This is a genomic window from Pseudomonas sp. UMAB-08 (assembly GCF_900095225.1).
Lineage (GTDB): Bacteria > Pseudomonadota > Gammaproteobacteria > Pseudomonadales > Pseudomonadaceae > Aquipseudomonas.
In genome coordinates, this window is the sequence record NZ_LT607422.1 from 54,620 (window position 1) to 111,654 (window position 57,035).

Annotated in this window: 51 protein-coding genes and 1 other RNA gene (1 of these 52 cut by a window edge); 22 read left to right on the forward strand and 30 right to left on the reverse strand. The window is 58.5% G+C overall.

From position 1 onward, the window contains the following. On the forward strand, positions 1-269 hold the 3' portion of the coding sequence (rimK, locus tag K0F75_RS16115; protein WP_219062904.1) for a 30S ribosomal protein S6--L-glutamate ligase. Its footprint begins 637 nt before the window's first position; only the last 269 of its 906 coding nucleotides appear in the window; the start codon falls outside the window, past its left edge; it ends in the stop codon at positions 267-269. A gap of 129 nt (positions 270-398) precedes the next feature. Here rimK and K0F75_RS16120 read toward each other — a convergent pair whose 3' ends face one another. Together K0F75_RS16120 and ompR are read right to left on the reverse strand one after the other, a co-directional pair. After that, positions 399-1,712: an ATP-binding protein gene (locus K0F75_RS16120; protein WP_219062905.1), complete on the reverse strand. Its 1,314-nt coding sequence runs from the start codon at positions 1,710-1,712 to the stop codon at positions 399-401. Positions 1,713-1,882: 170 nt separating this feature from the next. After that, positions 1,883-2,623, reverse strand: coding sequence for a two-component system response regulator OmpR (gene ompR / locus K0F75_RS16125; protein ID WP_219062907.1), 741 nt, complete (start codon positions 2,621-2,623; stop codon positions 1,883-1,885). Positions 2,624-2,855: 232 nt separating this feature from the next. On the opposite strand from ompR, the gene K0F75_RS16130 reads away from it, so the two are divergent. The 3 genes from K0F75_RS16130 (at position 2,856) to gshA (ending at position 7,355) form a co-directional block, all read left to right on the forward strand. After that, positions 2,856-5,186, forward strand: a complete 2,331-nt coding sequence (locus K0F75_RS16130; RefSeq protein ID WP_219062908.1) for a Tex family protein — start codon at positions 2,856-2,858, stop codon at positions 5,184-5,186. Then, the gene (locus tag K0F75_RS16135) at positions 5,186-5,569 is read left to right on the forward strand and encodes a PaaI family thioesterase (protein WP_219062910.1); all 384 of its coding nucleotides are present in this window, start codon (positions 5,186-5,188) and stop codon (positions 5,567-5,569) included. Before K0F75_RS16130 ends, K0F75_RS16135 begins: the two co-directional genes overlap by 1 nt. 199 nt (positions 5,570-5,768) lie before the next feature. Next, positions 5,769-7,355: a glutamate--cysteine ligase gene (gene gshA / locus K0F75_RS16140; RefSeq protein ID WP_219062912.1), complete on the forward strand. Its 1,587-nt coding sequence runs from the start codon at positions 5,769-5,771 to the stop codon at positions 7,353-7,355. 57 nt (positions 7,356-7,412) lie between these two features. Here the strand turns inward: gshA and argA are convergent, their stop codons facing one another. Beyond that, positions 7,413-8,711, reverse strand: a complete 1,299-nt coding sequence (gene argA, locus K0F75_RS16145; protein ID WP_219062913.1) for an amino-acid N-acetyltransferase — start codon at positions 8,709-8,711, stop codon at positions 7,413-7,415. A gap of 146 nt (positions 8,712-8,857) precedes the next feature. Further along, positions 8,858-10,006, reverse strand: a complete 1,149-nt coding sequence (argE, locus tag K0F75_RS16150) for an acetylornithine deacetylase (protein WP_219062915.1) — start codon at positions 10,004-10,006, stop codon at positions 8,858-8,860. Between the two features lie 142 nt (positions 10,007-10,148). On the opposite strand from argE, the gene K0F75_RS16155 reads away from it, so the two are divergent. Then, positions 10,149-11,516, forward strand: coding sequence for an inorganic triphosphatase (locus tag K0F75_RS16155; RefSeq protein ID WP_219062933.1), 1,368 nt, complete (start codon positions 10,149-10,151; stop codon positions 11,514-11,516). 971 nt (positions 11,517-12,487) lie between these two features. On the opposite strand, the gene K0F75_RS16160 is transcribed toward K0F75_RS16155, so the two are convergent. The 4 genes from K0F75_RS16160 to K0F75_RS16175 are packed head-to-tail and all read right to left on the reverse strand — an operon-like array spanning position 12,488 to position 17,486. Beyond that, positions 12,488-12,907, reverse strand: a complete 420-nt coding sequence (locus K0F75_RS16160) for a lysozyme inhibitor LprI family protein (RefSeq protein WP_219062935.1) — start codon at positions 12,905-12,907, stop codon at positions 12,488-12,490. Between the two features lie 6 nt (positions 12,908-12,913). Then, positions 12,914-15,418 (reverse strand): hypothetical protein, encoded by a 2,505-nt coding sequence (locus K0F75_RS25800; RefSeq protein ID WP_257604405.1) that lies wholly within the window; start codon positions 15,416-15,418, stop codon positions 12,914-12,916. Between the two features lie 18 nt (positions 15,419-15,436). Continuing rightward, the gene (locus K0F75_RS16170; RefSeq protein ID WP_257604412.1) at positions 15,437-17,233 is read right to left on the reverse strand and encodes a type VI secretion system Vgr family protein; all 1,797 of its coding nucleotides are present in this window, start codon (positions 17,231-17,233) and stop codon (positions 15,437-15,439) included. Beyond that, positions 17,196-17,486: a phage late control D family protein gene (locus tag K0F75_RS16175; protein ID WP_219062939.1), complete on the reverse strand. Its 291-nt coding sequence runs from the start codon at positions 17,484-17,486 to the stop codon at positions 17,196-17,198. The genes K0F75_RS16170 and K0F75_RS16175 overlap by 38 nt, the downstream gene beginning before the upstream one ends. Before the next feature lie 101 nt (positions 17,487-17,587). Here K0F75_RS16175 and K0F75_RS16180 point away from each other — a divergent pair, with 101 nt between their 5' ends. Beyond that, positions 17,588-17,929 carry a hypothetical protein gene (locus K0F75_RS16180; protein WP_219062941.1) on the forward strand — a complete coding sequence of 114 codons (342 nt, stop codon included), beginning with the start codon at positions 17,588-17,590 and terminating at the stop codon, positions 17,927-17,929. Between the two features lie 117 nt (positions 17,930-18,046). After that, positions 18,047-19,831, forward strand: coding sequence for a GspE/PulE family protein (locus K0F75_RS16185; RefSeq protein WP_219062942.1), 1,785 nt, complete (start codon positions 18,047-18,049; stop codon positions 19,829-19,831). Positions 19,832-19,872: 41 nt separating this feature from the next. Here the strand turns inward: K0F75_RS16185 and K0F75_RS25805 are convergent, their stop codons facing one another. The 3 genes from K0F75_RS25805 to K0F75_RS16195 are packed head-to-tail and all read right to left on the reverse strand — an operon-like array spanning position 19,873 to position 20,825. Then, positions 19,873-20,061, reverse strand: a complete 189-nt coding sequence (locus tag K0F75_RS25805) for a hypothetical protein (RefSeq protein ID WP_257604406.1) — start codon at positions 20,059-20,061, stop codon at positions 19,873-19,875. Between the two features lie 45 nt (positions 20,062-20,106). Beyond that, a complete protein-coding gene (locus K0F75_RS16190; protein WP_257604407.1) occupies positions 20,107-20,601 on the reverse strand; it encodes a hypothetical protein in 495 nt (164 codons plus the stop codon). Further along, a complete protein-coding gene (locus K0F75_RS16195) occupies positions 20,598-20,825 on the reverse strand; it encodes a hypothetical protein (RefSeq protein WP_219062943.1) in 228 nt (75 codons plus the stop codon). Before K0F75_RS16195 ends, K0F75_RS16190 begins: the two co-directional genes overlap by 4 nt. A gap of 326 nt (positions 20,826-21,151) precedes the next feature. On the opposite strand from K0F75_RS16195, the gene K0F75_RS16200 reads away from it, so the two are divergent. The 3 genes from K0F75_RS16200 (at position 21,152) to K0F75_RS16210 (ending at position 22,927) form a co-directional block, all read left to right on the forward strand. Further along, on the forward strand, positions 21,152-22,072 hold the full coding sequence (locus K0F75_RS16200) for an SPFH domain-containing protein (RefSeq protein WP_219062944.1): 921 nt from the start codon (positions 21,152-21,154) through the stop codon (positions 22,070-22,072). Between the two features lie 13 nt (positions 22,073-22,085). Next, entirely contained in the window at positions 22,086-22,535 is a 450-nt protein-coding gene (locus K0F75_RS16205; protein WP_219063099.1) for an NfeD family protein, read from the forward strand. 71 nt (positions 22,536-22,606) lie between these two features. Continuing rightward, positions 22,607-22,927 (forward strand): DUF2388 domain-containing protein, encoded by a 321-nt coding sequence (locus K0F75_RS16210; RefSeq protein WP_219062945.1) that lies wholly within the window; start codon positions 22,607-22,609, stop codon positions 22,925-22,927. A gap of 65 nt (positions 22,928-22,992) precedes the next feature. Here the strand turns inward: K0F75_RS16210 and gcvP are convergent, their stop codons facing one another. The 9 genes from gcvP to K0F75_RS16255 form a co-directional block, all read right to left on the reverse strand. Then, entirely contained in the window at positions 22,993-25,866 is a 2,874-nt protein-coding gene (gene gcvP / locus K0F75_RS16215; protein WP_219062946.1) for an aminomethyl-transferring glycine dehydrogenase, read from the reverse strand. Positions 25,867-25,991: 125 nt separating this feature from the next. After that, positions 25,992-26,375 (reverse strand): glycine cleavage system protein GcvH, encoded by a 384-nt coding sequence (gene gcvH / locus K0F75_RS16220; protein ID WP_219062947.1) that lies wholly within the window; start codon positions 26,373-26,375, stop codon positions 25,992-25,994. Positions 26,376-26,421: 46 nt separating this feature from the next. Beyond that, positions 26,422-27,504, reverse strand: a complete 1,083-nt coding sequence (gcvT, locus tag K0F75_RS16225; RefSeq protein ID WP_219062949.1) for a glycine cleavage system aminomethyltransferase GcvT — start codon at positions 27,502-27,504, stop codon at positions 26,422-26,424. Positions 27,505-27,659: 155 nt separating this feature from the next. Continuing rightward, positions 27,660-29,276: an iron ABC transporter permease gene (locus tag K0F75_RS16230; RefSeq protein WP_219062951.1), complete on the reverse strand. Its 1,617-nt coding sequence runs from the start codon at positions 29,274-29,276 to the stop codon at positions 27,660-27,662. 67 nt (positions 29,277-29,343) lie between these two features. Next, positions 29,344-30,345 carry an extracellular solute-binding protein gene (locus K0F75_RS16235; RefSeq protein ID WP_219062953.1) on the reverse strand — a complete coding sequence of 334 codons (1,002 nt, stop codon included), beginning with the start codon at positions 30,343-30,345 and terminating at the stop codon, positions 29,344-29,346. 103 nt (positions 30,346-30,448) lie between these two features. Next, positions 30,449-31,669, reverse strand: coding sequence for a 2-octaprenyl-3-methyl-6-methoxy-1,4-benzoquinol hydroxylase (locus K0F75_RS16240; protein WP_219062955.1), 1,221 nt, complete (start codon positions 31,667-31,669; stop codon positions 30,449-30,451). 52 nt (positions 31,670-31,721) lie between these two features. Then, a complete protein-coding gene (gene ubiH / locus K0F75_RS16245) occupies positions 31,722-32,909 on the reverse strand; it encodes a 2-octaprenyl-6-methoxyphenyl hydroxylase (RefSeq protein ID WP_219062957.1) in 1,188 nt (395 codons plus the stop codon). Then, complete coding sequence (gene pepP, locus K0F75_RS16250; protein WP_219062959.1) at positions 32,906-34,240, reverse strand: Xaa-Pro aminopeptidase; 1,335 nt, start codon at positions 34,238-34,240, stop codon at positions 32,906-32,908. Before pepP ends, ubiH begins: the two co-directional genes overlap by 4 nt. Before the next feature lie 84 nt (positions 34,241-34,324). Further along, positions 34,325-34,879, reverse strand: coding sequence for a YecA family protein (locus tag K0F75_RS16255; protein WP_219062960.1), 555 nt, complete (start codon positions 34,877-34,879; stop codon positions 34,325-34,327). Between the two features lie 180 nt (positions 34,880-35,059). On the opposite strand from K0F75_RS16255, the gene K0F75_RS16260 reads away from it, so the two are divergent. The 4 genes from K0F75_RS16260 to K0F75_RS16275 all read left to right on the forward strand — a co-directional run bounded on the left by K0F75_RS16260 (position 35,060) and on the right by K0F75_RS16275 (position 36,479). Next, positions 35,060-35,269: a TIGR02449 family protein gene (locus tag K0F75_RS16260; RefSeq protein WP_219062962.1), complete on the forward strand. Its 210-nt coding sequence runs from the start codon at positions 35,060-35,062 to the stop codon at positions 35,267-35,269. Further along, the gene (locus tag K0F75_RS16265) at positions 35,266-35,583 is read left to right on the forward strand and encodes a cell division protein ZapA (protein ID WP_219062964.1); all 318 of its coding nucleotides are present in this window, start codon (positions 35,266-35,268) and stop codon (positions 35,581-35,583) included. Before K0F75_RS16260 ends, K0F75_RS16265 begins: the two co-directional genes overlap by 4 nt. Positions 35,584-35,615: 32 nt before the next feature. Further along, a non-coding RNA gene (ssrS, locus tag K0F75_RS16270) (6S RNA) lies at positions 35,616-35,794 on the forward strand. An 88-nt stretch (positions 35,795-35,882) separates the two neighbouring features. Further along, positions 35,883-36,479: a 5-formyltetrahydrofolate cyclo-ligase gene (locus K0F75_RS16275; RefSeq protein ID WP_219062966.1), complete on the forward strand. Its 597-nt coding sequence runs from the start codon at positions 35,883-35,885 to the stop codon at positions 36,477-36,479. A 35-nt stretch (positions 36,480-36,514) separates the two neighbouring features. On the opposite strand, the gene K0F75_RS16280 is transcribed toward K0F75_RS16275, so the two are convergent. Beyond that, positions 36,515-36,667, reverse strand: a complete 153-nt coding sequence (locus K0F75_RS16280) for a hypothetical protein (protein ID WP_219062968.1) — start codon at positions 36,665-36,667, stop codon at positions 36,515-36,517. A gap of 194 nt (positions 36,668-36,861) precedes the next feature. Here K0F75_RS16280 and K0F75_RS16285 point away from each other — a divergent pair, with 194 nt between their 5' ends. The 4 genes from K0F75_RS16285 to K0F75_RS16300 all read left to right on the forward strand — a co-directional run bounded on the left by K0F75_RS16285 (position 36,862) and on the right by K0F75_RS16300 (position 42,259). Further along, a complete protein-coding gene (locus K0F75_RS16285; RefSeq protein WP_219062970.1) occupies positions 36,862-37,311 on the forward strand; it encodes an EVE domain-containing protein in 450 nt (149 codons plus the stop codon). A gap of 141 nt (positions 37,312-37,452) precedes the next feature. Further along, positions 37,453-38,418: an HlyD family secretion protein gene (locus K0F75_RS16290; RefSeq protein WP_219062972.1), complete on the forward strand. Its 966-nt coding sequence runs from the start codon at positions 37,453-37,455 to the stop codon at positions 38,416-38,418. After that, positions 38,415-41,141: a ribosome-associated ATPase/putative transporter RbbA gene (gene rbbA / locus K0F75_RS16295; protein ID WP_219062974.1), complete on the forward strand. Its 2,727-nt coding sequence runs from the start codon at positions 38,415-38,417 to the stop codon at positions 41,139-41,141. The genes K0F75_RS16290 and rbbA overlap by 4 nt, the downstream gene beginning before the upstream one ends. After that, complete coding sequence (locus tag K0F75_RS16300; RefSeq protein WP_219062976.1) at positions 41,141-42,259, forward strand: ABC transporter permease; 1,119 nt, start codon at positions 41,141-41,143, stop codon at positions 42,257-42,259. Before rbbA ends, K0F75_RS16300 begins: the two co-directional genes overlap by 1 nt. Before the next feature lie 19 nt (positions 42,260-42,278). On the opposite strand, the gene K0F75_RS16305 is transcribed toward K0F75_RS16300, so the two are convergent. Next, positions 42,279-42,692, reverse strand: coding sequence for a flagellar basal body-associated protein FliL (locus tag K0F75_RS16305; RefSeq protein ID WP_219062978.1), 414 nt, complete (start codon positions 42,690-42,692; stop codon positions 42,279-42,281). A 142-nt stretch (positions 42,693-42,834) separates the two neighbouring features. Between K0F75_RS16305 and K0F75_RS16310 the strand changes: the two genes are divergently transcribed. Next, positions 42,835-43,812 carry an NADPH:quinone oxidoreductase family protein gene (locus K0F75_RS16310; RefSeq protein ID WP_219062980.1) on the forward strand — a complete coding sequence of 326 codons (978 nt, stop codon included), beginning with the start codon at positions 42,835-42,837 and terminating at the stop codon, positions 43,810-43,812. A gap of 36 nt (positions 43,813-43,848) precedes the next feature. Here K0F75_RS16310 and K0F75_RS16315 read toward each other — a convergent pair whose 3' ends face one another. Continuing rightward, complete coding sequence (locus K0F75_RS16315; RefSeq protein WP_374028749.1) at positions 43,849-44,520, reverse strand: gamma-glutamylcyclotransferase; 672 nt, start codon at positions 44,518-44,520, stop codon at positions 43,849-43,851. Between the two features lie 377 nt (positions 44,521-44,897). Here K0F75_RS16315 and K0F75_RS16320 point away from each other — a divergent pair, with 377 nt between their 5' ends. Further along, positions 44,898-45,386 (forward strand): sn-glycerol-3-phosphate transporter, encoded by a 489-nt coding sequence (locus K0F75_RS16320; RefSeq protein WP_219062982.1) that lies wholly within the window; start codon positions 44,898-44,900, stop codon positions 45,384-45,386. A 19-nt stretch (positions 45,387-45,405) separates the two neighbouring features. Here K0F75_RS16320 and K0F75_RS16325 read toward each other — a convergent pair whose 3' ends face one another. The 4 genes from K0F75_RS16325 to trxA form a co-directional block, all read right to left on the reverse strand. Beyond that, complete coding sequence (locus tag K0F75_RS16325; protein WP_219062984.1) at positions 45,406-46,374, reverse strand: CDP-6-deoxy-delta-3,4-glucoseen reductase; 969 nt, start codon at positions 46,372-46,374, stop codon at positions 45,406-45,408. Continuing rightward, positions 46,374-47,840 carry a 4-hydroxy-3-polyprenylbenzoate decarboxylase gene (gene ubiD, locus K0F75_RS16330; RefSeq protein ID WP_219062986.1) on the reverse strand — a complete coding sequence of 489 codons (1,467 nt, stop codon included), beginning with the start codon at positions 47,838-47,840 and terminating at the stop codon, positions 46,374-46,376. Before ubiD ends, K0F75_RS16325 begins: the two co-directional genes overlap by 1 nt. A gap of 151 nt (positions 47,841-47,991) precedes the next feature. Beyond that, complete coding sequence (gene rho, locus K0F75_RS16335; protein ID WP_219062987.1) at positions 47,992-49,251, reverse strand: transcription termination factor Rho; 1,260 nt, start codon at positions 49,249-49,251, stop codon at positions 47,992-47,994. 229 nt (positions 49,252-49,480) lie between these two features. Further along, positions 49,481-49,810 carry a thioredoxin TrxA gene (trxA, locus tag K0F75_RS16340; protein ID WP_219062988.1) on the reverse strand — a complete coding sequence of 110 codons (330 nt, stop codon included), beginning with the start codon at positions 49,808-49,810 and terminating at the stop codon, positions 49,481-49,483. A gap of 297 nt (positions 49,811-50,107) precedes the next feature. Here trxA and ppx point away from each other — a divergent pair, with 297 nt between their 5' ends. Continuing rightward, the gene (ppx, locus tag K0F75_RS16345) at positions 50,108-51,610 is read left to right on the forward strand and encodes an exopolyphosphatase (protein ID WP_219062989.1); all 1,503 of its coding nucleotides are present in this window, start codon (positions 50,108-50,110) and stop codon (positions 51,608-51,610) included. Here ppx and ppk1 read toward each other — a convergent pair. Further along, positions 51,597-53,810 (reverse strand): polyphosphate kinase 1, encoded by a 2,214-nt coding sequence (gene ppk1 / locus K0F75_RS16350; protein ID WP_219062990.1) that lies wholly within the window; start codon positions 53,808-53,810, stop codon positions 51,597-51,599. The genes ppx and ppk1 overlap by 14 nt on opposite strands. Before the next feature lie 18 nt (positions 53,811-53,828). Then, positions 53,829-54,839, reverse strand: coding sequence for a porphobilinogen synthase (gene hemB, locus K0F75_RS16355; protein ID WP_219062991.1), 1,011 nt, complete (start codon positions 54,837-54,839; stop codon positions 53,829-53,831). 207 nt (positions 54,840-55,046) lie between these two features. Between hemB and K0F75_RS16360 the strand changes: the two genes are divergently transcribed. Then, complete coding sequence (locus K0F75_RS16360) at positions 55,047-55,667, forward strand: DedA family protein (RefSeq protein ID WP_219062992.1); 621 nt, start codon at positions 55,047-55,049, stop codon at positions 55,665-55,667. On the opposite strand, the gene K0F75_RS16365 is transcribed toward K0F75_RS16360, so the two are convergent. Beyond that, on the reverse strand, positions 55,645-56,883 hold the full coding sequence (locus K0F75_RS16365; RefSeq protein WP_219062993.1) for a sterol desaturase family protein: 1,239 nt from the start codon (positions 56,881-56,883) through the stop codon (positions 55,645-55,647). The genes K0F75_RS16360 and K0F75_RS16365 overlap by 23 nt on opposite strands. Between the last annotated feature and the right edge of the window lie 152 nt (positions 56,884-57,035).

Here is a 57,035-nt window from a genome sequence, read left to right on the forward strand (position 1 = left end):
ACCTGCACCGTGGCGGCAGCGCCAGCCTGATCAAAATCACCCCAGAAGAACGCATGACGGCCATCCGCGCCGCCAAGGTCATGGGACTGAGCGTGGCGGGCGTGGATATCCTGCGCTCCAATCACGGACCGCTGGTGATGGAAGTGAACTCGTCACCGGGACTTGAGGGTATCGAAACCACCACCAACAAGGACGTTGCCGGGATGATCATTGAATACCTGGAAAAAAACAGTGGCCCGAACATGACACGGACCAAAGGCAAGGGCTGACAAGACGGATAAAACACAAGACCTGTCCGGAGTGTCAGGTCTTGTTAAGCAGGAAGGGCAACAAAGAGTCTTTGCAAATGAATTCGCTCCCACAATGGATGGATCGGGAGCGAAGTCAGTGCATAACGTTTAAACCGCATCCCTCGGCAGCATCAGCCCCAACGGTAAGCGCACTCGCGCTTCCAGGCCGCCTCCAGAACGATTTCGCAGCTCGACATTGCCGCCATGCATGGCCGCAATACGCTTGACGATCGCCAAGCCCAGACCAGTGCCTTTGCCGCTGCGCGCACGGTCGCCACGGATGAAGGGGTTGAAGATGCCCTCCAGCTCCGACGGATCGATCCCGGCGCCCCGGTCGAGCACACTCAGCACCACATAGGGTGCATTGGCGTCACCTGACACATAAGCAGCGACTTCAATGCCGTTACCGGCATGGTGCATGGCGTTGCCGATCAGGTTGTTCAGCAAGCGTTTCATCGAAACCCGACGTAACGGGAAAGGCGGAATCGGTTCCAGACACAACCTGATCTGCTCGGTCGGATGGTTGAACGGCGCCACCACTTCACGTACCAGATCGCTCAGGTCGACGTCTTCGACTTCTTCATCGCGCCCGTCGCGAATAAATGCCAGGAACTGATCAAGGATCGCGTCCATGTCTTCGATATCGCGGACCATGCCATCGGTCAGCTCATTCTCTTGCGTCATCAATTCAAGGGACAAGCGCAAGCGGGTCAAAGGGGTTCGCAGGTCGTGGGAGACCCCCGCCAACATCAATTCCCGCTCCTGCCCGGCCTGCTCGACATCCTCGGCCATCTGGTTGAAGGCGCGGTATACCTCGGCCATTTCGCTGGGCGTATCACTGATCGGCAATCGCACACTGCGCCCTTGCCCCAACTGACGGGCAGCAAAGACCAGACGCTTGAGCGGCTGATTAAGCTGTCGAACGAAGATCCACGCAGAGGCTGTGGACAACAAGCCAATGGCAAGGAACCAGCCCAGCACGCTCCAGATTTTCTGACCGCGCAGTGGGTGCGGGTACAACGGCACTTTCAGCCAACCGTCACCCAGGCTTGGGGCCCGCACCCACAGGGCTGGAGGCGCATGCACCCGCAGACGCACTTCGGTGTCCGCGCCCAACTCGGCTTGCATCTGACGCTGGTAAATCTCGCTGTACGGCCAATGTTGCTCGCCTTCGGGCACGCCGCCGCCGACCACCCGAATCAACCCGGCAGCCTCGGCAATCGCCTCGCGATCATGCTCATCCGCCGCCCAATAGGCCCGCAAGGTCAACGCAACGCCGTGGCTGTATTGCCTGTCGACCAGCACGTCCTCGTTCATCAATAGATAAACCAGGGTCAGTGCCTTGGAAAACAGCACGACAATCAACACCAGCCACAGGGTGCGAGAGAAGAAGCTTTGCGGGAACCAGAGCGGGGTTTTCATTGCAGTCGCTACACACTTTGCAGGCGCGAGCGAGGCTCGCAAAAATGGCGAGGCGCGATCGGTATCCGTCGCATAAACACCTCAACCCAAAACGTCGATAGCCCTGAACAGGGCTATCGAGTGTGTCAGCCAGGACTCAGCAGTCCTGGCTCGCGCCTACACAGCGCCAATCACTTGGTTCCGGCACCATCGGGAACAAACACATAACCTACGCCCCAGACAGTCTGGATGTAGCGCGGCTTGGAAGGGTCCGGTTCGATCAAGCGACGCAGGCGCGAAATCTGTACGTCGATGGAACGCTCCAACGCATCCCACTCGCGTCCACGGGCCAGGTTCATCAACTTGTCGCGGGTCAACGGCTCGCGGGCATGCATCACCAACGCCTTGAGCACCGCGAATTCGCCTGTGGTCAGCATGTGCACTTCATCGCCACGCTTGAGCTCACGGGTTGCCAGCGACAGTTCATAGTCACCGAACGTCACGGACTCATCTTCGCTGCCAGGCGCACCAGGAACAGGTACCGCCTGACGACGCAATACGGCTTTGACCCGTGCGACCAGCTCATCGGGGTTGAACGGCTTGGACAGGTAATCGTCAGCACCCAACTCCAGACCACGAATTCGGCTCAGCTCATCGCCCTTGGCGGTCAGCATGATGATCGGCACCTGATTGTTGGCAGCACGCAAGCGGCGGCAAGCGGACAGCCCGTCTTCACCCGGCAGCATCAAATCGAGGACAACGAGGTGGAAAACCTCGCGTGCGAGCAGGCGATCCATTTGCTCGACGTTGGCCACGGCGCGCGCGCGATAACCTTTGCTGGTGAAAAAACGCTCTAACAGGCTGCTTAATCCCGGGTCGTCATCAACGATGAGGATCTTTTCGCCTTCAGCAGGTTGTGCAGTACTGCTCATTAGATGCTCCTTTGATCTCGGTGCGCATTATGGCGTAGCTGCCGATTTATGTACTGTGTGCATTGTTAGCAGATTTTTCCTGAGCCGCCAGCAACGGTTGTTGATAGTGCTCGTGAACGGGCGCAATCCCCCTAATCAGAGATCGCTGGGTATAATGCGCCGCCTTGAAGTCAGGTAGCGCCTGACAATGGCCAATCGCGTTTTATTTGCTCACAATTTGCCAGGTGGTTTTATGGACAGCATCAACAGCCGCATCGCCGAGGAACTCGGTGTCCGCCCACAGCAGGTCGCAGCGGCCGTCGCTCTGCTGGATGAAGGCTCAACCGTGCCTTTCATCTCCCGTTACCGTAAAGAAGTGACCGGCAGCCTTGATGACACCCAGTTACGCCACCTGGAAGAGCGCCTGCGCTACCTGCGCGAACTCGACGAGCGACGCATCAGCATCCTTGCGAGCATCGAAGAGCAAGGCAAGCTGACCCCGGAACTGGCGCGCGATATCAAACTCGCCGACACCAAAACCCGCCTTGAAGATTTGTACCTGCCCTACAAACAAAAGCGCCGCACCAAGGGCCAGATTGCCCTGGAAGCCGGTCTGGGCGAGTTGGCCGACGGTCTGTTCAATGACCCGACCCTGAGCCCGGAAAGCGAAGCGGCACGGTTTGTCGACGCGGAGAAAGGCGTGGCCGATGTGAAAGCCGCCCTCGAAGGCGCTAAATACATCCTGATGGAGCGCTTCGCCGAAGACGCCAACCTCCTGGAAAAACTGCGCAGCTTCCTCAAACACGAGGCTGTTCTCAGCGCCCGTGTAGTGGCTGGCAAGGAAGAAGCCGGCGCCAAGTTCCGCGATTACTTCGAACACGACGAACCCCTGAAAAGCATGCCATCGCACCGCGCCCTGGCCATTTTTCGCGGGCGTAACGAAGGGTTTCTCAGCTCGTCCCTGAAGATTGGCGAAGAGCTGCCGGGCGCCATGCACCCGTGCGAAATGATGATCAGCGAGCGTTTCGGCCTGCAAAACCAGAATCGCCCCGCGGATAAATGGCTGGCCGAAGTGGTGCGCTGGACCTGGAAGGTCAAGCTCTACACCCACTTGGAAACTGACTTGCTGGGCGAACTGCGCGACGGCGCGGAAACCGAAGCGATCAACGTGTTCGCGCACAACCTGCATGACCTGCTGCTGGCGGCACCGGCTGGCCCACGCGCCACGCTGGGCCTGGACCCTGGTCTGCGCACCGGGTGCAAAGTGGCCGTGGTCGACGCGACCGGCAAGCTGCTCGATTACGCGACCGTTTACCCGCATGTACCCAAGAATCAGTGGGACCAGACCATCGCCGTGTTGGCTGCACTCTGCGCCAAGCATTCGGTTGACCTGATCGCAATCGGCAACGGCACCGCCAGCCGCGAGACCGATAAACTGGCCGCCGAACTGATCAAAAAATACCCAGGTCTGAAAATGACCAAAGTGATGGTGTCCGAAGCCGGCGCCTCGGTGTATTCCGCGTCCGAGATGGCAGCCAAGGAATTCCCGGAGCTGGACGTGACAATCCGTGGCGCGGTGTCGATTGCCCGCCGCCTGCAAGACCCACTGGCCGAGCTGGTGAAAATCGATCCGAAATCCATCGGTGTCGGTCAGTACCAGCACGATGTTTCGCAGCTGAAACTGGCGCGAGGCCTGGATGCGGTAGTCGAAGACTGCGTGAACGCTGTTGGCGTCGATGTGAATACCGCATCGGTTGCCTTGCTCGCCCGCATCTCTGGCCTGAACACCACGCTGGCGCAAAATATCGTCGCTCACCGCGATGAAAACGGCGCCTTCAAGACCCGCGCTTCGTTGAAGAAAGTCAGCCGCCTCGGCGAAAAGACTTACGAACAAGCTGCCGGCTTCCTGCGCGTAATGAATGGCGACAACCCACTGGATTCCTCGGCAGTTCACCCGGAAGCCTACCCGCTCGTACAACGCATCGCCGCTGAAACAGACCGCGATATCCGTTCGTTGATTGGCGACGCGAGCTTCCTCAAGCGCCTCGATCCGAAGAAGTACACCGATGAAACTTTCGGCCTGCCGACCGTCACCGACATTCTGCAAGAGCTGGAAAAACCGGGCCGCGACCCTCGCCCTGAATTCAAGACGGCCGAGTTCCAGGACGGCGTCGAAGAGCTCAAGGACCTGGAGCTGGGGATGATCCTCGAAGGCGTGGTCACCAACGTGACCAACTTCGGCGCTTTCGTCGATATCGGCGTGCATCAGGACGGTCTGGTTCACATCTCCGCGCTGTCCGAGAAATTCATCAAGGACCCGCGTGAAGCGGTCAAGGCCGGCGATGTGGTCAAGGTCAAGGTCATGGAAGTCGATATCCCGCGCAAACGCGTCGGCCTGTCGATGCGCATGAGCGACACCCCGGGTGAGAAAATCGACGGTGCTCGTGGCGCGCGTCCGGGCTCTGCTCCTCGCTCGCAACAACAAAACACGCCCCGCAAGGAAGCCCCGGTAGCAGTCGCAGCCCCGTCCAATAACGCCATGGCTTCGTTGTTCGCCAACGCCAAACAGTTGAAGAAGCGTTGATGGCCATCCCCGAAGGGCTGACCCAGAGCGCTTATTTCAAGATGCTCGGCTGCCAGTTGCAACGCCTGGACGACGGCGTTGCCGAAGTCAGCCTGGCGCTGGAGCCTCACCTGCGCAATCGCGGCAACGTGATGCATGGCGGGGCGATCTTCAGCCTGGTCGATATCGCCATGGGTCTGGCCTGCTCCAGCTCCCACGGCTTCGATCAGCAGAGCGTGACGGTCGAGTGCAAGATCAACTACGTCCGGGCCGTGTCCGAAGGCGAGGTGCTGTGCATCGCCAAGGTACTGCATGCAGGACGGCGCACGCTGGTTGTCGAGGCAGAAGTGCTGCAGGGCGACAAACTGGTCGCAAAAGCACAAGGGACGTTCGCAGTCATCTAGCTGTCGCACGTCGATTTGGGTTAATTTCGGCATTGTGAAAACAGTGTCGGAATTTTCTGTTTGGGTTGCAGCCAAACCAAGCAACGGGCATCGGCGTTTCAAACCAAAACCAGGCGACAACGCCAGTTCCTCTCTTCACCCTTGTAGACCGTCATTTCCACCCCCATATTGGGGCGACCGACGCGTGAAGGAATCCAACTTGAGCGAACTTCTCAACCGCCGCCTGGCTCTGCTTAGCGAGCGCACTAACCTCTCCCTGATGGAGCAGTGCCTGCACGGTATTGAGCGTGAATGCCTGCGCGTGACGGGCGAAGCACGCCTGGCGCAGACGCCGCACCCTGAACAACTGGGCGCCGCGCTGACCAACGAGCAAATCACCACCGATTACTCCGAATCGCTATTGGAGTTCATCACGCCCGCGCTGCCGCACACGGCCGATACCCTGTCCAGCCTGGACAAGATCCATCGCTTCGCCTACAGCAAGCTCGGCAACGAGTACCTGTGGAGCCCCTCGATGCCGTGTCCGCTACCGGCCGAAGAAGATATCCCGATTGCCTACTACGGCACCTCGAATATCGGTCAGCTCAAGTACGTCTATCGCAAAGGCCTGGCCTTGCGGTACGGCAAGACCATGCAGTGCATCGCCGGCATTCACTACAACTTCTCCTTGCCGGAAAAAGTCTGGCCGCTGCTCAAGCAGGCCGAAGGTTTTGTCGGCACGGACCGCGACTATCAGTCAGCGTCCTATATCGCCCTGATTCGAAACTTCCGCCGTTACAGCTGGCTGCTGATGTACCTGTTCGGCGCCTCGCCGGCACTGGATGCAAGCTTCTTGCGCGGGCGCTCGCATCAGTTGGAGCAATGGGACGCCGACACGCTGTACCTGCCCTACGCCACCAGCCTGCGCATGAGCGACCTGGGCTACCAGAGCAACGCCCAGGCCGGTTTGACCCCGTGCTACAACGATTTGACCAGCTACACCGACAGCCTGCGTAAAGCGGTGGCGACGCCGTATCCGCCGTATGTCGAGATCGGGACCCACAAGGATGGTGAGTGGATTCAGCTCAACACCAACATCCTGCAGATCGAAAACGAGTACTACTCCAACATTCGCCCAAAACGCGTGACCTACTCCGGCGAACGTCCGATCCAGGCGCTGGTGGCCCGTGGCGTGCAATACGTTGAGGTCCGCTGCCTGGACATCAACCCTTTCCTGCCTATGGGGATCGATTTGCAGCAAGCGCGCTTCATCGACGCGTTCGTGCTGTATTGCGCCCTGCAGGACAGCCCGCAACTGGCGAACAACGAATGCGCCAATGCTGCCTCGAACTTCCTGACCGTGGTCAAGGAAGGCCGTCGTCCGGGTCTGGAATTGCAGCGCAATGACACCACGATCGACTTGAAAGCCTGGGCCACCGAGCTGCTGGAAAAAATCGCGCCGTTGTCGCAGTTACTCGATCAGAGCCACGGTGGTGAAGAACACGTCAAAGCCCTGGCCGCGCAAATGGCCAAGGTCAACGATTCTTCACGGACGCCTTCGGCACAAGTGCTGGCAAGCATGACGGAACACAAGGAAGGCTTCACCGCATTCTCCTTCCGTCAGAGCCAGGCCCACGCTGAGTACTTCCGCAGCGAACCGTTGAGCGCTGAAGACCAGTTGCACTTCGAAACCCTGGCCCGCAACTCAATCGCCCAACAGGCCGAGCTGGAGCAAACCGAAGAAATTGTCGATTTCGATACGTTTGTCGGTTCGTATCAAGCAAGCATTCTGGCTATCAGTAACTGACGCCATCGCGGCGGGACGCGCAGTTGCAAGCGCATTCTGCCGCGATGGACACAGCCCCTACAGCGTCTTCTCGAAGATCTTCGAATTACGCTGATAGTTGTAAAGCGATGCTCGTGCGCTGGGCAGACGGTCGACGCTGCTCGGCTCAAACCCGCGCTCACGGAACCAGTGCGCGGTACGGGTGGTAAGGACGAACAGTGTCTTCAAGCCTTGCGCCCGAGCCCGGGCCTCAATCCTCTCCAACAGTTCATCACCACGTCGGCCATGGCGGTATTCCGGGCTGACGGCCAGGCAGGCCAACTCACCGGCATCTGAATCCGCGATCTGGTACAGCGCGGCACAGGCAATGATCAGCCCTTCGCGCTCGACCACACTGAATTGCTCGATCTCGCGTTCCAGTACTTCGCGCGAACGACGCACCAGAATCCCCTGCTCTTCCAGCGGCGTGATCAAATCCAGCAAACCGCCGACGTCTTCAATCGCCGCCTCACGCACCAGTTCAAACTGCTCTTGCGCAACCAGCGTGCCGCCACCGTCGCGGGTAAACAGCTCGGTCAGCAGGGCGCCGTCTTCAGCGTAGCTGACGATATGGCTGCGACCGACACCGCCACGACATGCCTCAGCCGCCGCGTCGAGCAATTCAGCCTGATAGTTGCTGCCCAGCCTTAGCATGTGCGCCGGGACTTGTTGCGGGCGCAGCTCACGCACCAACTTGCCTTGATCATCCAGCAGGCCGCGCTCGGCACCGAACAGCAGCAATTTATCGGCGCCCAGGTCGATGGCGGCACGAGTGGCGACGTCTTCACAGGCGATGTTGAACGTCTCCCCCGTCGGCGAATACCCCAGCGGTGACAGCAACACGATGGAGCGCTCGTCGAGCAGGCGGTTGATACCTTTGCGGTCGACCCGGCGCACTTCGCCGGTGTGGTGGTAATCCACGCCTTCGACCACACCAATCGGCCGCGCAGTCACCAGATTGCCGCCTGCCACGCGCAAGCGCGAACCCTGCATCGGTGAAGCGGCCATGTCCATGGACAGGCGTGCTTCGATGGCGACGCGCAGGGAGCCTACCGCGTCGATGACGCATTCGAGGGTCGCCGCATCGGTGACGCGCAGGTTACGGTGGAATTGCGGCGTCAGGCCGCGCGCCGCCAGACGGCTTTCAATCTGCGGGCGAGAGCCATACACCAGCACCAGTCGCACGCCGAGGCTGTGCAACAGCACCAGGTCATGGACGATATTGCCGAAATTCGGATGATCGATACCGTCGCCGGGCAGCATGACAACAAAGGTGCAATCACGGTGGGCGTTGATGTACGGCGAAGCGTGGCGAAGCCAGTTAACGTAGTCGGGCATGACTTGAAGAGCCTGTAAAAGATTGGACGAACGCGTAAGAACACTCACAGCACTGTGGTGGTTATCGTCGGAACAGGCTTGGCAACACGCGCATTCTCCTTCTATCTAGAGCCCAACGGCTTCGAGATCACTTGAGCTGACCCGACTCATGCGGGGGTCAGGCAATAATGTTCAACCAACTGACGTAGTAGACGCACCGTAGGCTGCAAGCGTGACATTTCAAGGTATTCGCCTGGCTGATGAGCACAGGCAATGTCGCCAGGGCCCAAAACCAGGGTTTCGCAGCCCAGGCGCTGAAGATAAGGCGCTTCGGTGCCAAACGCCACCGCCTCGGCGCGATGCCCGGTCAGACGTTCGGCGACGCGCACCAATTCGGCATCGGCGGCCTGTTCGAACGGCGGTACTTCGGGAAACAGCGGCGCATAGTCTATTTGCACCTGATGCAATTCTGCCAGCGGTTGCAGCTTCTGCCGAATCGCGGCACGCAACACCTGCGGGTCCATGCCCGGCAAGGGCCGCAAGTCGAACTCCAGCGAGCACTGACCGCAAATCCGGTTCGGGTTGTCACCGCCATGAATGCACCCGAAGTTGAGGGTTGGCTGGGGCACGCTGAACTGAGGGTTGCGGTATTCGCCTTGCCATTGCTGACGCAGGCCCTTCAATTCAGTGATCGCGTCGTGCATCGCCTCCAGCGCGCTGTGGCCCAGGCTCGGGTCGGACGAATGGCCGCTGCGCCCAAGAATATTGATGCGCTCCATCATCACGCCCTTGTGCAGGCGAATCGGCTTGAGCCCGGTCGGCTCGCCGATCACCGCCGCACGACCCAAAGGACGACCCGCTGCAGCCAACGCTCGAGCACCGGCCATGGAGCTTTCTTCATCGCAGGTAGCGAGGATCAACAATGGCTGCTTGAACGGTTGATCGAGCAACGGCTGCACCGCTTCGATGACCAAGGCAAAGAAGCCTTTCATGTCGCAACTGCCCAGCCCTACCCAACGCCCATCGACCTCGGTCAGTTTGAGCGGATCGGTTTGCCACAGCACGCCATCGAACGGCACGGTGTCGCTATGCCCGGCCAATACCAGTCCGCCTGGGCCGCTGCCGAAACTCGCCAACAGGTTGAACTTGCCGGGCGACACCTGCTGAATGTCACAGGCAAACCCCAGATCACCCAGCCAGGTCGCCAGCAGATCAATCACGGCACGGTTGGATTGATCCAGCGCGGGCTGGGTGCAACTCACCGACGGCGCTGCAATCAACGCGGCAAACTGGTCTTTCATGGACGGTAAGGGCATGAGCAATCTCCTCGTTTGAGCACCATCATAGGGCTATCGGCCCCCATGAATAAACATGTCCTGTACACTGTTCGGCCTCAGCAGCCACGTATTTGCAGGCTGCGCTCCCGTTATTAGCGATTAGCGCTTGGATTCCCCGGCCATGCAGAAAGAAACCGAAATCAAACTCCGCGTCAGCCGCGAAACCCTCGCCGCCCTGCGCGACCACCCACTGCTGAAAAAACGCAACAAAAGTGGCTGGGAACGCCTTGAGCTGTTCAATCAGTATTTCGACACGCCTGAACGCGACCTGGCAAACGCCAAAGTGGCCCTGCGCCTGCGCCGTGATGGCGACGCGATCATTCAGACGTTGAAGACTCGCGGGCAAAGCGTTGCCGGCTTGTCCGAGCGCAATGAATACAATTGGGATCTGCCCAAAGCCAAGCTCGACCTTAAAAAGCTCGATGGCGAATGCTGGCCGGAAGAGCTGGCCGAGCTGGATAAAAAGACCATCAAACCTGCGTTCACCACCGATTTCGTCCGTGAGCGTGCTGAAATTGCCTGGGGTCGTGGCAAGGCTAAAGTCGTGATCGAAGCGGCACTGGACCTGGGCCGGGTCATTGCCGGCAAGCAGGAAGAAGAAATCTGCGAGCTGGAGCTGGAGCTGCGCGAAGGTGATCCTTCCGCACTGCTGGAGCTGGCCGCTGAACTGGCTGCCACGCTGCCGTTGATGCCCTGCGACATCAGCAAAGCCGAGCGTGGCTATCGCCTGTTCGACGCCAATAGCTACTCGCTGAGCCTACCGGCACCAGAACTGACCGCAGAAATGCCGCTGGACGACGCCTTCGCCGCGCTGGCCTGGCATTTGTTGGCCAGCAGCCAGCGCTTGGCTGAGCAGTACCGTTTCAACGGTCACTGGCGTTTGTTGCAGGATTGGGTGGCGTTGCTGTCCGAACTGCGCGCGTTGGTTGGCAGTCTGGGTCAGGCCGCGCCACGCACCTCGACCCACGAGTTGCGTGCATCGCTGGACGCCTTGCTCGAAGACTGGCGCCCGCTGGTCCAGGCCGGTCAAGACGACCCCGACGTCCGCACCGAAGCGCCCGCCCAGTTCATCGAAGAGCTTACAGACACGCGTTGGGGCCTGTTCTCGTTGAACACCTCGCGCTGGCTGATGGCTCGCAGCTGGACCGCTGACCGTAACACCCGCGGCAATCGCCAGGGCGCTGCGCAACTGGCTAACTGGGTACCGCGCCTGCTGGCTGAAGAAGCGACTTCGCTGCAATTGGGTCGCTATCAGCAACAACCGGAAGACCTGGCGGAACAACTGCCGCGCATCGAACGCATTCAGGCCTGGCTGCATCTGGCCCGTGGCGTACTGGATTTGCCCGAGCTGGACCGCTTGTACGGCGAGCTGAACAAGCTTGAGCAATTGGCGCTTGAGCCAATCAGCGACGAAATCCTCGACGCACGCGTGCAACAGACCGTTGTGGTGTTCCAGAGCCGCGCATGGAAGACCTTGTTGCGTTTGTAATACCGACGTCACGCATGAATTCGCCCCGCAGGAATTGCCTGTTTTCTGGGGGAGCGAATTCATAGCGACAGGGTCGTCGCTCAGTCGATCCCGAAACGATTGCAAGCTGGCGCCATCGGATTTGGTTTGCCATTCGGTGTGGTGGCGGAGCGGACACCCAGTTTTGACCAACGATCTCTGAATCCCCAAACCGTTAGTGGGCATGTAGGTCTTTTTCTAAGCATCTGTCAGATTTAGACATAAAAACGGGTCGAGGTGAATACGAAAAATAGTGGAGATCCATTGATCCAGATTTATTTTCCCGCTCAAGGATTTACAGCCTCTGCGCACTGAAGATCCCCAATAATCCCTTGCTCCACCGGAACAACACATGCCCTTCTCTGCTATCCAGTTAGTCGTAAGGGAGTAATACTCAGCGTCAAGTGAACACCATCTTCGCCAATATAAATATCTTCAAAGGTCGCGTCTGCAACCTCATCCGCAAATGACATTCCTTCGAAAGAGCAAAATCGCTTAGACGACAATACTTGCCATGTCGGATCTTGCCTTAACGACTGCACATCCAAGCATGGCTCTGAGAAAAACTTAATGTATCGTACAACCACACTTCCTATTCGATGTGAGTCGACCCTAAAAACGTCCTTGTAGTTGACATCGCTTGATTGTGCGGATACTGATGAGAATAGCAACGCAAGGCCGATTATAAATTTATTCACAACAACTCACCTTAAATATTGAACGCGCTTATTACATCGATCTTCAGGCACATTCGATCGTTTTGCCCGGTCGGAAATAGTCTCCAAAAACCGTGCAAAATCGTTATCCGAGGTATACCTCTGCAGAAATCCTCTAAGAACACCCTATAAATTCTTTTTTTCAGAAAAGTATCAGGCTGGAGGCCACGTATGTCATGGCCTCACTTTTTTGGGATATGGCTTTTTCAGACCATCCCTAAAGACCAATAAAATAAATTACTGCAACCCTGGAGAAATATCGCTCAAATAATCCGTCCTCTCTTCACTCATTCTGGCCACACAGTTATTCACAACGACCTCATAAACTTGACTTCCATGCTCAATTTCAAACGCCTCCAAAGCGCAGTTACTATTTCTTAAATCTATCCATGCTAGTTGAGATTTTTTTACCACCAACAAATATTTCTCTCCTAATGGCTGATCTCGCTCAAATTGTGATTTAATTCTGGCCACCAGAAGACTGTAATTCTCATGAAGCCTATTATCTGCGTATTCTTTCTTATCTTTCGAACACTCAAAGACGCCTAAACTATCACGTATATTTTCGCATTTATCGCCATTAATTCCCGAGCCCAAGGCAGTGCTCATCCAAACGAGAAGCCCCACACCCACACAACATGCGTTTTTATATTTCATGGTATCTTACCTGTTATTTCTCAAATAGTTTGCTCTACGCCTACCAGGCTCATACTGACTCAATGCGGGGGTGCTTTCTATGTATCTGATCAGTAGGTCAATATCATTTGTCATGCCTGCCTTCATCGGGTTTGCACCTTGAGTAAAACCTTGATATACGAAATCGACTAAGACGTCTCTAATGACCTGCGCAAGATTGTCCCACTCAGTCCGTCCTGACTCGCCAGCTGTCCACTTATTGTAGTTTCGTACTGCCCTGCTTATATAATCAGGATATACGATATCGAATAACTCTCTCTGCTGTTCGTGGGTAATCTCCCCAATATTAAGCTTGTTGTTCGATACGAACTCTTTAACCGCACTGCCTTTAAGTCCATTGGCCTTAGCTATTTTTGAAGCTTGCACGGCATCTAAACCTGCCGCAATCATATGGCCGCTTACTTCGAATTGGCTCCTTGACCCCATGTCGTAACCACGACCTAGCGTAACACCTGAAAGTTCATTGCCCGGCCAGTGGATGACACGACTAAAATAGATCGAGCCCGGAGTATCGTTGCCTTCCGCGTCGAAAGTAATTCTCCCGACCGCTTTAGATTCCTGCGTAACACTCAGCCCCCCGACAAACTCCACCGGATGAAAATACGAAACCCGCCCATCCACCGGCAACTTCAACTTCAACTTCACCGCCACCTCATCCCAAAACACCAACTTATCAATCCGCTCACTCTCATGACGCAGCAGCTCAGGGTTGTGGCTCAATCGGTCCCGAAACGGTTGCAAGCTGGCGCCGTCGGATTGGGTTTGCCATTCGGTGTGGTGGCGGACAACCAGTTTTGACCAGCGGTCTCTGAACTCGGGATTTTTGAGGGTTTGCCGGAGTTCGTCGGCGGTTACTTGGCCATCGCTGTTGACGTCCGCCAGCGCGTTTAGTTGTGCATAGAACTGACAGACGCTCTCGTCGTTCAGCGGGCTGCAACTGTCGCGTTGGTGTTGTTCCACGACCTTGAAGCCAATGGCTCTCAGATCATGTTGGCTGATGACACGAACGCCGGTGCCATCTTCCAATGCGCTTTGTTTTCTGACCAGCGCATCCAGGGTTCGTAATGGGGTGTCGGGGGTTCTGGCTCGTTCCAGGACGCTGACTTTGTAGCAGTCTTCGCCGCTTTCATCTTTGACGACAGGGAGCTTCTTCAGGTCGAAGAGGTGGTCTTTGAACAGGTAGGTCGGGTGCGTTGTTTCCCTGTCGCGCCCTACGATGGCGTGTTGCAGGCGCAAGACTTCAAGGTATTGCTTGCCTTGCTTGAGACCGGCCTCGTTGTTGAGGAAGGCATCGAGTTGCGGGTCGCAGGTGAAGACCTCCAGATGGACCTGATGGCGGGTCTTTTTGCCGGCTCCGTCGGGCAGTTCGTAGAGGCCGAGGAAGCCGACGGGGTCGCCGGCCTTGATTGGGATGGGGGCCTGAGGGACGACGACCGTGTCTAGATGAACCGGTTCGTCAGGCGGATATTCAACGGTTTGATCGTCGATGAACGCCCAGAAGCTCAGGGGGATTGTGTCCCTTCTTGTGTGAGTCACTTCACGGGTACACGGGGCGGTACGAGCGATTCTGCCGTCGTCGAACTTGACCGGGATGGCCTGCTCACTGTCAAAGCGAAAGCGGTAATTCTGCGGCAGGCGTGGCTCCGATTCAGGCTTGGTGCCGAACGTCTTGTTCTGCGGCGGCAGGTACATCTCAAGCCCGTTCGGGTCCTTCACCACGGCATCTACCAGACCCAGCCAATACGTCGGTTTTGCCCGTCGAGACGTTATGTCCCACAAACGAAACCGGCCCTGACTATTACGAATCGGTTGGTCATCCTTTTCGCTGGCAAACCACACTTCAGCCCCTACGCCTTGTTGGCCCACTTGACCTTTAACGATCCGACCTTTGGAGAAGTAATAACCTTCCGGTGTAAGGCGACCGTCAATAACGTCAAAGACTACATTGTCCGGGATGTTGCCGAGGATCTTGCTGCCTGGCTCGCCCTTGGGTACATCCCGCGCGGGCCAGTCACCATGGGTGACTTTTAACCGCTTTGTGGGGTGGTCGTGCTGGTACTCCTCAAACGGCAGCAAATGCATGTACAGGCTGTAAAACGTCAGCTCGTTTTGTTTGCCAAAGTTCGGGCCTTCTTCCGGGTTAGGCGGCGATTGATAGTGATGCCGAACGAGGCAAAACGACGTGGAGTACTTTAGCCAAGGAGCATCAAGGCCCTCACCGACATAGGAGGTCAGGTAGTGCTTATTCAAGCGATACGCCACGACCTCACCATCGGCAATGCAGCGCACCGGCTCGTCAAAGACGCAATGCGGTGCGCTTTCATTACTGATGTGGATACCGCCGTGCCAGTAGCCACTGTTGCTCAGCAGGTAGCGGCCTGAGGTTTCGCTTTCCAGCAGTTTGTGAAGCTGTTCAGCGTCCTGGAATTGGCTGCCGTCAGCCTTGCGGATCGGGAATTGAAAGGTAGTCATGGAGAGCGTTCCGGCAGGTCAATCGGAGAACAGGTTCTTATTACGGGGGGTATTCGACAGGGTCTGAGCGGTGGATGCGTCGGAGCTGCCAGCGCCGCTGGTTGACGTCGAAGTACGAATCTTCTGGCGGTCTGACGGCGCCTCTATTTGCCCGGCATTCAACGGATCTACCTCGCCCGGTGACGAGGGACTGGCAGGTGTTCCTGGCATTGGTTTGCCGCCTGGGAGAATCATTGAGCTGCTGAAGATCCCCGCCGGATTGATGACGATGTGCTGACCATTGACCGACAGCGTCAGGCTGAGGCCGCCGTTGATGACGATGTTGTCGCCAGTGATGTGCATTTCTTGGCCGGCGGCCATCAATAAGTCGCCACCCACGCGAGTGTGGCTGCTGCCGGTGACGTCGAGGTGATCGTCAGCCAGCAACTGCACTTTGCGCGCGCCGGTGACGGTGACGTTTTCCTCGGCCTTGAGCACGGTGGTGCTGTTGCCTTTGATGGTTTCCAGACGCTGACCGCCGATTTCGATTTGGCTGTCGTTCTGGATCAACTGCTCCATGTCGCGTTGGGCGCGGAGGTAGATCCGCTCTGCACCGCTTTTATCTTCAAGCTGTAACTCGTTGAAGCCCGAACCTCCCCCGGTGCTTTTACTGCGCAAAACGGTTTTGGTCTTGTTGTCCGGCAGGTTGTAAGGCACTTGATGGGTGTTGTTGCTCAGGCAACCCACCACTATCGGCTTACAGGCATGCCCTTCCTCAAAGGCGACCAACACTTCCATGCCCACGCGCGGGATGGTGACCGCGCCATACCCGGCACCGGCCCAGCTGGAGGCCACGCGTATCCAGCAACTGGTGCTTTCGTTGTTTTCACTGCGGTCCCAGTGGAAACGGACTTTTACCCGCCCGTATTTATCGCAATGGATTTCCTCCTGCGCAAGGCCGGTCACCACAGCGGTTTGCATGCCTTGAATCTTCGGGATCGGATGCTTGAGGGCCGGACGAAACTGCACGGCCTCGCGGATGGCAATGAACTCATTGCGATAGCCCTGAGTGATTCGGCCGGTTTCCACCGGCTCGTCACCGACCGCGTATTCCTCTAATACAGCAGGCTGGCGACCCTCATGAAACACCCAGGTTGGCAGCCAGACCACGTTCCAGTTCCGCTCCGGGTGTTCTTCTATCTGTAACGGCGTGCCACTGCGCAATGCCGGCTGGTTGCTCTGACCTTGGGCCCGTTCAGCATCGCCGCGAAGCCGCTCCAGCGCCCGGCGCGTGCGCACCCGTCCTGCGTGCGCGGTATCAAATTCTCCGGGGTAGATGTACGCCTCAAGGTTCGGAAATACCTTGGAATCCCGGTCCGCCTCCAGCGAGATGTGCGCGTTTTTGAAGTCGTAATCACGGTGGATCACGCGGCTGGGGCGGGTGTTCAGGCCTACGCCGAACGCCTGGATCACCGGATGCTCCGACGCCATACCGTTGATCGGTCGAAACGGCATCGCCACGGTGGGGTTGCCCGCGTGATAGAACTCGGTTTCCTGATCGGCGAAGATCAGTTGGTGCCCTTGTGGCGTGTGTTTAAAGTAATAAAAGTAGCCTTCGGCTTCGCACAAACGGCTGACGAAATGCAGGTCGGATTCATCGTACTGAACGCAGTATTCGTGCGGGACCGGTTTCTCCGGACCGATGGTGAATTGCACGTCCAGGCCGCTCAGCACGCCATGCCCTTTGAGCACGTCACGGAGGATAGCTTCAGTGGTCAGGTTCTGGAAAATCCGCCGATTACTGGCGTGCTGCAAATAGCGCAGAAACGGCACCATCACCAATTGGTAGTGGCTCCACTTTGCCCTTCCGGATGGAGTAGATATGGCCGTGCAAGCCCTGATTGCCAAAGGCCAGGTAGGCTTCTTTGTGCAGCAGGCTTTCCAGCTCGCGCGGCGGTCGTTCGGTGACCACATCAACGGTGATCTCGAAGCACTCGCTGATGGCTTCTTCGCCGGAAAAGGCCAAAACGAGCAACTCGTGGTCCTGGTTTCCTTTGATGCTGAGCGTGAACGTCGGGGTGTTGGACATCGGCCGGTTTCCATATCTGAAGGACTCGGCAAGTGTCCAGCAGCAAATCGTATAGATATAGATTCCCTGGCTGACAGGGTGGGTAGGACGCTTCCCATTGTTTGGTGGGGATTTGCTTAAGGACAGTTATTGCGACTAAAGCGTCTTCCTGCGGCAATGCTCATACCTGTGCGCACTATCAAATCCTTGCCGAGGCAGAGCCCGACCCTTTATGCAGGGTGCTGAATCTGTTTGCGATGCTGTATTTGATTACGCAGCAGGTCAGCGTTTTGCAGCAGGATCAGATACTGATGATTGACGTCCAGCTGGACGGGTTGAGCTGGCATCGGGCACAGGTCATTGGCGAAAAAATGCGCAACTTGATCAATATTTGTTCAGCCACACTGGAACCCAACGCGATTCAGAACGTCTTACCGCAACAGGTAGTTCTGGCCGTCGGTTAGCGGTTCGGTAAATTTTCGCAACCCTTCACCTCGCTCCGGGTAACACATGCGGCGCGCCGGGGACTATTCTTGTCTTGCCATTAGCCGGTCAGAGCAGAACTGTCCCAAGGAGCCCGCATGTCCGTCCTCGCCTCAGTTACCCAAGACCGTTGGCTGGATCTCAACGATCTGCTACACGACTTGGTTGCTCAAGGGTTTACCGATCAAGAAAGCGCTGAATACGCGCTCACTCTGCGCCGTTCAGCGCTGAACATTCAATTGCACCCGCTGGAGTTCATCGCCGCCCAACAGCTCGATGATTTAAAGCGGCCTGGCAAGAAGCTCGACCTGGAAAGCCTCACCCTCTGGCTCGCGCAGCAGGTCGGTCAGCCTTACATGCGTATCGATCCGCTGAAGATCAACGTTGCGGCCATCACGCCGCTGATGTCGTACGCCTTTGCCCAACGACACAAGATCCTCGCGGTGGCTGTGGACCGCGAATCGGTGACCATCGCCAGTGCCCAGCCGTTCGTCAGCGCCTGGGAAGCAGACCTGATGCACGTCCTGAAATTGCCGATCAAACGCGTGGTCGCCAACCCGGCAGACATCCAGCGTTTGGCCGTGGAGTTTTTCCGGCTGGCGAAGTCGGTCAGCGGTGCCAACGCCTCTGATCTGAAAATGAGCAATCTGGGCAACTTTGAACAGTTGCTCAAGCTCGGCGCCAGCGACCAGGAACCCGACGCCAACGACGCGCACATCGTCAACATCGTCGATTGGCTGTTCCAATATGCATTCCAGCAGCGTGCCAGCGATATCCATATCGAGCCCCGTCGCGAACAAGGCACCGTGCGGTTTCGCATCGACGGCGTGCTGCACAACGTCTATCAATTTCCAGCGCAAGTCACCATGGCCATCGTCAGCCGTCTGAAAAGCCTGGGCCGGATGAACGTTGCCGAGAAACGCAAACCGCAGGATGGCCGGGTCAAGACCACGACACCTGAGGGCGGCGAAGTCGAGCTGCGACTGTCGACCTTGCCCACCGCGTTCGGCGAAAAGATGGTGATGCGGATTTTCGACCCGGAAGTGCTGCTGAAGAACTTCGATCAACTGGGCTTTTCTGGCGATGACCTGCGCCGCTGGCAGGACATGACGCAGCAACCCAACGGCATCATTCTGGTCACGGGCCCAACCGGTTCGGGCAAGACTACGACGCTTTATACGACCCTGAAAAAGCTGGCGACCTCGGAGGTCAATCTCTGCACCATTGAAGACCCTATCGAGATGGTCGAGCCGGCGTTCAACCAGATGCAAGTCCAGCACAACATCGACCTGACGTTTGCCAGCGGCGTGCGCGCACTGATGCGTCAGGACCCGGACATCATCATGATCGGCGAAATTCGTGATCTGGAGACCGCAGAAATGGCGATCCAGGCCGCGCTGACCGGCCACCTCGTGCTGTCCACCCTGCACACCAATGACGCCCCGAGCGCCATTAGCCGCCTATTGGAACTGGGCGTGCCCCATTACCTGCTCAAGGCCACCCTCCTCGGCGTCATGGCCCAACGGCTGGTGCGCACCCTATGCCCACACTGCAAAGCGCCCATCGAGCTGGAAGAAAGCGACTGGCAAACCCTGACCCGCCCGTGGCAAGCGCCCGTCCCGACCGGTGCCCAACATGCTGTCGGCTGCGTAGAATGTCGTGACACCGGCTATCGCGGCCGCGCCGGGGTATACGAAATCATGCTGATGTCCGACAGCGTCAAAGCCCTGATCAGCGCCGACCTCGACCTCACCGCCATACGCCGCCAGGCCTTCAAGGAAGGCATGCGCAGCTTGCGCTTGTCCGGCGCGCAAAAAATATCCGCCGGGCTGACCACGCTCGAAGAGGTATTGCGGGTAACGCCTCAGAGTGAGCAGCGGTGAAAACGGCAACCATCACACGGCGGCTTTGATATGGCGCCGTGTTAAAGCTTGTCCCAAATAGCGACCTTGAACCACGCAGGTATCTGCGCTGCATGCAGTTCCAGCTCTTTGCCGTCAGTGACTTCCGCCAGCCAGGTACTTTCGTGACTGGAGTTATCGAAAATGTAAGCGCGATCACTGTATCGAATGGCATCCATCAGCAAGTCCAGCGAGCGGGCGTAACGGCTCACGATCTTATCTTCCGGTACGGGATGCCCACCGAGACGAACCCTGTTCTAGACACGAGAAATGTTGATCATCGGATCGTCTGTGGCAACGAAATAGAGGTAGGTCCGAAAGCCTAGCTTCTGCGCTTTTTGTAGCAAAGACACTTTGTCGGGCGACGACATGACGGTCTCGAAGGTAAACGACGTGCCGCTCTCCAGTAGCTTGTGCCGCATGAAGTCAGCAACCACTGATGCGTAATAAGAGTTGACCGAGACTTCAGCAAAGCCCAAAACACCATCGCCGAAGTCCAAATGCTGTGCCTCATCCAGCAGGCCAGCTTTGGCTAACAATGTGGACCTCTTGAAAAAGCTCGATACCTCCTCGGCGGAGGTAGCAACCCCATACGTCTGAAAATCCAGCGCGCCGCACTCGCGGATGCTTTTTTCGATATCGTCAGGATTGATATAGACACCAAGCAACTCAGGGCTGATCACCGACTTGATGGTGCTTTTGCCTGAACCATTCGGTCCCGCAAACATTCGTAAACGAGGTATTGCAGTCATTTCAAGCGACGCTTTTCGCCGAGCGTGACAGTGGTCGGCGCCGCGATACTTTTTACTTTTTTCTGGCTGCCATCAGGGGACGTCTCATAGATTGCGCCATCACGACTTTCCAGTACGCTGTTACCCGAAGCCAGTGCCTGCCAGAACGCCTGAGTAACTGCCGAGGCGGCCATTTCAGGGATATGCGACTCCAAATAGCGCAGGGTTTTTTCTTGTTTAATCATGCTCAGCTCCTCTTCAGAGACTCAAAATAGCCGATGCACCCCAGCTATTGCCACCTATCGTAATACGAAGCCGTAACACGATAGGTGATTGACGCTTAGCAGCGCCCGCTACTGTGCCTCGCATCAACGAATGGGTTTTCGCCTCGAACTCCACGGCATGCTGGGCCGCAGTGAGGGGCTTAAGAAAGTATTTGCACACCTCGGCACATCTTGAACAAATCTATTCTGAGTTATATCGCCATCACCCTCGTATTTCTGCCTAAATGGGCCGTCCATCACCAGACAATCAACAACCAGACACCTCATAACCAAAACAGGGAACCGTTATGCAAATCGGTAGTGTGCTTTTACTTTTCGTCGGGCTGGCGATTGCCATTGTGTTCATGGGTTTCAAGGTCGTGCCGCAAGGTTATCAATGGACGGTGGAACGCTTTGGCCGTTACACCAATACCCTGAAACCGGGCCTCAATATCATCGTGCCGGTGATGGACCGTATCGGGCGCAAGATCAATGTGATGGAAAGCGTGCTGGATATTCCGCCGCAGGAAGTCATCACCGCTGACAACGCCACGGTACAGATTGATGCGGTGTGCTTCTTTCAGGTGGTCAACACCGCGCAGGCCGCGTATGAGGTGAACAACCTCGAGCACGCCATCCGCAACCTGCTGCAAACCAATATTCGTACGGTGCTCGGCTCCATGGAGCTGGATGCCATGCTTAGTCAGCGCGACGGCATCAATGAAAAGCTGCTGCGCACTGTCGATGAAGCGACCGCGCCGTGGGGGATCAAAATCACCCGGATCGAGATCAAGGACATCAGCCCGCCCGCCGATCTGATGGCCGCAATGTCCGGGCAGATGAAAGCGGAGCGGATCAAGCGCGCGCAGATTCTCGAAGCTGAAGGCCTTCGGGCATCGGCGATTCTCACCGCTGAAGGCAAGAAGCAGGCACAGATCCTCGAAGCCGAAGGCGGTCGTCAGGCAGCGTTTCTTGAATCCGAGGCGCGGGAGCGTCAAGCCGAAGCAGAAGCACGGGCCACCCAAGTAGTGTCCGAGGCGATTGCCAACGGCAACGTGCAGGCGATCAACTATTTTGTCGCACAGAAATACATTGATGCACTGGGCAAACTCGCGTCGGCCAACAACAGCAAAGTGATCTTGATGCCACTCGAAGCCAGTCAAGTGATTGGTGCCGTGGGCGGTATCGGCGAGATCGTCAAAGCTACCTTCGACACTAAAAAGGGCTGAGGCGCGACCCATGATCTGGGACTACCTGCAACACCTGTCGTTCTGGGATTGGCTGGGGCTGGGTACGGTGCTGCTGATTCTTGAAGTGTTCGGCGCTGGGGGCTATTTGCTGTGGATCGGCGTCGCGGCGGCAGGCGTCGGGGTTATCAGCTTTTTGATCCCTGCGTTGCCATGGACCCTGCAATTTCTGTTGTTCGGCCTGCTTTCGGTCCTGACAGCGTTGTATTGGTGGCGGCGTCAACGCAGCGTGGCTCGCCCTTCGGATCAACCGGGTCTGAACATGCGCGGGCAAGAACTGATCGGGCACACGTTTGTGGTCCAGAGTGCGATTATCGGCGGACGCGGAAAGATCAAGGTGAATGACGGCGTGTGGATGGTGATCGGCCCCGACTTGCCGGTGGGCAGTCAGGTGCGGGTAGTCAGTCAGGAAGGCGCTATTTTGAAAGTAGAAGCCATATCCTGAGTCAGGTACGGAACTCCGACGAGGCTTCGACAATCCAATCTTTCAGAACAACCACGTCGGAGTCACCCATAATGCGTCTTAAGCTTGCAGTATTTACATTGGCTTTGCTTTCACTTCCTGTCGGGTCAGCAATGGCCGACGGCCTCTTGCGAGACGTGCTTTCATCAGGCGCCACCACGGCTTCCACGTACCTGACTTTCAGACATGACCGTAAGCTGATCGTTGCCGCTCAGGATGATGCGGGCAGCTTCGTCGCCACCGAAGGTGGTATCCGCGGGCCTTTCCTGGAAGCCGCCATGGAACAGGTACGTACTGATAACCCAGGGCTCAAAGCCACGGACATGGAACTGGCCAACGCGATTCTGACAAAGAATCTGGTTGCCGCAGAATGATTCATGACTGACCGCTAGCGCACATTGAATGCCGCTCATCGAGCGGCATTTTTTATGGCCGCTGCTTAGCGATATTCATCCACTGGCACGCAGGCGCAGAACAGGTTCCGGTCGCCGTAAACGTTGTCTACCCGGTTCACCGCGGGCCAATATTTGTGCAGCCGCGTATGCAGGGTGGGCGTGACGGCCTGGGCGATGCTGTACGGGCGTTCCCAGACGCCGGTGATGTCAGCCAGCGTGTGCGGTGCGCCCTTCAACGGATTGCTTTCGCCAGGCCAACTGCCGTTTTGCACTTCGGTGATTTCCGCGCGAATACTGAGCATCGCCTCGATAAAGCGATCCAGTTCTGCCTTGGACTCACTTTCAGTGGGCTCGATCATCAGGGTGCCGGGGACAGGGAACGACATGGTCGGCGCGTGAAAACCATAATCCATCAGGCGCTTGGCCACGTCCTCTTCGCTGATCCCCGTTTGCGCCTTGATCGGACGCAAATCAATGATGCACTCGTGCGCGACGCGGTCATTGCGGCCGCTGTAGAGCAGCGGGAACGCGCCACCCAATTGCTGCGCCAGATAGTTCGCGCTGAGGATCGCCACTTCACTGGCATCCGCCAATTGCGGGCCCATCATCGCGATGTACATCCAGCTGATCGGCAAAATACTTGCGCTGCCCCAAGGCGCGGCGCTGACAGCCGTGTTCTGCGGGTTAGGCCCTTCCAGCGGGACCACCGGGTGGTTGGCCACAAACGGCGCCAAATGGGCGCGTACGCCAATCGGCCCCATGCCTGGACCGCCACCGCCATGCGGGATACAGAACGTTTTGTGCAGGTTCATGTGCGACACATCGGCACCGATGTCTGCTGGCCGGGCCAGCCCGACCTGAGCGTTGAGGTTGGCGCCATCCATGTACACCTGGCCGCCATGGCTGTGAATAATCTCGCAGATATCGCGAATGCCTTCTTCATACACGCCATGGGTAGAGGGATAGGTGACCATCAGGCACGACAACGTGTCCCCCGCTTCTTGCGCCTTGGCTTTCAAATCAGCAAGGTCAACGTTGCCCGCTTTGTCGCACTCAACGATCACCACATGCATACCGGCCATCTGCGCCGACGCCGGGTTGGTGCCGTGAGCCGACGAAGGGATGAGGCAAATCTCGCGCTTACCCTCATGACGGCTCAGGTGGTATTTGTGGATCGCCAGCAGCCCGGCATATTCGCCTTGCGCGCCGGAGTTGGGCTGCATGCAAACAGCGTCGAAACCGGTGATCGCGCACAGCCAGGCCTCAAGTTCGTCGATCATGGCGGTGTAACCGAGCGCCTGTTCACGCGGAACGAAAGGATGCAGATTAGCGAACTCGGGCCAGGTAATAGGGATCATTTCGCTGGTGGCGTTGAGTTTCATGGTGCACGAACCGAGGGGAATCATTGACTGGTCCAGCGCCAGATCCTTGTTCTCCAGCTGCTTGAGGTAACGCAGCATCTCGGTTTCGCTGTGATGCGAGCTGAACACTGGATGGGTCAGGTACGCAGAGGTGCGCAGCAATGCGCCGGGAATGCCTGATTCCAGGATTTCCGCGTCCAGTTCGGCGATGTTCAGCCCATGGTCGGCACCCAAAAACACATCGAACAGGCGCTCTACGGTCGCCTCGCTGCAACGTTCATCCAGGCTCAGCCCCAGCTTTCCGTCCCCAAGAATACGCAGGTTGATCTGTGCATCCCTGGCGCTGTCGAGGATCGCGCTCTGGCTACCACCGACATCCAGCGTCAAAGTGTCGAAGAACCGCCTGTTGACCCGCTGCAGCCCTTTACGCGCCAAACCCGCAGCGAGAATGGTCGTCAGCCGATGAACCCGCTGGGCGATGCGTTTGAGCCCTTCAGGCCCGTGATACACGGCATAGAAGCTGGCGATATTGGCCAGCAAGACTTGCGCGGTACAGATGTTGGAGTTGGCCTTCTCGCGGCGGATATGCTGTTCGCGGGTTTGCAGGGCCATGCGCAAAGCAACGTTGCCGCGCGCGTCTTTGGACACACCGATGATCCGCCCCGGCATTGCACGTTTGAACTCATCGCGACAGGCAAAATAGGCCGCGTGCGGGCCGCCATAGCCCATTGGTACGCCAAAACGTTGCGACGAACCAAACACCACGTCGGCGCCCATTTCTCCCGGCGGGGTCAGCAGCAACAGGCTAAGCAAATCAGCCGACACGCAGGCCAGCGCTTGCTGGACATGCAGTTGCTCGATCAACGGGCGCAGGTCGCGAATCTCTCCGTGGGTATCCGGGTATTGCAGCAGCGCACCAAAGACCTTGTGCCTGGCGAGATTGTCCACAGAATCGATGATCAGTTCGAAGCCGAAACCTTGCGCGCGCGTCTGAACCACGGAAATGGTTTGCGGGTGGCAGTTTTCGTCGACAAAAAACAGGTTGCTTCTGGACTTGGCGACACGCTTGGCCAGGGCCATGGCCTCGGCGGCCGCGGTGGCTTCGTCGAGCAAGGAGGCGTTGGCCAGCTCCAGCCCCGTCAGGTCGATGGTCAGTTGCTGAAAATTCAACAGCGCTTCAAGGCGGCCTTGAGCGATCTCGGGCTGATAAGGCGTGTAGGCGGTGTACCAGCCAGGGTTTTCCAGCACGTTGCGCACAATCACGGTCGGGGTGAGGGTACCGTGGTAGCCCATGCCGATCAGGCTGGTCCACACCTGATTCTGCTCGGCGTAGCCTTTGAGCTTGGCCAGCGCGGCGTCCTCGTCGAGCGCGGCAGGCAACTCCAGCGCCCGATTGAGGCGGATGGCCGGCGGCACAGTCTGCTCGATCAGTTCCGTTCGGCTGGTCACGCCGAGCGTTTCGAGCATAGCCTGCTGCTCCCTGGCATCCGGGCCAAGGTGGCGCCGCAGGAAGACATTCGGGTCTTGCAACTGGCTCAAGGACGGCAACTGGGACATGACGGCGCTCTCTTATAAGACAAAGCCTCGACAGGTCGAGGCTTATTGAGTCTAGGAAGAGATTGCCATTTGTGTAGAGAAACTCTCTACACACTGTTCACGCGGCCCTTCTTTTCGCTAAATCGTTACTCGCCAATCGCGCTTTTATAAGCCGCTGCGTCCAGCAGTTTTTCCAGCTCAGCGGTGTTGCCTGGCTTGACCTTGAAGATCCACGCCCCGTACGGGTCGCTGTTCAACAGCTCCGGGGCGCCACCCAGGCCTTCGTTGGTCGCAATCACTTCACCCGACACCGGCGAGTAAATATCCGACGCTGCTTTAACCGACTCGACCACGCCAGCTGTATCGCCAGCGGCAAACACTTTGCCGATTTCAGGCAGTTCGACGTACACGACGTCACCCAAGGCTTCCTGAGCGTGGTCGGAGATACCAACGGTCACCGTGCCGTCAGTTTCAAGGCGAGCCCATTCGTGGCTTTCGGCAAAGCGCAGATCAGCGGGGATATTGCTCATATAGTCATCCTCTACATCAGGTCAGCGGAAAAACCGCCAGAGAAAGTTAGATCAAGGCTTTGCCATGACGTACGAAATTAGGTTGTACCACGCGAACCGGATACCACTTGCCGCGGATTTCTACCTCGGCCCGATCAGCGGTCGCCATTGGCACACGCGCCAAGGCAATCGATTTGCTTAGCGTAGGCGAGAAACTACCACTGGTGATCTCTCCTTCGCCAACTTCTGCGATTCGGACGACCTGATGCGCGCGCAAAACCCCGCGCTCCTCCAGCACCAGCCCGACCAGCTTGAGCTTCACGCCCGTCGCCCGCTCTTTTTCAATCGCGGTGCGGCCAATGAAATCACGCTCGGCAGGCTCCCAGGCAATGGTCCAGGCCATGTTGGCCGCCAACGGCGATACGCTCTCGTCTATATCCTGGCCGTAAAGGTTCATGCCGGCCTCCAGGCGCAACGTATCGCGCGCGCCCAGGCCAATAGGCGAGATACCCGCGCCGACCAGGTCGTTGAAAAACCCTGGGGCTTGAGCCGCGGGCAGAATGATTTCCAGGCCGTCTTCACCGGTGTAACCGGTGCGGGCGATGAACCAGTCGCCTTCGCTACGCCCTTCGAAGGGCTGCAGATGCTGGATCAATGCACCGCGTGCGCTGGTCACCAGCTCGGCGATTTTGTGTCGCGCGTGGGGGCCTTGAATCGCCAGCATCGCAAGGTCGCTACGCTCGACCAACTGGACCTCGAAGCCCGCCAGATGCGCGCGCATCCAGGCAAGGTCCTTGGCGCCAGTCGCCGCATTTACCACCAGACGATAACCGCCGTCGGTGAGATAGACGAGCATGTCGTCGATCACACCGCCCTCGGTGTTGAGCATTGCGCTGTAGAGCGCTCGGCCAGGCTCAAGCAGGCGACCGACGTCATTCGCCAGTAAATACTGGAGCCAGGCCTTGGCCTGACTGCCGGCGATGTCGATGACAGTCATATGCGAGACGTCAAAAACCCCACAGTCGCGGCGCACTTGATGGTGCTCCTCGACTTGTGAGCCATAATGCAACGGCATATCCCAACCACCAAAATCGACCATCTTCGCGCCAAGTGCGACGTGCAGGTCAAAGAGGGGCGTACGCTGTCCCATGGGTTTCTCCTTCCGGGCGTGGCGAAGGTGCGGAGAGGCGCGACACCGGGTAAAGCCTCTAAAACAGAGGCTTCCAGCAGGTTTCAACGACCCGACGAGTCTGACGGACCGCACCGATTGCGGCGCATTGTATCCGTATGGGGATAGACCCGCACCTAGCCGATCTGACGGGCTGAACGCCGGATCAAACCGATAACAGGTAGCAACCCCACCAGAATCAGGGTCAACGCGGGCAACGCGGCTCTCGCCCACTCGCCCTCACTGGTCATCTCAAAGATTCGCACCGCCAGGGTGTCCCATCCAAATGGACGCATCAGCAAGGTTGCCGGCATCTCTTTCAATACATCGACGAAGACCAGCAGTGCCGCGCTCAAGGCGCCGGGCACCAGTAAGGGCAGGTAAACCTTGAAGAACAGCCGTGGGCCACTGACCCCCAGGCTGCGCGCGGCCTCTGGAAGCGAAGGCCGGATGCGCGCCAGGCTATTTTCCAGCGGCCCGTAGGCCACCGCGATGAACCGCACCAGATAGGCCAGCAGCAACGCCGCCAGACTGCCCAAAAGCAACGGCTTGCCAGCACCGCCGAGCAAAGTCGACAAGGGGATGACCAGCTCGCGATCCAGGTAGCTGAACGCCAGCATGATCGACACGGCCAGCACCGAACCCGGCAGCGCATAACCCAGATTGGCCAGGCTCACGCCAGAGCGGATTGCCCGGGTTGGCGCCAAACGGCGAGCGAAGGCCAGGATCAGCGCCACGCTGACAGTGATCAGTGCCGCCATGCTGCCCAGATACAGCGTATGCAGGATCAGCCCGGTGTAGCGCTCATCGAGATCGAATCGGCCGCGCTGCCAGACCCACACGATCAATTGCAGCAGCGGAATCACAAACGCGCAGACAAATACCAGACCGCACCAGACACTGGCGGCCAGCGCTTTCAAGCCGCGCAGGTGGTACAGCGCCTTGACCCGTGGCCGCTCATTGCTCGGGCGGCTTGCGCCACGGGCACGGCGCTCGCCATACAGCACGACCATCACGGCCAGCAGCAACAGGCTGGCTAATTGCGCCGCGCTGGAGAGGCTGAAGAAGCCGTACCAGGTTTTGTAGATGGCTGTGGTAAAGGTGTCAAAGTTGAACACGGCCACGGCACCGAAGTCCGCCAGCGTCTCCATCAGCGCCAACGCCACGCCGGCGCCTATCGCGGGCCTCGCCATGGGCAGCGCCACCCGCCAGAACGCCTGCCAGGGCGATTGGCCGAGGACTCGCGCCGCTTCCATCAAGCCCTTGCCCTGCGCAAGGAACGCTGTGCGCGCCAGCAGATACACATACGGGTAGAACACCAACACCAGGACGATGATCACCCCGCCGGTGGACCGCACGCGCGGCAGGCGCAGGCCGCTGCCAAACACCTCGCGCAGCAGGGTTTGCACCGGCCCGGCGAAATCCAGCAGGCCGACGAAGACGAACGCCAGCACATAGGCCGGAATCGCAAACGGCAACATCAATGCCCAATCCAGCCAGCGACGGCCGGGAAACTCGCACAAGCTGGTGAGCCACGCGAGGCTGACACCGAGCACGGTCACCCCGATACCGACGCCCACGATGAGCTGCAAGGTGTTGCCCAGCAGGCGTGGCATCTGGGTTTCCCACAAATGCGCCCAGATTTGCTGATCGATGGTTTGCCAGGACAGCAGCAACACACTCACCGGCAACAGCACCAGCGCCGCGATGGCAAAGACCAGCGGGTACCAACGGCGTTGTGCGGAATGGGCCACGGCGGGTTCTCAAAAAGGGGGAAAGACCAAGAGTGTCATCTCGGGCGACAAGGTTTGCCTGGCTAACTCAATTCCAGCCAGCGCGATCCATCATGCGGATGGCTTCAGCCTGACGCTTGCCTGCCACTTCGACGGGGATAGTATCTGCCTTGAAGGCGCCCCAGCTGGCGACTTCTGCCGATGGCGCAACGGCTGGGTTAGCAGGGAACTCCTGATTGATGTCCGCAAAGATTTTCTGCGCTTGCGGCTTGGTCATCCACTCGACCAATGCCTTGGCCGCGTCAGGATGCGGTGCATGCTGGGTCAAGCCGACGCCCGAAAGATTGACGTGAACGCCACGGTCCAACTGATTGGGCCAGAACAGCTCGACCGCCAGCTTCGGGTTCTGCTTGTGCAGACGGCCGTAGTAGTAAGTGTTGACGATGCCGACATCACACTGCCCGGCGTTGATCGCTTCCAGCACGGCAATGTCATCGGAGAACACGTCGGTCGACAGGTTATTGACCCAACCCTTGAGAATTTTTTCGGACTGCTCGGCACCGTGAGTTTCGATCAGGGTCGCTGTCAGCGATTGGTTGTAGACCTTCTTCGCCGTACGCAGGCACAGGCGCCCTTCCCAGTTCTTGTCCGCCAGCGCTTCGTAGGTGGTCAAGTCAGCCGGTTTGACCCGCTCGGTGGAGTAGGCAATGGTCCGCGCGCGCAGGCTCAGCCCGGTCCAGCTGTGGGTGGAAGAGCGATATTGCTTGGGGATGTTGGCGTCGATCACGGGGGAGGTAAACGGCTGGAGAATGCCCATTTGCTCGGCTTGCCACAGGTTGCCGGCGTCGACCGTGAGCAGTAGGTCCGCCGTGGCGTTCTCGCCCTCGGCCTTGATCCGTTGCATCAGCGGCGCTTCCTTGTCCGTGATGAATTTGATCTTGACCCCGGTTTCAGCGGTGTAAGCGTCGAATACCGGTTTGATCAGCTCATCGATACGCGATGAGTACACCACTACCTCATCGGCGGCCTGGGCGGCGCTGCCGAGCACTGTCAGTGCCAAGGCAGTCAGAAGACGCTTGCTTACCTGCATGGGAGTGGTCTCGTGTTAGAAAATTGAGTCGAAATGGTAGTGAATCCCATTTGCCTTCTCAACCAAACTAACAGCGGAGCCGTTACCGGATGTTGCGCCGCCCCTACAACCGGGCCAGTTCAGGCAGGTCACCGGACAATCCCAACGCCTGACGCACGAACATTGCTTTGGCTTCCGGCAGGTTATCGACCCACTTCAGGCCGGTGTTGCGCAGCCAGCGCAAGGGCAGCGGGTCGGCCTGGAACAGGCGTTCCAGACCCTCCATTGCCGCCATCAACGCCAGGTTGTGTGGCATGCGGCGGCGCTCAAAACGGCTGAGTACGCGAACATCGGCCAAGCGTTCGCCCCGACTGGCGGCATGCAGCAACACTTCGGCCAACACTGCCGCATCCAGAAAGCCCAGATTGACCCCCTGCCCGGCCAGCGGGTGAATGGTGTGCGCCGCATCGCCAATCAATGCCAGGCCTTCGGCCACGTAGCGCTTGGCGTGCCGTTGACGCAATGGCACGCACAACCGCGGGTCAGCGCTGAGCACGGTGCCGAGACGGCCTTCGAAGGCTTTTTCCAGGTCACGACAGAACTCATCGTCGCCCAGCGCCATCAAGCGTTGCGCTTCAGTCGGGGTCACCGACCAGACAATCGAGCACCAATGCTCACCTTCACGCTCCAGCGGCAGGAACGCCAGAGGCCCCTCCTCGGTAAAGCGCTGCCAGGCGGTGTGCTGATGCGAGTCAGCGGTGCGCACGCTGGTGACGATGGCGTGGTGCAGGTAGTCCCACTCCCGGGTCGCGCACCCGGTGAGGCGGCGTACCGCCGAGTTGGCGCCATCGGCGGCGATCACCAGCGGCGCACGCAACGTACGACCGTCGGCCAGCGTCAGCAACCAATCATCACCGGAGCGACGCATCTGTTCGAGGCGCGCGTTGGCCAGCAGCCCGATATCACTGTCATGCAGGCGCTCAAGCAGGGCCTCTTGAATCACGCGGTTCTCGACGATATGCCCCAGCACGTCGGCGTGCACGCTGGCCGCCGAGAAATGAACCTGCCCGGTGCCGCTGCCGTCCCACACCTGCATCTCGCGATACGGGCTGGCGCGGCGTGCGGCGATGCCGTCCCACACGTTCAAACGATCAAGAATGCGCTGGCTCGCCGCGGACAAGGCGCTGACCCTTGGCTCGAACGCTGACTGCGGATCGAAGGGCTTGACGCTCAGCGGACCGCCATCGAGCACCAGAATTTCCAGGCCACTGTCCTGTAACGCCAGCGCAAGTGCGCTACCGACCATTCCAGCCCCGACAATCAGCAGATCTGCGCGCGTTTCCATGCTTTAAATCGTTCTCGCTTGTGGCGTAAGCCGTGTTTTAAGAATCCGCGCGTCACACATCGGATCGAGTTCCCAAGCCCATGGCCTGACGGGCAAACCAGCGTTTGGCGGGCGGCAACAGATCCAGCCCCAGCAGGCCCAGATTACGTCCAGCGCCGACCAAGGGCTGGGAGCTGCCGAACAGTCGCGTGACCTGATCGGAGAAGCCCACGGTCAATTGCTGATCCAGTCGCTGACGCTCGCGATAGGCCTGCAACGTGGCGAAATCACCCGGCATGCTTTTGCTTGCCAGCAGCGCCTCGGCCAACGCATCGGCGTCGCGCAACGACAGGTTGAAACCCTGGCCCGCAATCGGGTGCAGGCTGTGGGCAGCGTTGCCCAGTACCGCCAGATGCGGCCGCACTTGCTCTTCGGCCTCGACCAGCGTCAGCGGATAAATATGCCGCGCCCCGACCTGACGCAAAGCGCCCAGGCGATAACCGAACACGCCCTGCAGTTCGCTGAGAAAACTACGATCATCCAGATTGGCCAAGCGCTGCGCATCCATCCCCGCACGGGTCCAGACTAGTGCACAGCGGTTTTCCGGCAACGGCAGCAGCGCCATCGGGCCTTCTTCGGTGAAGCGTTCGAACGCCTGGCCGCAATGGGCTTCGCTCGGGGTGATGTTGGCGATCAGCGCGCTCTGGTTGTAGGGGCGCTGCCGGACGCCAATGCCTAATTGCTCGCGCAGGCCCGAACGGCCGCCATCGGCAAGAATCGCCAGGTCGCACTCCAGCTCGGTTTCATCATCCAGGGTCAGCCGGTAACCATCCGTCAACGGCTGCATGCGCTTGACCTCGGCCGGGCAGCGCCAACTGATCACGTCTTTGTCCAGGCCTTGCCACAGGCATTGGCCCAGCCAGGCGTTCTCCACAACGTAACCGAGTGCCGGAACGCCTTCTTCGATCGCCGACAAGCGTGCTGCACCGAAACGCCCACGGTCGGACACCTGGATCTGCAGGATTGGCTCGGCACGGCGGCTGATCTGCTGCCACACGCCCAGACGCTCGTAGATTCGCCGGGCGCCAAACGACAGCGCTGACGAACGTGCGTCGTAGCTCGGCTGATACGCATCACCCGGTGCGAAGGGTTCGATCAGGACGATCTTCCAGCCACGTGCCTTGGCGCCCGCCTGAAGGGCCAGCGCCAGACTGGCACCCACCAGGCCGCCGCCCACAATGGCAAGATTGACCCGGCTCATGCTGCCTGGACACGTGCAGCGGCCATCAAGGCCTCGATCTCGGCGACGGTTTTTGGCACGCCACCCGAAAGAATTTCACAACCGTGTTTAGTCACCACAACGTCATCCTCGATCCGTACACCAATCCCACGCCATTTCTTCGCGACGGTCTGATTATCCGGGGCGATATAAATCCCGGGCTCCACGGTCAGCGTCATGCCGACTTCCAGCACACGCCATTCGCCGCCGACTTTGTATTCGCCGACATCGTGCACGTCCATGCCCAGCCAATGACCGGCGCGGTGCATGTAAAACGCTTTATAGGCCTCGTTGACGATCAAATCGCCAACGTCGCCCACCAGCAGCCCCAGCTCGACCAACCCGGCAGTAATGACCTGCACCGTGGCTTCATGCGCCTGGTTCCAGTGCTTGTCTGGACCGATGGCGGCAAATGCGGCGTCCTGGGCTTTGAGCACCAACTCGTAGATCGCTTTCTGCTCAGGCGAAAACTTACCGCTGACCGGGAACGTCCGCGTGATGTCGCTGGCGTAGCAGTCGATCTCACAAGCCGCGTCGATCAGCACCAGATCCCCGTCCTTGAGCACTGCATCGTTTTCCTGATAGTGCAGGATGCAGGCATTGCGGCCCGAGGCGACGATGGAGCCATAGGCCGGCATCTTCGCCCCACCCTTACGGAATTCGTAATCCAGTTCGGCTTCCAGACTGAACTCGTGCAAGCCGGCACGGCTGGCCTGCATCGCGCGGACATGGGCCCGAGCGGATATCTCGGCAGCGCAGCGCATGACTTTGATTTCTGCCGCTGATTTATACAGACGCATGTCGTGCAGCAGATGATCCAGCGCAACAAATTCGTTCGGCGGCTGCGCACCCAGATGCGCTTTGGAACGGATCACATTGATCCAGTCCATCAAATGACGATCGAATTCAGGGTTGCTGCCCATGGCCGAATACACCCGGTCACGCCCTTCGATCAGGCCCGGCAGGATGTCGTCGATATCATTGATCGGGAACGCGTCGTCGGCACCGAAATCACGCATCGCGCCTTCCTGCCCGGCACGCAGACCGTCCCACAGCTCGCGCGTGGGGTTGCGTTCACGGCAGAACAGCACGTACTCGCCGTACTCACGGCCGGGGATCAGCACAACCACGGCTTCCGGTTCCGGGAAGCCGCTGAGGTACTGGAAGTCGCTGTCCTGACGGTAGACATGCTCGACGTCGCGATTGCGGATAGCCACCGCAGAGGCTGGCAAAATGGCGATGCTGTTGGGCACCATCTGCGCCATCAGGGCTTTACGTCGACGGGCGTATTCCGACTTCGGGATATGGATCATAAGGCAGGTGAGGTCCCCTTTTGGGCGCCGCCGGCGATGCGCCTGGATCACAGGCTCAACGCCGGGAGCGCCAATGATGAGTAATCAATGCAAAGAAGGTTTCGGCTCAGGCACGGCGGGCTTGTTGCATTCGGTGAACAGTAGCAGGGGGGCGACGCGCAGGTACTCCATCACTTCCATGTAGTCGGTCTCGCCGTCTTCGGAGTCTTCCAGCGCGTCCTGCACTTGAGCGACAGCGGCCAGGTCCTGCAACACTTCCATGGCTTCGGTGCTGATCTCATTGTCGCGAGCCGTCAGCCCGAACCCAGCGAGGAAGCCCTGGCACCATTCGCCCAGCGCGATGGCGCGTTCGCCAAGCGGCGCGTCATCGCTGGGGAGCAAGAGCACAACCGTCATGTCGTCACTGGTGAGTTCACCCTTGACCATGTCCTGTAACCCGATCAACGCCTGACGTACGTTATCTTCAGGCGCGGCGCCCAGTACTTCGGTCGCGTCGACCATCCAGCCGTCGACATCGAAGCCGGCACCGGCACAACTGCGGCCCAGAAGAAAGCCGTGCAACTCGGCCGGAGACACGGAATGACCGCTGCTGTTGAGCAGGGTGGCAAAAGCTTTGTACGGGGAATTCTGAATAGGCATGGGTAACTAGGCGCCAAGCGGCGCAATGTCTAGAATGGAGGTCTTGTATCCTAGGGCGTGCGGTCATTTATTTCCAGCGATTGCACCCGCAGACTCGCCAAGACTGTCGAGGCCGCTGTTTTTAGCGTGTCAAAACGCCAGCCGCTGCGCCATTCATCAGAAAGTATTCAGTGGGACACAATGGAAGACACCGATTTGCAAGCGCTGATGGCTCGACTGGAGTTGCTGATTAAGCGTGTCGAGCAACTTAAAAGCGAAAATGGACTCTTAGTAGCTCAGGAAAAAACCTGGCGCGAGGAACGCGCTCACCTCATTGAGAAAAACGAAATCGCCCGTCACAAGGTTGAATCGATGATTTCGCGCCTCAAAGCCCTGGAGCAAGACTCATGAGTTCGAATAACAGCGTTACCGTTCAGATCCTCGACAAAGAATACTCGATCATCTGCCCTCAGGAAGAGCGCACCAATCTGGTCAGCGCGGCGCGTTATCTGGACGGCAAAATGCGCGAAATCCGCAGCAGCGGCAAAGTCATCGGGGCCGACCGCATCGCCGTGATGGCGGCACTGAACATCACTCATGACTTGCTCCATAAGCAGGCAGTGCCTGACGTTCAAGCCAGCGGTTCGACCCGCGAACAAGTACGCGATCTGCTGGAAAGGGTTGATCTAGTGCTGGCCACCGATCCGGAACCCAGCCAAAAGTGATTCTTGCGTAACGTTTCGGGTATACTTGCGACCGCTCCCTGGAGTGCTTGCCAGTCGGTCATGTCCCTGAGCCGATACGCACAACCACGGGGGTTGCACGTTGGGGACGGTGTGCATGTCCGCTTGACGGAAAGCCTTAAGTCCTCCTGCAATCTCCACCTTGAACTTTCGGGTTCAAGGGCTACACCGACAGCGGTTCGTCGGGGAGTCTTTTATTTCTGTCCATTGCCCGCTTTACTGCCTGGCAATGGTCACCACGAGTACGCTGCCGTGCCGTACTCGCTTCTGGATCAGCGCAGATGACCAATCCCGCGCCTCTTTCGCGCCAGCAGTTGCGCACTCAGTTGCGCAAGGCCCGTCGCGCCTTGAACCCCAGCCAGCAACGCCAGGCCGCTCGCGGCTTATACCGGCAGTTGGCGCAACATCCTCTGTTTCGCCGTGCCAGACACATCGCCCTGTATCTTCCCAATGATGGTGAAATCGATCCGCGCCTGATATTGCGTGCGGCTCAACGGCGCGGCAAGAAAACCTATCTGCCCGTGCTCAGCGCCTGGCCGCGAACCAAGATGGTTTTCCAGCAAGTGCGCCACGGCGAAAAATTCAGGCCCAATCGCTTCCGCATCCCGGAACCCCACATCAATGCGGCAAAGCAGCGCACGATCTGGGCACTGGATTTGATTTTTTTGCCACTGGTGGGCTTTGATGATGCAGGCGGTCGACTGGGCATGGGCGGCGGTTTTTACGACCGCAGCCTGGCCTATCAAGCGCGCAGAAAGGCGTGGCAGAAACCCGTGTTGCTTGGGCTCGCACATGAATGCCAGAAGGTGGAGCGATTGGCGCAAGCCAGTTGGGATGTGCCGCTACAAGGCACGGTAACGGATAAGCGCTGGTATTGAATGACTAAGCCGGCTCACGCCAGGCATGGGAACAATCAGTGTCGCTGCAATGGTTTTTGCTGTTGTTGCACGATTTCAACCGGAGCATCAGCGTTGTTTGCCCACAGGCTTTGCGCGTAACCCGTAGTCACCACACCCAAACCGAACAAGAAAGCCAATACCCACAGTACATCCGGTTTGCGTTTCATCGACTGCCCCCCCTTAGGCAAATCAATACGATGTCCGCTACGGTTTTTATAGGCCGTGCAACAGCGCGATGCTTAAAATCCCGGGCATTCTCCGACAACGCGAACTGACACGCAAATGATGGCGTCAACCGACCGTCGGTTAGTCATGAAATTGCTGAACAATGTGTCCATCACCCGATTCAGGAGCACAACCCATGGCCCACTGGCTGATGAAGTCCGAGCCGGAAGAACTGTCGATCAACGACCTCCAGCGTCTGGGCGAAACCCGCTGGGACGGGGTGAGGAATTACCAGGCGCGGAACTTCCTGCGGGCCATGGCGCCGGGTGATACGTTCTTTTTCTATCATTCCAGCTGTGCGGAGCCGGGTATCGTCGGCATCGGACGCATTGTTGACGCTGCCTACCCGGACCCCACTGCGCTGGACCCGAGCGGCGCTTATTTCGACGCCAAATCCAACGCCGCCAACAATCGCTGGAGCGCAGTGAATGTCGGCTTCGTCGAAGCGTTTCCGAAGGTTCTTAAAATAGGTTACCTGAAGCAGCAGAGCGCGCTGGAACAGATGCCGCTGGTGCAAAAAGGCACCCGGCTCTCGGTCATGCCGGTGACGCCTGATGAGTGGAACGCGATCCTGGCGTTGCGCTGATCAAGCAGAACCCGGCAGTCACGACCAAGCCACATGCAGCCCACGCCTAAACGGCGTACGCTTTGCCGACTGTTTGACTGACATCAAGGGAGCAAGCCCGTGGTCTGTCAGAATTGGATGTACTAAGCGCAGGAAGCACACATGCCCACGAATCGCCGCCGCTCCAGTCTTTTTGCTGTCGCCCTGATCGTATTGTTGGTCGCTGCCGGGGGCTTTGGTTACTGGAAATCTACCCATGATCGCCTGCCCGAAGGGCTGTACATGGGTAATGGTCGGCTGGAAGCCACCGAAGTACAGATCGCCAGCAAGATCCCGGGGCGTCTGGCCGAAGTCCGCGTGGATGAAGGCGACAAGGTGATCAAGGGCCAACTCCTGGCGCGCATGGACACTCGCACCCTGGAAGCACAGCGTGCCCAGGCCGAAGCCGAAGTGCTGCGTGCGCGGGAAAACTACGCCGCCGCCCAGGCCAATGTGCAATTTCGCCAAAGCGAACAACTGCTGGCCAACCAGGAGCTCAAGCGCGCCCAAACCATGTTCGAGCGCGGGTACGCCAGCCGCCAGCAGATTGACCAATTGCAAGCAAAGCTCGACACCTCCAACGCAGCAGTTGTCTCCGCCCGTGCTCAAGTCGGCGCAGTAGGCGCCGCTATCGGTGCCGCTCAGGCACAGGTTGCACAACTGACCAGCGAGATTGACGACAGCAGTTTGCGCGCGCCTCTGGACGGCATCATCCAGCTGCGTCTGGCCGAGCCGGGTGAAGTATTGGCTGCAGGCGGACGGGTGTTGCTGCTGATCGACCCCAATGATCGATACATGAATCTGTACCTGCCGACCTCGGTCACCGGCAAGCTGACCGTCGGCGACGATGCACGCATCCTGCTCGACGCACTGCCCCTCAAACCCTTGCCGGCACGCATCAGTTTTGTCGCGGACAAGTCGCAATTTACCCCCAAAGAAGTTGAAACCAGAGATGAGCGACAAAAACTGGTGTTTCGGGTCAAGTTGCGGCTGACCGACGTCAGCGCCATCCCTCAAGCCAAGTCGGGCATGCCAGGTGCGGGTTACGTACGCACCGCCACAGTGGATTGGCCGGCTAATCTGCAATGAGCGATATGGCGCTGCAAGCCAAGGGTGTCAGCCACCGTTATGGCAAACGGCAAGCCCTGAGCGACATCAGTTTCAGCCTGCCCAGCGGCACCCGGTGCGGGCTGATCGGCCCCGATGGGGCGGGCAAGTCCAGCCTGCTGGCGTTGATTGCAGGGGTGAAAAAGCTTCAGCAAGGCGACTTGCAGGTGCTCGGCGGCTCAATCGAGAAACGCAGCCATCGCAGCAGCCTCTACCCGCGAATTGCGTTCATGCCCCAGGGCTTGGGCAATAACCTGTACCCCGAGCTGTCCATCCGGGAGAACATTCGCTTCTTTGCCACGCTGTTCGGCCTGTCCCGGGCCGAGAGCGATCAACGCATGCTCAACCTGCTGGCCGCGACGGACCTGACGAGTTTCGCTGACCGCCCGGCAGGCAAGCTGTCCGGCGGCATGAAACAGAAGCTGGGGCTGTGTTGCGCGCTGATCCATGAACCCGACCTGCTGATCCTCGACGAACCGACCACTGGCGTTGACCCGTTGTCGCGTCGGCACTTTTGGGAGCTGGTCGAGCAGGTACGCAGTCAACGGCCGCAACTGACCCTGCTGGTGGCCACTGCCTACATGGAAGAGGCCGAGCAGTTCGAGCAGTGCCTGATGCTGGATCGCGGGAAGTTGATCGCCCAGGGTTTGAGCCGCGAGCTGGCAGGCGCCACGCCAAGCGGCAAACTCGACGAGGCATTCACTCACTTCCAGAGCGACAAGCGCCGCAACAGCGAGCCACTGGTGATTACACCACGCGTGGGCGACAACAGCGAAATCGCGATTGAGGCCCACGAGCTGACATTGCGTTTCGGCGACTTTACCGCCGTGGACAAGGTCAGCTTTGCCATCGGCCGAGGTGAGATCTTCGGTTTCCTCGGTTCCAACGGTTGCGGCAAAACCACGACCATGAAGGTCCTCACTGGCTTGATCCCGGCCAGCGAAGGCAGCGCCACACTGCTGGGCAAGGCCGTGGACGCCAAGGATCTGGAGACGCGCAAGCAGGTCGGCTTCATGTCGCAGAGCTTCTCGCTGTATGGCGAACTCAGCGTGCAGCAGAATCTGGAGCTGCATGCGCGACTGTTCGATTTACCCAAAGACCAAAGCCACGAACGGATCGCCGAGCTGATCCAGCGCTTTGACCTTGGCGATGTTGCCACGCAGCAGTCCGGCGACTTGCCTCTGGGCTTGCGTCAGCGTCTGTCATTGGCCGTTGCCGTGCTGCACCGCCCGCAAGTGTTGATCCTCGATGAGCCCACCTCGGGCGTTGACCCGGCCGCCCGGGATGACTTCTGGCGCTTGCTGATCGAACTGTCCCGCGAGCAAGGGGTGACGATCTTTCTTTCCACCCACTTCATGAACGAAGCCCAGCGCTGCGACCGTATCTCGTTGATGCACGCAGGCAAGGTCCTGGCCTGCGACACACCCGCCGCGCTGCAGAAGCAGTTCGGCGGTGAAACGCTGGAAGCCGCATTTGTCACCTGCCTGGAGCAAGCTCAGGGCAATACCGAAAAAGCACCGTCCGACAGTGAAACCATCCAAGGGGTTGAACCCACGGCGCCCAAGGCGACGAAACGGGGTTTCACCTTCGCGCGACTGATCGCCGTGGCCAGTCGTGAAGGCAAAGAGTTGCTGCGCGACAAGGTTCGCCTCGGGTTTGCGCTACTGGGCGCGATGTTCATGATGGTGATCTTCGGCTACGGCATTTCCCTGGATGTGGAGAACCTGGCCTTCGCGGTATACGACCAGGACCAGACGCCGCAAAGTCGCGCCTACCTGGAAGCGTTCCGCAGCTCCCGGTATTTCGACGAACGTACGCCCATTACCGATTCGGTCCAGTTGCACAAACGCCTGCAACGCTCGGAGATAAAACTGGCACTGGAAATCCCGCCCGGCTTTGGCCGTGACCTGTATGCCGGGCGGCAACCCGCCGTCGCCGCATGGCTCGATGGCGGCATGCCGTTTCGCGCCGAAACCAGCCGAAACTATGTGGAGCAGGTGCATCAGGACAACATGGTGCAAATGGCAGCACTGAGCAGTCGACCTCAAGGCCCCGGTGCCGCCGCGAAGCTGGAAACGCGCTTTCGCTACAACCAGGATGTGGTCAGCGTGAACGCTATCGGGCCCGGTGTCATGGCGCTGATCCTGGCGTTTATCCCGGCAATGCTCACCGCGCTGGGCATCGTCCGCGAAAAGGAACTGGGCTCGATCACCAACTTCTACGCCACACCCCTGACCCGCCTGGAGTTCCTGCTGGGCAAACAGGTGCCCTATCTGGTGGTCAGCCTGATCAACCTGGCCCTGCTGGTGGCGATGAACCTGTGGCTGTTCGGCGTACCGTTCAAGGGCAGCGGTCTGACCCTGGCATTCGGCGGGTTGCTGTATGTGCTGGCGACCACCAGCCTCGGCCTGCTCATCTCGGCGTTCACCCGCACGCAAATTGCCGCGATCCTCGGCACCATGATTCTGACCAGCCTGCCGACCATTCAGTTTTCCGGGCTGATCGTGCCGCGCTCCTCCCTGGACGGCGCCGCAGCAGTCTCGGGCATGTTGTTCCCCGCGGGGTACTTCCTCGACATCGCCGTAGGCACCTTTACCAAAGCGCTGGACCTGCGTGAACTCTGGCCACAGTGCCTGGCGCTGTTCGGGTTCTTTGTGGCCTTCACCGGGCTGAGCCTGGCCATGTTGAAAAAGCAGGAGGCCTGATGAACAAACTTGCACACATCTGGCGCCTGGGCCTCAAGGAACTCACCAGCCTCAGGCACGACAGCGTATTGCTGCTGTTTCTGCTGTACGCCTTTACCGTGGCGATTTACATGCCGGCCGCCGGCTCCGTGATCGGCGTTCACAATGCCAGCGTGGCGATCGTCGACGAAGACCACAGCCATGTGTCCCGACAACTCAGCGAGGCGCTGCTGCCACCAGAATTCCAGGTTCCGATGCCGTTGGCCTACAACCGACTGGATCAGACCATGGACAGCGGTCAGTACACCTTCGTCATCAACGTGCCGGCCAACTTTCAGGCCGATCTCCTGGCCGGTCGTCAGCCCACCGTGCAGGTCAACGTCGATGCCACCGCCATGAGCCAGGCGTTCATGGGCGCCGGTTACATCGCCCGGATCTTCCAGCGGGTGTTGCTCGAGTACAGCGGTCAGGACGCTGCAGCCAGTAGCGTGCCCGCGACCATGACCACCCGGGCGCTGTTCAACTCGAACCTGGAGGGCGGCTGGTTTCTGGCGGTGATTCAGATCGTCAACAACATCACCATTCTGGCGATCATCCTGACCGGCACCGCGCTGCTGCGCGAACGCGAGCACGGAACCCTCGATCACTTGCTGGTATTGCCGCTGACCGCGCTGGAAATCATGCTGGCGAAAATCGGCAGCAACGCACTGGTTGTGGTGGTGTGCACGTGGCTGTCACTGGAGGTAATCGTCAAGGGCGCGCTGGGCGTGCCGCTGGCCGGGTCCATGGGGCTGTTCCTGATGGTCACGGCGTTTTATCTGTTCGCCAGTACCGCACTGGGGATATTCCTCGCCACCCTCGCCCGCTCGACACCGCAGTTCGGTTTGCTGGCGATCCCGGTGATCATCCCCATGCTCCTGCTTTCAGGCGGCAGCACCCCGCTGGACAGCATGCCGCAGTGGCTGCAATGGGTCATGCAGATCTCGCCTTCCACGCATTTCGTCAGCCTCAGCGCCGCGATTCTGTTTCGCGACGCCGGGCTTGCCGTGGTCTGGCCGGATCTATTGGCGCTGATCGCCATCGGCTTGCTGTTCTTCGTGATCGCGCTGATGCGCTTTCGCAAAAGCCTGGCCTCGTAGAGGCCAGAGACGGGCGCGGTTACTGAATGATCAGGTTGTTGAAGAGCAAGTCCTCGACAATCGGCTTACCTTCTTCATCATTCATAATCTGCTGGGTCTGCTTGAGCGCTTCCTGACGCAGCTTCTCCTTGGCCTCGACGTTGCTCATGGTCTCAACCGTTTGCTGGGAGAACAACGCGACCAGCTGATTACGAATCAGCGGTTCGTTGCGCTTCACCGCCTTCTCGGCATCACCGCCAGTAACCCGCAGCGCGATATCGGCCTTATAGACCCGCAGCTTCGGCCCGCCATCCAGGGCGTAGTTGCCGACAAACGCAGGCGTCAGCGTGACATAAGCCACTTTCGTGGCATCACCCTCTTTACCCTCCTTGCCTCCTTCTGATGCCGCCACGGGCAATGACAACGCCAACAACATGATGATCCACGCTTTCACAGTTCACTCCTTATCCGATTTGCTGCGTAGCTTACTTCAGCTTGAGCCCGCTTATGCCTGCTTATCAGGCCGGGGCATGCTGATTGACCCACAAACCCACCTATCTACACTTATCGGCTATAACTCTAAAAGGAATAGCCCGATGAAAGCCGTGCTGTGCAAAGCCTTCGGCCCTGCCGAAACGCTGGTACTGGAAGAAGTCCCCAGCCCAGAAGCGAAGAAAAACGAAATCGTCATGGACGTGCATGCTGCCGGGGTAAATTTTCCGGACACGCTGATCATCGAGGGCAAGTACCAGTTCAAGCCGCCCTTCCCCTTCTCACCGGGCGGCGAATCGGCAGGCGTGATTTCAGCGGTCGGTGAAAAAGTCAGCCATCTTAAAATCGGCGACCGGATCATGGCCCTGACCGGCTGGGGCAGCTTCGCCGAACACGTCGCAGTGCCCGCCTACAACGTACTGCCCATGCCCGAAACGATGGACTTCACCACCGCAGCCGCGTTCAGCATGACCTACGGCACCTCGATGCACGCGCTGAAACAACGCGCCAATCTCCAGCCCGGCGAAACCCTGCTGGTGCTCGGCGCCTCAGGCGGCGTGGGCCTCGCGGCCGTCGAAATCGGCAAAGCCATGGGCGCCAGAGTCATTGCCGCCGCCAGCAGCGCGGACAAACTCGCCGTGGCCAAAGCCGCCGGTGCCGATGAACTGATCAACTACAGCGAAACCAACCTCAAAGACGAAATCAAACGGCTCACCAACGGTTTGGGCGCCGACGTCATCTACGACCCGGTCGGCGGCGACCTGTTCGATCAAGCCATCCGCGCCATCGCCTGGAACGGCCGGTTACTGGTGGTGGGGTTTGCCAGTGGACGGATTCCAGAATTGCCGGTGAACCTGGCGTTACTCAAAGGTGCTTCGGTGGTTGGGGTGTTCTGGGGCTCTTTTGCGCAGCGACAACCGCAGGACAATGCAGCCAACTTCCAGCAGTTGTTTAGCTGGTATGCGGAAGGGAAGTTGAAACCACTGGTGTCTCAGGTCTATCCGTTGGAAAAAGCGGCGGATGCGATTAATGCGCTGGGACAGCGGAAGGCTGTTGGCAAGGTGGTGGTGCGGGTTCGTTAGTACCCAATCCATAGGCGCTGACTTGTTTGGGCGGCGTCAAACACAAGTCGCTGACTGACACCGTTTCAGCCGCGCCTCCAGGTTCAGATCCGGCATGGCGTGGCTGCGCAGGGCGCTGACGGTTTGTTCGACGTAGTCGCGGGTGGTGCCGGAGCGGCCGCAGGCCGTGGCGAGCACTTGGCTCAGGACCGCGTCGGGCAGGTTGCCGGCGTAGCTGGGGAGGTGACGCTCCAGCACAAAACCCAATGCACGGACCCGGGTGCCATCTTCAAGACGGCAACTGAGCCAATGGGGTCGGTAAGAGGGATAAGGCATTTCGCGCTGCCAGAGCGCCAATAACGACTCTTGCAGGCAGTCTTCGGGCAGGCGATAGGCAAACCCGCTGCACGAGCCGCCGCGATCCAGGCCAAATACCAGGCCGGGAAGTTCGGGTGTGCCACGATGCTCGTGGGACCACAGGTACAAGCCACGATGATAACCGTGCACCCGACCGCGCTGCCGCTCCACGGCGGAGCATTCGGGGCGCCAGATCAAGGAGCCGTAGGCAAACAACCAGACAGGGCCACCCTGATGCTGCTTCATGGTGGTATGCATTGAGCTCATCAGCTGTTCGAGGGTCAATTGCGGCCCCAGATCAATCACTGGTGGGTAACCGAGCTCCAGGCCGGCATGCGCAGCCGTCATCAAACTATTGAATTCATTCCCCATTTGCTTCCCCCCTGGCCCTGCTACTGCCAGTTGTACCCGACCTTTACGCCGCAGAACATCCCCGCTGCCATCTGACGAGGAAACGCATCGACAACAACTTCGCCATCAGACGCTTAAGTATCAGACTGTGTCGGTGGCTTGCCCGTCACGTTGCAGCGCCAACACGCCTGAAAATATCATGCAATAAATAATCCACCGCCCCCGGCCCGCCTGCCTGAACCCACTCAAACGAACAGGTAAAAAACCTGTTCGTGACTCCCTCGGAGGAAAAAACAGGAACTTCCTATTCAAATCATGGACAATTTACCCTTTCAACCTATACGACACCCGCGTATAAAGCCGCTCCATGGCAATACCGGCTGAGAGAGTTAGCAATAATGAGTACTTCAGGAAAAAGCACGGTTTTGGCCGCGCTTTTGTTAATTTCGGCGACCTGCACGCAGGCTGCGGAAGAGTCGCAAGATAAAAAAGACAGTTTCTGGCTTGTTCAGGCCAGCGTCTACACCCGTCACTTTTCCTCCGACTCCGATCACAATGACCATCAACATCTGATCGGTCTGGAGCGCAACGAGGCCTCAGGTCTGGTCTATGGGGCGGCGAGCTTTCGCAACTCGTTTGAACAGGACTCTGCCTATGCGTATATCGGCAAACGCTATGAGAGCGCCGACTACCCGGTCTATGTGAAGATCACGGGCGGGCTGATTTACGGCTACCGCGGCGAATACCGCGACAAAATCCCTCTGAATCGCTTTGGCATCGCGCCAGCGATCATCCCGTCGGTGGGCGTCCACTTCGGCCCCGTCACAACCGAACTGGTTCTGCTGGGAACCTCGGCGACCATGGTCAACGTTGGCGTACGCTTCTAAAGCCTGCGCACAGACTCGCTTACGCCCTTGGGGCGTAGGCGAAGACATCGGCACGCATCTGATGCGCATCCATGCCCGCGGACACCAGAGCGTCGAGGGTGGCGTAGATCATCGCCGGAGAGCCGCTGCCATAAACGTATACCGACGACAAATCGCTGATGTCTTCGCACACGGCTTCATGGAGCATCCCGCAACGACCTTCCCAACCGCACAAATCACTGACCACTTTATGCAGGTGCAGGTTAGGTAATTGTTTCCACTCGTTCCAATGGGGCAGCTCGTAGAAATCTTCCGGGCGCCGCACGCCCCAGTACAGGTGCACCGGGTGCTTGAAACCCTTGGCGCGGCAATGCTCGATCAGGCTGTGCATCTGCGCCATGCCCGTACCCGCGGCAATCAGCACCAGCGGACCTTCGGGCAGTTCAGCGAGATGGGTATCGCCGTAGGGCATTTCGATGTGCACGATGCGATTGCGCTGCAATTGTTCGATCAGGCTCTGGGCGCTGGCTTCGCGCACCAGCACATGCAGCTCCAGATCGCGCCCGCTATGGGGAGCCGAGGCCATGGAAAAGGCTGATTTCTCGCCATTTTCGCGCTCGATCATCAGGTACTGTCCGGCGTGATAGCGCGGCGGCTTGCCAGCGGGAGCTCTCAGACCGACCCGCCACACATCGCCACCGACTTCGACGCACTCACTCACCTGGCAGGCCAGTTTGCGCACCGGCAGTTCTCCGCGCGCCAGCACCCCATCCCACATCACGATGCAGTCTTCCAGAGGCTCGGCCAGACAGGTGTAGATCTCGCCATGATTCAGCGTCACCCCTGCCTGCAGCACGCGGCCTTCTACCAACAACGCGGCACAAATATGGCAGTTACCGTTCCGGCAGCTTTGTGGGCATTCATAGCCAAGACGTGTCGCGGCGTCGAGTATCCCTTCGCCGGGCAACATCTCCAGTACCGCACCAGACGGCTGCAAGGTTACGCGCATCAATCTATTCCTAACTCATTCCAGATATCGTCGATCCGGCGTGTCACCGCCTCATCTTTGACGATAACCCGACCCCACTCTCGCGTGGTCTCTCCCGGCCATTTATGGGTAGCATCCAGGCCCATCTTCGACCCCAATCCAGACACCGGCGACGCGAAGTCGAGATAGTCGATGGGCGTGTTATCAATCATCACGGTGTCACGCTTGGGGTCCATGCGCGTGGTGATGGCCCAGACCACGTCGTTCCAGTCACGGGCATTGATGTCGTCATCCGTGACGATAACGAATTTGGTGTACATGAACTGTCGCAGGAACGACCAAACCCCCAGCATTACGCGCTTGGCGTGGCCGGGATACTGTTTCTTCATGGTCACGATGGCCATGCGGTACGAGCAGCCTTCAGGCGGCAGGTAGAAGTCAGTGATCTCCGGGAACTGCTTTTGCAGAATCGGCACGAAGACTTCGTTCAACGCTACACCGAGAATCGCCGGTTCATCAGGCGGCCGCCCGGTGTAGGTGCTGTGATAGATCGGTTTTATCCGATGGGTAATGCGCTGGACGGTGAACACCGGGAAGCTGTCGACTTCGTTGTAGTAACCGGTGTGGTCGCCGTAAGGACCTTCATCGGCCATTTCGCCGGGATGGATCACACCTTCCAGGACGATTTCCGCACTGGCCGGTACTTGCAGGTCGTTACCACGGCACTTGATCAACTCGGTGCGATTACCCCGCAGCAGACCGGCAAAGGCGTATTCAGACAAGCTGTCAGGCACCGGCGTGACGGCACCGAGAATGGTCGCGGGGTCTGCACCCAGCGCCACAGCCACCGGGAATGGCTGGCCAGGGTGTTTATCGCACCATTCCTTGAAGTCCAGCGCGCCACCACGGTGGCTGAGCCAGCGCATGATGACTTTGTTACGCCCAATCACTTGCTGACGGTAGATACCGAGATTTTGCCGGTCCTTGTTCGGACCCTTGGTAACCGTCAGCCCCCACGTGATCAGCGGGCCGACATCGCCTGGCCAGCAGGTTTGCACCGGCAACATGCCGAGATCGACATCATCACCTTCGATGACCACTTCCTGGCAGGGTGCGTCTTTGACGACTTTAGGTGCCATGGCAATGATTTTTCGGAAGATCGGCAGCTTCGACCAGGCGTCTTTCAGGCCTTTAGGCGGCTCGGGTTCCTTGAGGAACGCCAACAGCTTGCCGATTTCGCGCAGCTCGCTGACCGCTTCGGCGCCCATGCCCATCGCCACGCGCTGAGGCGTGCCGAACAGGTTGCCGAGCACCGGAATGTCATAACCGATGGGCTTTTCGAAGAGCAGAGCCGGCCCCTTGTTGCGCAGGGTCCGATCGCAAATTTCAGTCATCTCAAGCACCGGCGAGACAGGCACCTGAATGCGTTTCAACTCTCCGCGCTGCTCAAGCTGCTGCACGAAATCCCGCAGATCCTTGAATTTCATTAACCAGGCCATTCATCAAATAGACGCACATCCTACCTGCTCTGAAGGTCGGCGGCAGCTCATCAACGCGCAATAGCCTCGCTTAACGGGGATTTTCAGCAAAAAAAATGGTGCCCCGAGGGACACCATTCTTTTCACACGGTCCGACCTGTTATTTACGCTTCATCGACAGGAAGAACTCGTCGTTGGTCTTGGTCTGCTTCAGCTTATCGATCAGGAACTCGATAGCAGCGACTTCGTCCATAGGGTGCAGCAGTTTGCGCAGAATCCACATCCGTTGCAGCTCGTCATCAGCGGTCAGCAACTCTTCGCGGCGGGTACCGGAACGGTTGATGTTGATCGCCGGGAACACACGCTTTTCAGCGATCTTGCGATCCAGAGGCAGTTCCATGTTGCCCGTGCCTTTGAATTCTTCGTAGATCACTTCATCCATCTTCGAGCCGGTTTCAACCAGCGCGGTGGCGATGATGGTCAGCGAGCCGCCTTCTTCGATGTTCCGTGCAGCACCGAAGAAACGTTTCGGTTTCTCCAGGGCGTGAGCATCGACACCACCGGTGAGCACTTTGCCGGAGCTTGGAATCACGGTGTTGTAGGCGCGAGCCAGACGGGTAATCGAGTCCAGCAGGATGACCACATCCTTTTTGTGCTCGACCAGACGCTTGGCCTTCTCGATCACCATTTCGGCGACCTGGACGTGCCGGGTTGGCGGCTCGTCGAATGTCGAGGCAACCACTTCGCCGCGCACGGTGCGCTGCATTTCGGTCACTTCTTCCGGACGCTCATCGATCAGCAGAACGATCAGATGCACTTCCGGGTTGTTACGTGTGATGTTCGCCGCGATGTTCTGCAGCATGATGGTCTTGCCCGCCTTTGGCGGCGCAACGATCAGACCACGCTGACCTTTACCGATCGGGGCGCAAAGATCGATCACCCGGCCAGTCAGGTCTTCAGTGGAACCGTTACCGATTTCCATCTTCATGCGAACAGTCGGGAACAACGGTGTCAGGTTTTCGAAAAGAATCTTGTTCTTCGCGTTTTCCGGACGGTCGTAGTTGATCGTGTCGACCTTGAGCAGCGCGAAATAACGCTCGCCCTCTTTAGGCGGACGGATCTTGCCGACAATGGTGTCGCCAGTGCGCAGGTTGAAACGGCGGATCTGGCTGGGCGAGACGTAGATATCGTCTGGGCCGGCGAGATAGGAAGCGTCTGCAGAGCGGAGAAATCCGAAGCCGTCCTGGAGAATCTCCAACACACCATCACCGGAAATTTCCTCGCCACTTTTGGCGTGCTTTTTCAGCAGGGAGAAAATCACATCCTGCTTGCGCGAACGGGCCATATTTTCTATGCCCATCTGTTCGGCCATTTCGAGCAGATCGGTAATCGGCTTTTGCTTGAGTTCAGTCAGGTTCATATAGGAATGACGTAATCATGTATGGGAGGGGAAATTAAGCTTTTGGCTTAATGAGGCCGCGCCGCAGAGAAAGCGACAGGATCGCGTACTAATTCGAAAGGAGAGCGTCGGCGACGGCTAGCAGGGGACAACGGAGAAACCATTGCGGGGCCGAATGTAACACCTGACTTTCAGGGCGTCTAGTCCCGCACAATGAAAAAGCCCCGCAATCTGCGGGGCTTTTGGTGTCTCAGATATTTGCGTCGAGAAACGCCATCAACTGCGACTTCGACAACGCGCCCACCTTGGTGGCCTCTACGTTGCCGTTCTTGAACAGCATCAATGTCGGGATACCGCGCACGCCATGCTTGGCTGGCGTTTCCTGATTTTCGTCGATGTTCAGCTTGGCGATGGTCAACTTACCCTTGTAAGTCTCGGCGATCTCATCCAAAACAGGGGCAATCATCTTGCAAGGGCCACACCACTCAGCCCAGTAATCAACAAGTACAGGACCGGCAGCCTGGAGGACATCGGCGTCAAAGCTGGCATCGCTGACGTGTTTGATAAGGTCGCTACTCATGGAAAGTCTCCGAGGTCGTAGGCTAAAAACGTCGCTCATCATAGCGGGACTGGCTGCGTTCAGGAAGTCAGGGTTGATTGAGTCTAGCTATGGCGGTGCATGAGACAGGTTATGGCGACGAGCATCTCACCTCAATCGGGCTTTGATCCCCTTTCCCATTTCTCCGCACACACCTGAGCGTGGGGCGCGAATTTATTCGCAAATGGGCTGACGCGGGTGGCTTGACGCGACGCTTCGCGTTGGCGCCAGAGGTGGATCGTGGCACGATGGCCGGGTTATCGACCGAGATCATTGATCATGCTGCAGTCACCACCCAAGAATCTTTCCTTGATAGCCGCCATCGACCTGGGCTCAAACAGCTTTCATATGGTCGTGGCCAAAGCCAATCTTGGCGAAATCCGGATACTAGAGCGGCTGGGCGAGAAGGTTCAGCTGGCGGCCGGGATCACTGAAGAGCGCCTGCTCACTGAAGAATCCATGCAGCGCGGGCTCGATTGCCTCAAGCGCTTTGCCCAACTGATCAACGGCATGGAGCCTGGCTCCGTGCGGATTGTGGGCACCAATGCCCTGCGTGAAGCACGCAACCGCATCGAGTTCATCCGTCGCGCCGAAGAGATCCTTGGCCATCCGGTGGAAGTGATCTCCGGCCGCGAAGAAGCCCGCCTGATTTACCTTGGCGTGTCCCATACGCTGGCCGATACGCCCGGCAAACGCCTGGTGGCCGACATTGGTGGCGGCAGTACCGAATTCATCATCGGCCAACGCTTCGAACCGCTGCTGCGCGAAAGCCTGCAGATGGGCTGCGTCAGCTACACCCAGCGCTATTTCCGCGACGGCAAGATCACCCCGGCCCGTTATGCCCAGGCCTACACGGCGGCGCGCCTGGAAATCATGAGCATCGAACACGCACTGCATCGCCTGAGCTGGGATGAAGCCATCGGTTCGTCCGGGACCATCCGCGCCATTGGCCTGGCACTCAAAGCCGGCGGACATGGCACGGGTGAAGTCAACGCCGAAGGGTTGTCCTGGCTCAAACGCAAGCTGTTCAAACTCGGTGACGTCGAGAAAATCGACTTTGAAGGCATCAAGCCTGACCGTCGGGCGATTTTCCCGGCAGGCCTGGCGATTCTCGAGGCGATTTTCGATGCGCTGGAACTCAGCCGCATGGATCACTGCGAAGGCGCGCTACGTGAAGGTGTTCTCTACGACCTGATGGGCCGTTACCATCACGAAGACGTCCGCGAACGCACCCTCAGCTCGCTGATGGAGCGTTACCACGTTGACCTTGAACAGGCTGCCCGTGTCGAACGCAAAGCCCTGCACGCCCTTGAGCAGGTCGCTGTGGCCTGGAACCTGGAGGGCGATCTGTACAGCGAGCTGTTGAGCTGGGCCGCCAAGGTGCATGAAGTGGGGCTGGACATCGCTCACTACCACTACCACAAGCACGGCGCGTACCTGATCGAACACTCGGACCTGGCCGGTTTCTCCCGCGAAGATCAGCTCATGCTGGCCCTGCTGGTGCGTGGCCACCGCCGCAATATTCCCAAGGACAAGTTCGCCGACTTCGGCGATGAAGGCATCAAGCTGATTCGCCTGTGCGTGCTGCTGCGCTTTGCGATCCTGTTCCATCACATTCGTGGCACCCAAGAGATGCCGCAAGTGACCTTGCACGCGAACGGCCAGAATCTGGACGCACTGTTTCCGGACCACTGGCTGGAAAACAACCAACTGACTCAGGCCGACTTCGCGCAGGAAGCGGAGTGGTTGGCCCGAGTCGGTATCGTCTTCAGCGTACGCTGAGGACCGGGTTGCTCAGGCGCTCAAGCAGAGTGGCCTGGGCGCTGCGCGGGTTCTGGTTGCCGGTTGGCGTGCTGCGGACGTAACGACCGTCCGAGTGCAGGATCCAGGCATGGGTGTTGTCGGTCAGGTAACTTTCCAGTTCCCTCTTGACCCGCAAGATCAACTTTTTACCTTCCACCGGGAAGCAGGTCTCGACCCGTTTGTCGAGGTTGCGCTCCATCCAGTCAGCGCTGGACAGGTACATCTGCTCTTCGCCGCCATTGAGGAAGTAGAAGACCCGCGTGTGCTCCAGGAAACGACCGATGATCGAGCGCACATAGATGTTGTGCGAAACGCCGGCAATTCCCGGACGCAGGCAGCACATGCCCCGCACCACCAAATCGATACGCACGCCAGACTGACTGGCCTTGTACAACGCGCGAATGATCTTCGGATCAGTCAGCGAGTTGAACTTGGCGATGATGTGCGCCGGCTTGCCATCGAGCGCGAACTGCGTCTCGCGGGCAATCATGTCGAGCATGCCTTTTTTCAGGGTGAACGGCGCATGCAGCAGCTTCTTCATGCGCAACGTTTTACCCATACCGATCAACTGACTGAACAACTTGCCGACGTCCTCGCACAAGGCGTCATCGGAGGTCAGCAGGCTATAGTCGGTATACAGGCGGGCATTGCCAGCGTGGTAGTTACCCGTCCCCAAGTGTGCGTAACGGACGATTTCACCGGCTTCACGGCGCAGGATCAGCATCATCTTGGCGTGGGTCTTGAAACCGACCACGCCGTAGATCACGACGGCACCGGCCGCTTGCAGACGGCTGGCCAGTTGCAGGTTGGACTCTTCATCGAAACGCGCACGCAATTCGATCACCGCAGTGACTTCTTTGCCGTTACGCGCCGCATCGACCAGCGCATCGACGATTTCAGAGTTCGCGCCGCTGCGGTACAGGGTCTGCCGGACTGCCAGCACATGCGGGTCTTTCGCGGCCTGACGCAGCAGGTCCACCACGGGGGTGAAGGACTCGAACGGGTGCAGCAGCAGAATGTCCTGCTTGCTGATCACGTTGAAAATGTTCTCGCTGTTCTGCAACAGCTTGGGGATCGCCGGGGTGAACGGCATGTACTGAAGCTCAGGGTGGCTGTCCAGACTGGTGATGCTGAACAGACGCGTGAGGTTGACCGGGCCGTTAACGCGATACAGCTCGGTGTCGCTCAGGTTGAACTGCTTGAGCAAGTAGTCGGACAGGTGTTTCGGGCACGTATCCGCGACTTCCAGGCGCACTGCATCGCCATAACGACGCGAGAACAGTTCGCCACGCAGGGCACGAGCCAAGTCTTCGACGTCCTCGGTATCGACCGCCAGGTCGGCGTTTCGGGTCAGGCGGAACTGGTAGCAGCCCTTGACCTTCATGCCCTGGAACAGGTCATCGGCGTGAGCGTGGATCATCGATGACAGGAATACATAATTGTCCCCTGCCCCGCCGATCTCTTCCGGAACCTTGATGACGCGCGGCAACAGACGCGGTGCCGGGATGATCGCCAGCCCGGAATCGCGACCGAAGGCATCAATGCCTTCCAGCTCGACGATAAAGTTCAGGCTCTTGTTCACCAGCAATGGAAACGGGTGCGTTGGGTCGAGCCCGATCGGGGTGATGATCGGCGCAATCTCGTCACGGAAATAGCGACGAACCCAAGCCTTGAGCTTCGCCGTCCAGTAACGACGACGAATGAAGCGAACCTGATGTTTTTCCAGCTCGGGCAACAGAATGTCGTTGAGGATCGCGTATTGGCGATCAACATGACCATGCACCAGCTCACTGATCCGTGCCAGCGCCTGATGCGGCTGCAAACCGTCTGCGCCCGCCTGTTCGCGAGCGAAGGTGATCTGTTTCTTCAGGCCGGCCACACGAATCTCGAAGAACTCATCGAGGTTACTGGAGAAGATCAGCAGAAACTTCAGCCGCTCCAGTAATGGATAAGACTCATCCAGCGCCTGTTCCAGCACCCGAATGTTGAACTGCAATTGCGACAGTTCGCGATGGATGTACAGGCTGCTGTCGTCCAGGTTAGGGACGACGATGGCCTGCGCCACCGGTACGGGTAGCACTTCAGGGACGGGCAGCACTTCGATGCTTGGCTCAACCACCGGCTGAGCCTCCTGGACGGCGATCTGAACAGCTGCTTCGGTGAGTCCTTCGGTATTCATGGGTGTTCCTGATAGGGACTATTGCCCTTTTAACAGTTGAGCAGCACGAACGGCGAAATAAGTAAGAATGCCGTCAGCACCTGCACGTTTAAAAGCGGTGAGGGATTCAAGAATCACAGCCTCACTCAGCCAACCATTCTGGATCGCGGCCATGTGCATCGCGTATTCACCGCTGACCTGATAGACGAAGGTCGGTACTTTGAATTCGTCTTTGACCCGGTAAAGGATGTCCAGGTACGGCATACCCGGCTTGACCATCACCATATCAGCCCCTTCAGACAAGTCGGCCGCTACTTCGTGCAGCGCCTCGTTGCTGTTGGCCGGGTCCATTTGATAGGACGCCTTGTTGGCTTTACCCAGGTTCAGCGCCGACCCTACCGCATCGCGGAACGGCCCGTAGTAGGCGCTGGCATATTTCGCCGAGTACGCCATGATCCGCACATTCACGTGATCGGCAAGCTCGAGGGCTTCGCGGATCGCCTGAATGCGACCGTCCATCATGTCAGAAGGCGCAACCACTTGCGCGCCGGCAGCCGCATGAGACAGCGCTTGCTTAACCAGCGCATCGACGGTGATGTCGTTCTGCACATAGCCCTCTTCGTCGAGGATGCCATCTTGACCGTGCGTGGTAAACGGATCGAGGGCAACGTCGGTGATCACACCCAACTCAGGGAAGCGAGCACGCAGCGCGCGAGTGGCTCGCTGAGCAATCCCCTCGGGGTTCCAGGCTTCAGCACCATCAAGGGATTTTTTCTCAGGCGCCGTCACCGGAAACAACGCCAACGCCGGAATGCCCAACGCCACCCACTGCTCCGCTTCCTGCAGCAACAAGTCGATGCTCAGACGCTCAACGCCCGGCATCGACGAAATCGTCTCACGACGGTTTTCACCATCGAGTACGAAAACCGGAAGGATCAGGTCGTCGACGGTCAGTACGTTTTCACGGACCAGGCGACGGGAGAAATCGTCACGACGATTGCGGCGCAAACGGGTAAGAGGAAACAAGCGGTTGGCGGGGGTAAAGCTCACGGCAAGACTCCATAGCCCGCGCAGGCGGGCAAGCGTGACAGTTATAAGCCACCATTATGACCAATGTATGACATCTATGCGTAACGTGCGACGGTAGGACGCAACCATTGTCTCTGTAGGAATTCTTCACGTCGAGACACATATCCACACTTTCCTGAATGTCTTCTAGGCGTTAGGCTGCGCGTTCATTTCGCCAGCATCCAGACAATGCTCCAACAATTTTTGCAGGACTTTGGCTACTTTGCCCTTTTCCTTGGAACCTTTTTTGAAGGTGAGACGATCCTTGTTCTCGCCGGCTTTCTTGCGTTCCGGGGTTACATGGATATCAACATGGTCGTGGTCGTGGCCTTCTTTGGAAGCTACGCCGGTGATCAGCTTTGGTATTTCCTGGGGCGTAAGCACGGCCGCAAGTTGCTGGCGCGCAAACCGCGCTGGCAGTTATTGGGTGACAAGGCCCTGGAGCAAATTCGCAAACACCCGGATATCTGGGTGCTGAGCTTTCGCTTCGTCTATGGGCTGCGTACCGTGATGCCGGTGGCGATTGGCCTGTCCGGCTATCCGCCTGGGCGCTACCTGCTGCTCAACGGCCTGGGTGCCGGTGTCTGGGCGGCGGCATTGGGTGCGGCCGCTTATCACTTCGGTGCGCTGCTCGAAGGCCTGCTGGGCAACGTCAAAAAGTATGAGCTTTGGGTGCTGGGCGCCCTGCTATTGCTTGGCGCCGTTCTGTGGCTACGCAGACGAATCAAAGCCGCACGCATTGCCAAAGAGCTGGAAATGGCGTCCATCAAGGTCGCCACCGTTGACGTCAAGAGTCAGCCAAACGATTGAAATGTTCGCGAGCGCAATACAGCCCCATTGCGCTCAGCAGCACGTAAGTCAGTAAGGTCACCCAGCCCAGCGGACTCACGACCCAAAGCCCCAGCGCCTGCGCAAGTCCCATTAACGGCAGGTTCAACACCAGACGGGCGCACTCCAGCCTGATCGCCCCAGGCCGGTTCTCCAGCGCCACGCCGAGCACAAACAAACCAACCGTGACCCAGACCCAGCCGAGCACCAGTGCCGGCGGGGCCAAGCTGTCGCCCATCCCCATCAGGTAGCTGCCCAGCGCGGCATGGATCGCGAACTGCACGGTGATGTAGACCTGCTGCGAACGGCTTAACGGCACCTCGAATTTACGAAACTGGCTCAGGTCTGTCTTACCCAGCGGGTACTTGGCCGCGACATCCGCCGGGCGCCAGCCGGTGCGCATGAACCAGATCCGCAGCGCATCCCACAGGCTCTCGGTACGCCGTGCGTCGGCGGCCAGCTGTGCGTAAAACTGCACGTTTGCCCATAGTGGATTCCAGCTCGCCAGTGGCGTGGTGACACCGAAAATCACCGGGACACTGTCCAGCTCTTCCTGGAAAGAACCAAACAATCTGTCCCAGACAATGAACACTCCGCCGTAGTTGCGATCCATGTAAACAGGGTTCTGCGCATGGTGAACACGATGATTGGACGGCGTCACGAACACCCACTCGAACCCGCCCAGCTTGGGAATGTGGCGGGTATGCACCCAGAATTGATACAGCAGATTGAGCGCCGCGACGCTGATGAACACCAGCAATGGCACGCCCAGCACTGCCAGCGGCAGGTAGAAAATCCAGCTGAGCAGAAAGCCGGTGCTGGTCTGGCGCAGGGCCGTGGAGAGGTTGTATTCCTCGCTCTGGTGATGGACCGAGTGCGCCGCCCACAACACGTTGCGCTCGTGCCCCATGCGGTGCAGCCAGTAGTAACAGAAGTCGTAGAGTACGAACGCAAACACCCACACCCATGGGCTGTCGGGCGAAAGCTGCAGCAGCGACAGATGCTCAAGGGCAAATGCGTAGGTCAGCAAGCCGACGCCCTTGGTCAGCAAGCCGCTGGTGGTCGACAGCACGCCGGTGCTCAGGCTGTTGATCGAATCGGACAAGCGATACGTATTAACCTTGCGCCAACGGTCAGCTAACAGTTCCACGGCAATCAGCACAAAGAAGAACGGCACGGCGTACAGAATCAAATTCATGGGTTGCCACTCAGGAGGCCTATTACCAAAGATTAGGCCCGGACTGGCCAAAACCCTATGGCAGCGAATGACAAATTAGTGGACATTTAACGACATTCTTGTCACCGCATTTAAAGAAACGGCCAGCGTGCGAATCAGCCGATTCAGCGCCA

What these genes read in the sequence shown, in the direction of transcription:
- K0F75_RS25800 (WP_257604405.1), bottom strand. Translation starts at nt 15,418, where the DNA reads ATGACTACCTTTCAATTCCCGATCCGCAAGGCTGACGGCAGCCAATTC.
- gcvT (WP_219062949.1), bottom strand. Translation starts at nt 27,504, where the DNA reads ATGGGACAGCGTACGCCCCTCTTTGACCTGCACGTCGCACTTGGCGCG.
- K0F75_RS16310 (WP_219062980.1), top strand. Translation starts at nt 42,835, where the DNA reads ATGAAAGCCGTGCTGTGCAAAGCCTTCGGCCCTGCCGAAACGCTGGTA.
- gcvP (WP_219062946.1), bottom strand. Translation starts at nt 25,866, where the DNA reads ATGTCCCAGTTGCCGTCCTTGAGCCAGTTGCAAGACCCGAATGTCTTC.
- K0F75_RS16240 (WP_219062955.1), bottom strand. Translation starts at nt 31,669, where the DNA reads ATGGAAACGCGCGCAGATCTGCTGATTGTCGGGGCTGGAATGGTCGGT.
- K0F75_RS16190 (WP_257604407.1), bottom strand. Translation starts at nt 20,601, where the DNA reads ATGACTGCAATACCTCGTTTACGAATGTTTGCGGGACCGAATGGTTCA.
- rho (WP_219062987.1), bottom strand. Translation starts at nt 49,251, where the DNA reads ATGAACCTGACTGAACTCAAGCAAAAGCCGATTACCGATCTGCTCGAA.
- K0F75_RS16155 (WP_219062933.1), top strand. Translation starts at nt 10,149, where the DNA reads ATGCAGAAAGAAACCGAAATCAAACTCCGCGTCAGCCGCGAAACCCTC.
- K0F75_RS16120 (WP_219062905.1), bottom strand. Translation starts at nt 1,712, where the DNA reads ATGAAAACCCCGCTCTGGTTCCCGCAAAGCTTCTTCTCTCGCACCCTG.
- K0F75_RS16320 (WP_219062982.1), top strand. Translation starts at nt 44,898, where the DNA reads ATGAGTACTTCAGGAAAAAGCACGGTTTTGGCCGCGCTTTTGTTAATT.
- K0F75_RS16260 (WP_219062962.1), top strand. Translation starts at nt 35,060, where the DNA reads ATGGAAGACACCGATTTGCAAGCGCTGATGGCTCGACTGGAGTTGCTG.
- K0F75_RS16185 (WP_219062942.1), top strand. Translation starts at nt 18,047, where the DNA reads ATGTCCGTCCTCGCCTCAGTTACCCAAGACCGTTGGCTGGATCTCAAC.
- argE (WP_219062915.1), bottom strand. Translation starts at nt 10,006, where the DNA reads ATGCCCTTACCGTCCATGAAAGACCAGTTTGCCGCGTTGATTGCAGCG.
- ppk1 (WP_219062990.1), bottom strand. Translation starts at nt 53,810, where the DNA reads ATGAATACCGAAGGACTCACCGAAGCAGCTGTTCAGATCGCCGTCCAG.
- trxA (WP_219062988.1), bottom strand. Translation starts at nt 49,810, where the DNA reads ATGAGTAGCGACCTTATCAAACACGTCAGCGATGCCAGCTTTGACGCC.
- K0F75_RS16290 (WP_219062972.1), top strand. Translation starts at nt 37,453, where the DNA reads ATGCCCACGAATCGCCGCCGCTCCAGTCTTTTTGCTGTCGCCCTGATC.
- K0F75_RS16285 (WP_219062970.1), top strand. Translation starts at nt 36,862, where the DNA reads ATGGCCCACTGGCTGATGAAGTCCGAGCCGGAAGAACTGTCGATCAAC.
- ubiD (WP_219062986.1), bottom strand. Translation starts at nt 47,840, where the DNA reads ATGAAATTCAAGGATCTGCGGGATTTCGTGCAGCAGCTTGAGCAGCGC.
- K0F75_RS16195 (WP_219062943.1), bottom strand. Translation starts at nt 20,825, where the DNA reads ATGATTAAACAAGAAAAAACCCTGCGCTATTTGGAGTCGCATATCCCT.
- K0F75_RS16265 (WP_219062964.1), top strand. Translation starts at nt 35,266, where the DNA reads ATGAGTTCGAATAACAGCGTTACCGTTCAGATCCTCGACAAAGAATAC.
- gcvH (WP_219062947.1), bottom strand. Translation starts at nt 26,375, where the DNA reads ATGAGCAATATCCCCGCTGATCTGCGCTTTGCCGAAAGCCACGAATGG.
- ppx (WP_219062989.1), top strand. Translation starts at nt 50,108, where the DNA reads ATGCTGCAGTCACCACCCAAGAATCTTTCCTTGATAGCCGCCATCGAC.
- rbbA (WP_219062974.1), top strand. Translation starts at nt 38,415, where the DNA reads ATGAGCGATATGGCGCTGCAAGCCAAGGGTGTCAGCCACCGTTATGGC.
- K0F75_RS16160 (WP_219062935.1), bottom strand. Translation starts at nt 12,907, where the DNA reads ATGAAATATAAAAACGCATGTTGTGTGGGTGTGGGGCTTCTCGTTTGG.
- ubiH (WP_219062957.1), bottom strand. Translation starts at nt 32,909, where the DNA reads ATGAGCCGGGTCAATCTTGCCATTGTGGGCGGCGGCCTGGTGGGTGCC.
- argA (WP_219062913.1), bottom strand. Translation starts at nt 8,711, where the DNA reads ATGCCCGACTACGTTAACTGGCTTCGCCACGCTTCGCCGTACATCAAC.
- K0F75_RS16200 (WP_219062944.1), top strand. Translation starts at nt 21,152, where the DNA reads ATGCAAATCGGTAGTGTGCTTTTACTTTTCGTCGGGCTGGCGATTGCC.
- K0F75_RS16275 (WP_219062966.1), top strand. Translation starts at nt 35,883, where the DNA reads ATGACCAATCCCGCGCCTCTTTCGCGCCAGCAGTTGCGCACTCAGTTG.
- K0F75_RS16235 (WP_219062953.1), bottom strand. Translation starts at nt 30,345, where the DNA reads ATGCAGGTAAGCAAGCGTCTTCTGACTGCCTTGGCACTGACAGTGCTC.
- K0F75_RS16175 (WP_219062939.1), bottom strand. Translation starts at nt 17,486, where the DNA reads ATGTCCAACACCCCGACGTTCACGCTCAGCATCAAAGGAAACCAGGAC.
- K0F75_RS16255 (WP_219062960.1), bottom strand. Translation starts at nt 34,879, where the DNA reads ATGCCTATTCAGAATTCCCCGTACAAAGCTTTTGCCACCCTGCTCAAC.
- pepP (WP_219062959.1), bottom strand. Translation starts at nt 34,240, where the DNA reads ATGATCCATATCCCGAAGTCGGAATACGCCCGTCGACGTAAAGCCCTG.
- ompR (WP_219062907.1), bottom strand. Translation starts at nt 2,623, where the DNA reads ATGAGCAGTACTGCACAACCTGCTGAAGGCGAAAAGATCCTCATCGTT.
- K0F75_RS16280 (WP_219062968.1), bottom strand. Translation starts at nt 36,667, where the DNA reads ATGAAACGCAAACCGGATGTACTGTGGGTATTGGCTTTCTTGTTCGGT.
- K0F75_RS16135 (WP_219062910.1), top strand. Translation starts at nt 5,186, where the DNA reads ATGGCCATCCCCGAAGGGCTGACCCAGAGCGCTTATTTCAAGATGCTC.
- K0F75_RS16315 (WP_374028749.1), bottom strand. Translation starts at nt 44,520, where the DNA reads ATGGGGAATGAATTCAATAGTTTGATGACGGCTGCGCATGCCGGCCTG.
- K0F75_RS16130 (WP_219062908.1), top strand. Translation starts at nt 2,856, where the DNA reads ATGGACAGCATCAACAGCCGCATCGCCGAGGAACTCGGTGTCCGCCCA.
- K0F75_RS16360 (WP_219062992.1), top strand. Translation starts at nt 55,047, where the DNA reads ATGCTCCAACAATTTTTGCAGGACTTTGGCTACTTTGCCCTTTTCCTT.
- K0F75_RS16210 (WP_219062945.1), top strand. Translation starts at nt 22,607, where the DNA reads ATGCGTCTTAAGCTTGCAGTATTTACATTGGCTTTGCTTTCACTTCCT.
- K0F75_RS16300 (WP_219062976.1), top strand. Translation starts at nt 41,141, where the DNA reads ATGAACAAACTTGCACACATCTGGCGCCTGGGCCTCAAGGAACTCACC.
- K0F75_RS16365 (WP_219062993.1), bottom strand. Translation starts at nt 56,883, where the DNA reads ATGAATTTGATTCTGTACGCCGTGCCGTTCTTCTTTGTGCTGATTGCC.
- K0F75_RS16325 (WP_219062984.1), bottom strand. Translation starts at nt 46,374, where the DNA reads ATGCGCGTAACCTTGCAGCCGTCTGGTGCGGTACTGGAGATGTTGCCC.
- K0F75_RS16170 (WP_257604412.1), bottom strand. Translation starts at nt 17,233, where the DNA reads ATGGTGCCGTTTCTGCGCTATTTGCAGCACGCCAGTAATCGGCGGATT.